We start from the raw sequence: 57,671 nt of genomic DNA on the forward strand, positions 1-57,671 counted from the left end.
ACTGCTGTAGTCGCTCGCAGGCTAGCTGGGACGTAAACACATGGGCTGCGTCGCTTCGCTCCTAATTTTAGCCCATGTGTTTCCGCCCCTAAGCAGGGCGTTAAATGCCAATGGAAGCTACAAAAACAACATCATTTATAGCTGGAGTATTACTAGTACTCAGCGAAGCTGTTATTGAGTTTTATTCTCTTCCAGGTGGAGTTTTCGCTTTTACCTTTTTCTCCTTAATTTTTTTGCTGGTTATTGGTAAGCAAATTATTGAAGAGTATCAGCGACAACTTCGTACAGAATATGATTTTGATAAAAAGCCATGGTATGAACCTGATACATTGCGTTTTGGAGTTAACATTTTAATACGTATACTCTTCTTTTTATTGGGTTTTATATCTGCGGCAGAATCGATGAAGTTAGTGGTTGGCATTTAACAGACGCATTGACCACAGGCTGCGCTCGCAAGAGACAAAACACGCAGGCTCCCGGCACTTCGTTCCGTGTTTTAGCCTTCGTGTTTTTGCCCGTTATGCGGGCGTTATGTTTTACGCACACATGGATAGTCGTATGAAAAAAATCAGTGCAATCTTGCTAGCCCTAAGCCTTTTTGGGTGCCAAACAACCTCTACAGAAGTCGATCCTTTCTTTGCTTCCGAAACTATTGAGATCAAAGCGGAAGAATTGCCTAACTACTGGGTTCTTAAGACCACAAAAGTTAAAATGCTAAATAAACGCCCTACTTGGTTGCCAAAAGGTAAAGGTGAATGGACTGTTTTAACTGTCATAGATTCGAATGGGTATGTAGTCGAGAATACTTTGATAAGCTCAATACCTGAAGGCTTTATGACACAAAGCAAACTAGATGAAATGCCACAAGTAAAATTTGAAGCAGCGGCATCAAATAGAAATCGAGTACCTGTAAAATTCTATGGTACAGCTAAAATAGCTCCTCGTAGCGAACTGTAAAATATGACAAAGAAATTAAGTCGCTCGCAGGCTCACTGGGACACAAACATGGCGGCTGTATCACTTTGTTCCGATGATGGCCGCTATGTTTGTGCCCTATATTTATGGTGTTATGTACTTAAAAGGATTTTTAAAGTGAAAAGGGTTCTTCTTCTATTAATGTCTTCAATTTGTTTCTCTTGCGCAACAGTTAGAACCATCGATCCCGTTAACAATCATGTTCAAATTGAGCACCGTGGCAAAGAAAGTTACTGTTCAGAAATCCCGAGAATCTATAGTGGGCTTATGTACAACTTTTGCTTGTTTTATGGTGAACCCAGTAAAGTTGAAAACCTTGGCTCAAGATTTGGCAGTGTACCTTTTTTCGTCATAGATACGGCGTTCTCTGCTGCGGCAGACACTATCGTTATTCCTTATACAGCGGTGCAACAAGCAAACAAAGGCAATATCAAAGTTAATTAGGAAAATGGTGAGCGTACATAACAATCACATTAAATCGCTCGCAAGCTTGCTGGGACGCCAACACATGGGCTGCGTCTCTTCGTTCCTACTTTAGCCCACGCGTTACTGCCCCTTATGTGGGTGTGATGAGCGCTTTTGATCATAATAAGAAATCATCATTGTCAATTTATATCCTTGAACAAGTAAACCATTCAGGCCATATCTCGACGTTGACTGTGATACCAGATTACTCCTTTAACAACGCGGGTTGTGAGTCAATCTCCAGCAACTGTTCAATCGCCCCCATCATGGTGTCGAAATAAGGATTGTAAGTAAGACGGGCAAATACCTTGCCTTCCTCGGTTAATCCCCAAGGGCCATACCAAACCTTCCCGCCCGCTTCACAGCGTTTTGTTTTACTGCTGCCCTGCCCATTATCACAAATTCTCTGGGTTCCACCGATCCCATACAAGGGATTGGCTGCACTAAACAATACACTCATATGCGAGGCAGCCCCGATCCGCTGCGCCGGTATTTGCATGCTAAGCACCTGGCTGTTAGCTGGCGCATCCTCTTCTTCACCCAGCCACAGCAACTGACTCGTTGGGTGACGAAAGTGCGCGGCATAAAGCTCAGATACCCTATTTACATCCACCACACTATCGCCCTCTGGCACCACTAACAATGCAGGTAGGGTAACCGGTTTCTGCTGCAATGACGCCTGAACCGCATCCACACTTTTCTGGTAAGCAGCAAAGCCCTGCATGGCCATTGAATTGTAGCGTGTTGGGTTGTCTTCGGGTTCAACATTGGGCCAACTAAATAACCCAGTTAAATACGGGGCCAGCCAGGTGACCGCAAAGCGGGATTCAAATGCCGGTGAGAACAGCAGTAAGCCAGCGATATCGTTGCGCTTACTGGTGGCCACCACAGCCAGATTTGTACCGGTGGAAAACCCGGCCAGATATAACTCATCCACTTTGCGGGAAAACTGTTCTACGTGAAAGTTAGTGGTTTGTTGCCACAGCGCATAACTGGCATTGAGCATATCGCCAGGTTTCGATCCGTGACCAGGCAGGAGTATCGCCCTTACCCACACGTTACGTTCACACAGATGTTCAGCAACGTCGTGAAAGAAATACGGCGAATCCCCCAAACCATGGATAAACAACACTCCTTTGGTATTACCAACACCACACTCAAAGGGCGTATTAATTTGCACTTCCCACCCCGGCTCAAAACCGGTGGACTGACGATGAGCACTAAGCCAGTCGGCCACAGCCTGCTGATATGTGGTAAAGGGAGTAATGGTAGACGGAACCAGTGAATCCGAAGGCACAAACTGGATTTTGCGGGTATGCTGACAGCTGCTTAGCAGCATTACTGTACACGTTACCAGTAGTGCCGCCAGGCAAAGCAGCCGAAATAGTTTCATCAGGCAGGGATACGTTTAATTGTCTGAATATTCCCGACCCTACCTGTGATTTGGCGGCTTTTCAATATATCGTTCAGGAAGCGGCAGGTAACTCCACCCGATTCGCAGTGAGTTCCCGGGCTAATACCTTGTGAGTTAGTAAACTTAACAGTTCGGTTTCTTCTTCGCTACGCTCACCGTCAACGCCTGACATTGCCATGGCAACCTCGAGCGCCTGACTGGCATTAAACGCCAGTTCGGCCTGCAATCCTCGCAATATATCTCCGGCGTCACCGGTATCCAGTGCCGTTCGGGTTTGATAAATCACTTCGTTTACGTAGGCTTCGCGACAAATGGGGCTATCCCATTCGAGGGAATCAACCAGCTCTTCCAGATAATCCTGCTCACTGAGTAAAATTTTTCTGTCGACCTGATAAAACAATACCGCTAGTTTTATTAGTGCTTGGTTAAAGCGTTGTTCTTCTGACAAATGCATAACAGCTCCTGTTCACTACAACCGGCATCCCGCCGGCAACTTCTTTAACAGATAGTACCCTATCATGTTACACATATGTTAATTATAAGTTTAAATTGTGATTTGCCAAGACCAATTTCATCTAAGAAACGGCTTTTTAAGGCAACAAAAAACGGCTCCTGTCTTGCCAACAACGAGCCGTTTTTGTATCACGCTGATTGGCTTACAGTTATCTTAGTCCTAAAGTGACATCATGGATCACAAAATTACCGGTATATCTTTCATCGACACGCCCCACCGGGTCGATAGCAAAGAACTGCTTATCCTCATCATCCAGTGCCTGATAGCCGCCAATCACCTGATAAATCCACACTTCCGGATCGAACTCCAGCTCGCGCTGGCTGAAATAATCCAGTGCTGATAAGGACTGGCCGTTATCAATCACCTCACAGAAATAGGCATCCACCTCTTCCTGTAGCGGATCGCTTTCTAAATCTACTGACTGCTGCTCACTAACATCAATAGTCGATGCTTTTTCCGGTTCACTTACCACAGGCTTACGGCGATACACTGAGCTTAGCGAGGCAACAATCTGCTGTAATTCCTGTTCGTGCGCGACCTGGTTCACATCAATGCTGGCCGGTTTCAGCATGGCCGCCGACTGATTGAACAATACGGGCACCTGAGTAAGATTCGGGTAATTACCCGGCGCAAAATCAGGGTGATGCTCCATGTGCAGTAAAAAGCCTTTAAGCAGCCGTGTACGGCCCTGGAACTCACGAAAACGGCCGAGTAAATCGAGCAGTCGCGCTTGCGCAACCGACAGCTCCTGAGTGGCTTTTGAGAAGCTTTGTTGCAAGGCAACTACTAATAAGTGGCGTAATTCACGGTTACCGCCGGCTATTTCACTGAGTTCATCAAAGCGAAAGCACTCTAACTGATTAAGCAGCTCAGAGACCTGGCCCTGAGCCAGTTCGTTTTCACGAATTTTAGCGTCCACCGATGAAACATAGCCAAACTCATTGTTAATCCGGCTAAACATTACCCGCACGCTGTTGGCCAGCGATTCGGTGAGCTGGTATACGTGCTCAGTCAGGTCGGTCATGTAAGCGTGAGCTTCGTTAAACCGGTTGTAGTGCAACGACTCTTTGTAGTGCTCGGCAATGGTTTTCAGACTCGCCAGGGCGGTGCCGATATTGGCGTTAATGTTGCGGTTGCGTTCGTCCTGAAGGCCACTTTCCAGCAAATTGCGCACTGCACTTTTAAGCCGCAGGGCGCTTTGTGGATCGGGCCGCCATAAGATACCCAACTGAATAAGTTGCTCGAGGACCTTGCGGCTAAAGTTTGATTCATCAACCGAGCCGTTTACGTAGGCGTGCATGATGAGTTCGCTGTGGCGACCCAGTGCATTTAAAAACCGGCTCCCTGCCTGGATCAGCACCTGACTCATAGCAGACTGCCCTGTTGAATGGCCGCTTCCGCCTGCTCAGATAACGACAGTGATTCGGTTTCATCGATAAAGCGGATCACTTCAAACAAATGCTCTACTTTGCCGGTGGCCAGATAAATTTGTTTTTCCGGGTTAGGTTTCATTAAGTAACCCAGGTCGGTGAGTTTTTTAAACACCTGCTTTAACTGACCGTCCAGATTCACACTGGTAGAACCGAACAACCGATAGCGGGAGATTTTCTCCAGTTGTTCACTGTAAGCCGGGGTGTCTTCAATAACGGTTTGCAGCTCATTTAAACGAATGGCATTGCCCATGGTCAGTGGCATATCCGACTCGCTGGCTTGCTGAACCAGTAGCAACCATTCCACCAGTGGTACCAGGCTGGAAGTAGTTTCCTGGAATTGCTGCAACAGTACTTTGCGTTCTTCGTCACCCAGAGTCAGATACCCGGCAAAAAACACCTCCCCTTCGCCGGTGGTGGCCAGGGTGCGGTTTAACAAATTCAAATGAGGTTCAAGCTTAGTGGCATTATCGCGGCTTTTTAAAAAGCGCCAGCTGTCTTCATCACTGACCTGACATATAAACTGGCCATTCAGTAATGCGCTTAATACTTTGCCCTGTTCGGTCATCATGCTGACACCTCCTGCTTGGCTTTACGGGCCTGAATCAATGATGACAGGTTAGTGCTCTTCGGCTGAACCACCTGTAATTGCTTAGATACTTTGTCGATGAGATAACGATTCTCAAACAGTTTTAAGACATCAGATTCAGGGTTCGGGAAGGCGCCGACCACACTGATATTATTGGCCTGACAGGCATCGAAAATCTTTTTCACGTTGCTTTGGTGCAAGGTACCCAGCTCATCAATAGGCCAGTGAATGACCGCGTCTGCCTCACCGCGCAATAAACGGGTAAAAGCCAGCAGGAACTTACACAGGATCAGATAAGCCATACCATGGCTCGACGATTCATTTAGCTGACGGTCGGTACGAATAACCAGATCGCTGTTCCCTTCACGCAAATGTAATTCAATATCCAGCAGTTTACTGATGCCACCAGAGAGTGCGGCACGACCAAGGATATCCAGCACGCGGCGCATGCTCTGGCCGTATTCATCATCCGGTAGTTCATGGGCGCCCTCTTCCATCCAACTGTCGTACAGCGTGCGGAAGTGTTCAAGCTCTGGCCAGAATTCCAGTTCACTGATCCGAGAGCGAATTTTTACCGCAGAATCCGATACGCCGTCGAGGAACAGTTCGCCATCTACCTCTTTACTGATGCGTCGACTCTGACTAACGATACGCTTATCAATATCCGCCAGTACAAAGTAATACTGACTCAAATCGGCACCAAAAATCCGCCCCTGCTCCCGCAGCCCCTGAATTTTCTGCGGTACGATCACGTTTAACAGTTGTGATAAGTGCCCTACCATCCGGCGGTGGTCAATGCCTTTCACGCCATGGGCGTTAATAACGGCACATTCTTCCCGAGCGCGCTCCCAGGTATCTGACAAGCCGGTTCCCGCCTGAGCAGCAATCAGTTGATCAAAACGTTCTACATAATTGCGAATATCGCTAAGCAGTTCTTCCCGCTCTTTGAGTAACGCCTGAGCCCTTGATAAGCGTTGCGTGATGCTAAGCTCATCGTGTTGCCACTCAGCCACCACCTCGACTTTGGGCAGGGTTTGTTTGGCCAGATTTTTCGCCAGTGCATCCACCTGTCCAAGTTGCTCGGTGGCTACAGAAAGCAGTTTTTCCAGCTCCGATTGCCTGGATTTTAAGCTTTCACGGGTTTCCCGATACGCTACCTGTAATTCATTGAGCTCACGTTCTGCTTCGCTCAGTGCCTTACGGGCTTTGGTTAACCCCTGTTGCCAGGTGACTTTATGGCCGGTGAACACGGTTTGATACCAGCGGTCGTAGTCGGCCACCTTATGGCGTTGGGTTTCGGTTTTATAAATCGCGTCTTTAAGACTCTTGACCTGCTTCTTAAGCTGACCAATCTCATCAACATCCAGTCCGCGCTGGTTGAGTTCATTTTCCAGCCATTTGGCCATTTCTTCGCGATCTTGCGCTGCTGAAGCTTTAGCCTGCTTAATCTCAGCATCTAACTGCGTCAGACGTGCATCGCTGTCGGCAATCAGTTGTTGCCAGTGGAAGCTGTGTTCGGTTACCGCCTCGCGCTGCTGATCTTTAATATCGTCACGGTCCAGTTCAAACTGGCTTTGCAGTTTTTTCTGTGCCTGCTGATTTGACTCTAACTGAGTTTTGGCGCGCTGTTTACGCTCTTTGAGTGCATGCTGGTATTCACTTAATACCGACTCTTTATCCTGTGTGGCACGTTTGCGTGCCGCCTCAGCGCTGCGTACTGCATTGTCCTGGCGGGTCATGGCCAGTTCGGCTATGCGCACCGCTTCGTTGCATTTCGCCAGCTCAGCTTCACATTCGTTTTGTTTATCCAGCGCCTCTGAGAGCGCAGCTTCGGCTTCATTGAGCGCTTGTTTGAGATCCTGCTCGGTTTTCGCATAGGCTGGCGCAGGCAAGTGCTCCAGGGCCAGCGTTACGCCATATAAACCATCGGCATTTGCCACGGGCTCAGGCTGTAAATCGGTGCGATCGAGTAACTCAGGGCGGATCAGACGACCAATAGAGCTTTCCCATTCATCCACATTGGCACGCAAATACTCCAGCAAAGACCCCTCGCCGGGATATAACAACGCATTGACTTCGGCCACCTGCTGCTCTGCTTTTCGATGTGCCGTGCGGGCTTTTTCCAGCGCATGATTAGCATTGTCACGCTGTTGAACGGCTTTTTGATAGCTGTTCTGAGTTTGACGATACTCGCTACGAACGCTGTCTTCACTGATGCTCGCTTCTTTAATGGCAGCATCAAGAAGCTCTAACTGTGACTGCTCAAACTCGTTATAACCGGCATTGGCCAGTGCCACTTTTGCCTCGGCTTCACTGACTTTCAGTTCGTTCAGTTTGGCATGATACCCATCGCTGAGCGTGTGGATCTGCGCTTCGTAATCAGCCTTAATATCCTGCAGCGCCTCACGTTCCCGCTGTTGCTGGTCGCTGCGCTTCTCTGCCGCTTCCTGACGAGCCGCTGACAACTCTTCTACCTGAGCACTTAACGTCTCGCCAATTTCAGCGACACGGCGATTATAGGCCGATTCGATGTCCTGGTGCTGTTCGGTGAGTAACGTATAACGGCTGGAGACCAGCTCTAAATCGCGCTGCCACTGGGGTAATTTCGCTACGTCTTCTTTGAGTTGTTCGATATTCTGGTCTTGCCAGTTATCAAATTCGCGCTCTACTGCTTCCAGTTCTGCCGAGTACTTTTCCACATCGGCGCGCGACGCCGATACCTGCTGATTCAACTCATCACGGCGTTCGTTCCAGGTGCTGTCGCTGAGTTTCTTCTGATGCAGTACATCGTCGAGTTGCTGACGGGCCTCTTCGCTGCGCGCGGTTAACCTGGATTTATCCAGTTCAAAGGCCTGGCTAATTTCCGACAGCCCGTTTTCTGCTTCCTGCAAGGCCATATTAGCCTGCTCCAACCGGGTAAATTCCGGCCGCACTTTATCGAACGCTCGGATCAGATGGCATTCACGGATCCAATCATCAACGCGATTCCGGGACAAACTTGAAGTCGGTGGCTGAACGCCGTCTTCTTCCAGAATGGCCGCAATCATCGCTTTGATGGTTTCCATTTTGCCTTCTTTAGAATGCACCGCTTTGGCCAGCTTCTCTATATGCCGTAAATGCTCATGTGACTGACTTAAGCTAAACACCTTGGCATAGCCTAATAGCTCCCGGGCACTGCTGCTCTGGTTTAACACGCCCTGATCGTTTTGTAACACCGCACGGAAGTCTTTAGTGGTTAACAGGCTCGACACCACAATATTATTGCGCTTCATGGCGCGGCTAATTTCGGTGGACGTTAACGACGCGTGTTTACCGCTTTTTTGCTGATACAGGTAGTCGTCCAAATCAAATGATTTAGCGATAAAGCGATAGTTAACCCCGGTACCGTTTGAACTTAACACAGCCTGACAAAGTTCACCGTCAGCGCGGGTGTATTCATAGATGATAAACGACGACTGACGGGGCAGATACCAGCGCTCAAAACTATCACGGGTAGCTGGGACCACCCGGCTGGGATATTCACCGTAAAATACCGGGATCAAACGTTGCAGTGTGGTTTTGCCTGACGCATTGGTCCCGCAAATATTGGTGTGCCCGTCAAGCTTAAGTTCAACAACCCCGGGTAAGTGAGTGTCGATAAGTATAATTCGTTTAAGACCGGCCATAGGATTCCTGTTTCTTTATTAGAACAATCTTCGCCGTGGTTGTTTGATTAATTAGATGAAGATCCGTTGCCAGCGCACATTGAGGCTGGCCATGCTACACGGCGAAATTAACGCGTCAGTTTATTATGAAATGGTGCTGTTGCACAGGTTTGCGAGGGTCAGTTTTAAGTTCGCGGGGAAAAATCGCAACAATCGCGCATTAATTAAACAAGTCGTGTCGGTTTAGGGGTTCTCGGGCAAGGTGTTTAACCAGAAAGTCTGGTTTTCCTGGTACTCCGGATCGGCAATGACGTCATCAAGTACCGAGTCAATGGCGTTAATGGCACGTTTACCCCAGGCATTGTTGGTGCATCCTATGGCGCCATAAACCGGCTGTTCGCCATATTCAGTGGTGGGCAAGTAAATTAGCGTTTTATTGTTCTCTTTAATAGCGAAGTAGCGCAGCACCCCAGGGTAATCGAGTGTGTAATGGATGCGTTCAAAGTCAATTTGCTGCAGTAGTCGCAACGGGCCCAATACGCCAGGCAATGCGAGGACATTGTCGTTCTCTTTATTAGCATCTATGGCAATTTGTAACTCGTCGGGGAAACGTCGCGCGCCGGCAAAGCCAAATATAAGCGAATCATTATTGAGCAATTCGATTAACGACAAGGCTTGCGGAGGCGTCGGATATAATTCTGACAACAGCTCTTTACGCAGAATGATACCCAGTGGCGGGTAAACGGTGGTCTTTTTGCTGTAGACAAAACGTTCGGTATCCTGGCGCTTAATCATGCAGGGAAAACACAAGTTTTCCGTCCCTTCGATCAGCCTGTTTATTCTTGACTGCGGGTACACTTCAATAGTGGTATCAAGCGGTGACAACCTGGCATTTATTTTATCCACCAGCACATCGCAAATGCCGTAACCCTGATGATGGCCATCAAGGATATGAAAAGGCGGAGACGGGTTTTTAATCCAGCGAATATCTGACTCAGACACATCGGCTGTCTGCTGTGCATTTAAAGGCGTAATTCCCTGCCCCAGTAACAGCGCCAGCGCAGCAAATCTCACTAAGTGATTTAGTCTTCCCATTTATCAATAGCGACCTGATGTAGTATGACGTTTCCTGTCAAGTATAGTCCCTGGGTGGCGCTTTTCATTAAGCGCAGTATTTTATTGCTGACAATGGATTAAAATTAATAAAACGCCGAATTGTTGTAAAGACAATTCGGCGTTTTGAGACTTACCGCGGTGGGAACATGCCGCCCATACCACCCGGGCCGCCACCACCAGGTGGCATCATGCCTTTCATCTGGCGCATCATTTTCTTCATGCCGCCGCCAGACATTTTCTTCATCATTTTTTGCATTTGGGTAAACTGTTTAAGCAACCGGTTTACGTCCTGAATCTGGGTGCCTGAACCGGCCGCGATCCGGCGCTTGCGGGAGCCTTTGATCATATCGGGCTTTTCACGTTCAGACGGCGTCATCGAATTAATAATCGCTTCCATCTGAGTGAATTGTTTATCGTTAGCCTGATCTTTAATTTTGGCGCTCATATTGCCCATACCAGGCAATTTATCGAGCATTCCCATCATGCCGCCCATATTGCGCATCTGTTCGAGCTGTTCTTTAAAGTCCTGCAGGTCAAAGCCTTTACCTTTCTGAACTTTCTTAGCCAGTTTCTGGGCTTTGTCTTTATCGACTTTACGTTCGACTTCTTCAATAAGACTAAGAACATCCCCCATTCCCAGAATACGCGAGGCAATACGTTCCGGATGGAAAGGCTCAAGGGCGTCGAGTTTCTCACCCATACCCAAAAATTTAATCGGCTTACCGGTAATTTTACGCACCGACAATGCCGCACCACCACGGGCATCACCGTCGGCTTTGGTTAAAATTACACCGGTCAGCGGCAGCGCTTCATTAAAGGCCTTGGCGGTATTTGCCGCATCCTGACCTGTCATGGCATCAACCACAAACAGCGTTTCTACCGGCTTAACAGCCGCATGCAGACCTTTGATTTCGTCCATCATGTCATTATCAACATGCAAACGACCGGCAGTATCGACTAACAGTACGTCAAAGAATTGTTTGCGCGCGTCGTCAATAGCATCGTTAACGATATCAATTGGCTTTTGCAGAATCGTAGACGGAAAAAATGTTACGCCGACTTCTTCAGCCAGGGTTTCAAGTTGTTTAATGGCCGCCGGACGGTAAACGTCGGCACTGACCACCATCACCTTTTTCTTTTCACGCTCGGTGAGATATTTCGCCAGTTTACCTACCGAGGTGGTTTTACCCGCCCCCTGTAGGCCGGCCATTAGCACGACAGCCGGTGGTTGCGTTGCCAGGTTCAGCTTTTCATTCGCTTCTCCCATCACCGCTTCCAGTTCCGACTGGACTATTTTAATAAAGACCTGGCCAGGCTTAAGGCTTTTAGTCACCTCGGTGCCTACGGCACGAGCTTTAACCTGACTGACAAATTCTTTAACAACCGGTAAGGCTACGTCTGCCTCAAGCAGTGCCATACGCACTTCTCGCAGCGTATCTTTAATGTTGTCTTCGGTCAGACGGCCACGTCCGCTTACACTGCGAAGTGTCTGGCCAAGGCGTTCGGAAAGATTCTCAAACATAAATCAATAACCTGAAACAAAAAGTAATCGCTGGAGTATACCGAAATTTACGCTGTTAACGTAGGGGGGATTAACGATTTATCACATTCAGGCAGACATCTGGTTGAATTCTTTGTTATTCTGGCGTATCTATACGGACTTATTTATCATCAACGGGTTATCAATAACAAATGGCTACCTTGTTTGCACTGTTGGCAGTTGCTGCCTATTTGTTTTCAGCGGTGTCGGTGACGGGGCGATTTTTTCATAACCAGGGGCCCAACCGCATGCTGTCGCTAAGTATTGCGGCACTGGCAGTGGTGTTTCACTCTTTTTATCTGGGTGATGCTATTCTGGCAGCGCAGGCCGGCCAAAATATGAGTATTACTAACGTACTCTCTCTGGTTGCCTGGCTCATCACACTGTCGATGCTGGTGAGCAGCAGTTTGTTACCCAATACCATTTTACTGCCGGTGGTGTTCAGCTTTTCAGCTTTTACTGTACTGGCTTCTATGTACGTGCCGGTAAATCACATTATGCATATTGATATGCGCCCCGGCCTGGTCATTCATATTACGTTATCGCTGTTCGCTTATGGCGCTTTGGTGATTGGTTTTCTATACGCCCTGCAGATGTCGTACATTACGCATCAGCTAAAGCATAAAGGTGCAGGGTTATTACACTCTTCGCTGCCTCCCCTGATGCTGGTTGAATCGATCCTGTTTAAGCTCATTCTGTTAGGCACGATTTTGTTGGTCATTGCGCAGATTAGCGGATTTATCTTCCTCGATAATATGTTTGGTCGCGGATACCTTCATAAAACGGTACTATCGATTGCCGGTTTGATTGTTTTTATTGTACTCCTGGCGGGTCAGAAACTCTGGGGCTGGCGGGGTAAACAAGTCATATCACTCACCATTGTAGGGGTGGCTTTGCTCTCACTGGCTTATTTTGGCAGCCGATTTGTGAGCGAAATACTCTTATAGTCGCATTCACCGAATAAACACTTGAAACCATGTAGCCGACTGTCTACATTGGTGATTCTAATTAGTAAAGGGATTCCTTAGTTGGACGACATATCTACCAGTGCGCTGCTGATTGCACTGGGCATTTTGATTGCACTTTCAGCCTATTTTTCCAGTTCAGAAACTGGGATGATGTCTATCAACCGGTACCGCTTAAAGCACCTTCAGGGCGAAGGGCACCGCGGGGCTAACCGGGTTCAGAAACTCCTCGAACGGCCCGATCGCCTGATTGGCCTGATCCTGATTGGCAATAATCTGGTGAATATTGCCGCATCGGCCATTGCCACTATCATTTGTACCCGTTGGTTTGGTGAGTACTGGGCAGTGTTTGCAACCACTATTGGCCTGACCATCATCTTACTGATTTTTGCGGAAGTGACGCCGAAGACGCTGGCTGCGTTGTACCCTGAAAAAATTGCCTTTCCAAGCTCGTTGATCCTGGCACCGTTGCTGAAAGTGTTATACCCCTTTGTAGCGTTTATTAATGGCATTACCAACGGCATCCTGGCAATTTTAAGAATTCGTCCTCAGGACGGCGGCGGCGACTCCCTTAGCCGGGAAGAACTGCGCACGGTAGTCTATGAAGCCGGCACGATGATCCCTAAAAAACACCAGGACATGCTGGTTAGCATTCTGGATTTAGAAAACGTCACCGCAGAAGATATCATGGTGCCGCGCAGCGATATTGTCGCCATCGACATTAACGATGACTGGAAGATCATTCAGAAACAGCTAACCACGGCTCAACATACCCGCGTACTGTTGTACCGTGACAGCATTGATGACGCCGTGGGTTTTGTGCATGTACGCGATGCCCTGCGACTACTGTCAAAAGATCAGTTTACCAAAGCCTCTTTGCTCAGAGCGGTAAGGGAAATCTACTTCGCCCCGGAGTCCATTCCGCTGCACACCCTGATGTATCAGTTTCAGGCTGAAAAAGAACGGATTGCCCTGGTGGTTGATGAATACGGCGACATTCAGGGGCTGGTTACGCTGGAAGATATTCTGGAAGAAATTATTGGTGATTTCACCACCACTAATCTGCCCGACCACAGTAAAGAAGTGTCTATTCAGCAGGATGGCAGTGTTTTGGTGGATGGCAGTGCGAATATTCGTGAATTGAATAAAGAAATGGACTGGGCCTTCCCCACTGAAGGGCCAAAAACCCTGAATGGATTAATTCTGGAGTATCTGGAAGAAATTCCTGAAAACAACGTGAGCTTGCGTTTGGCCGGTTACCCCATCGAAATTATTGATATTAATGAAAATATGATTAAGACCGTCAGGGTGATGCCTGAATACTACCGCGAATACAAACCCGCCTCTAACGAGTAATTTTACGCTTGGCCAGGGCTTTCGCCTTGGCTGCCGCCACCTTGGCTGACAAATCGCTTAATTTTCCCATCAGTTGCGTCAGTTCTTCGTCTTCGTGCAGGTCAGCTTCCTCAACATGACGCTGAAGCGATTTACGCAACTGTTCGGGGATCGACTGGCCTGACATACTCTCTCAAATAATAGATTCACTACAGTGATCTTTATCGGAAAGCGGTGGGATTTCTAAAGCAAAATATTCGTAAAATACGCATTCGGATTTGCCGAAGATAACGCAGCCCCAGCGCCACATGACCGGGCCAGGTTACTTAGAGCCCCTGATAATGCTGGAGCAAAACCCCTTTACTGCGGCTAAGAGAATAACGCACTACGGCTACCGAACCGGTGGCGAATAATGACATTTTCGGCACATCACAGATTTCATCTAGAAAAAACGATACAAAGGGCATGTGACTGACCAACAAAAGAGGCTGGCCAGCATTATTTTTAATGCTTTGCCGGGCAAGCACGTCCAGGTAGTCATGCACCAGCTTGACGTTACCGTCGGGGGTAATGTCGGCACAGATTTCAAACTGGGTTGCCTGCAAAGTGCTTGCAACTTGTTGATAAGACTGGCGAGTACGCGTGTATGGACTGACCAGTGCAGTCGCTATTTGACTGTCCGCACAATAACTTTCTGCCAGCCAGTGGCTGGAAGCCTCTACTTCTGCGTTGCCAACAGCGGTAAGTCGCCGACTCTTGTCGTCGGTAACAAGTCCTTCGGCCTCACCATGGCGCATGATAAAAATTAAAATGTCGTCTTTGCTACTTTGACCTGACATAACATTGCTAATATGATGAGAATTGACAAGTGTACGATAACAAAGGTCGCGCCCCTCGCCTAGTACTATTGCAGTGACTTAGACTAAGGTGGGAGAACTCATCCATTGAGAAGGGCCGGAAGTATAATAAAAAGCGAATAAGCGAAGATAATCACATTGAATATTTCCCAGGACTTAAACAGTACTGAATCACTTGTTCTCGAAAATGGACTCCGGGTACTCGTTATTCACAAACCTGAAGTGGACACGTGTTGCGTGTCTGTCAGTTGTAAAGCTGGCCACTTCTTTGACCCTGCAGATTGCCCCGGATTGGCACATCTGCTGGAACACATGTTGTTTATGGGCAATGAAGTCAATCCTGAAGCCAATGGGATTAACGACGTTGTTGAGCAAGCTGGCGGGTCTATTAATGCCTGGACCGGCACCGAATTTGCGAACTATCACTTCCAGGCCCATGCCCAGGCTCTACCTCGTTTGCTACCGGCTTTTGCAGCCATGCTTGGCTCGCCGCATTTTAAGCAAGAACGTATTGCCGCCGAAATTCAATCGATAGATGCCGAATATCAGTACAAGCGAAAAGACGACTTGCGCCGGCTCTATCAAATACATAAAGAAACGGCCAACCCTGGCCATCCTTTTGCCAAGTTTTCCGTAGGCAACGAGCTGATTTTTAACCAGTTCCCGGTAAATACCCTGCAACAAATGCTAAGGGCATTTCACCACCAGTACTACTGCGCCAAAAACCTTACACTGTGCATTTACTCACCATTCAGTAGCAGTCAGCTGATGCCCTGGATTGAGGACTCATTTGGCCGTCTTAGTGCAGGGAGTGCTGCTGAGCTTACATTGCCACCACTCTACACACCGGCACAGCTTGGCACCCAAATTAACATTGAACCGTTGCAAGCCGCCAGGCGATTAATTGTGACTTTTGCCTTACCTGCCCTGCATTTGGATATTAGCAGTAAGCCTCTCGATTTCATTAGCCATGTACTGGGTGATGAGGCATCAGGCAGCCTGTTTGCTTACCTCAAAGCGAAAGGCTGGGCCAGTAACCTGATTGCAGGTTCCGGTATTGAAGGGCAGAACTTCAAAGACTTTAATATAAACCTGCAACTCACCGAGAGCGGGCTCGCACAGCAGAATGAAATTATTAACGCTGTTTTTTATGTCGTTGAACTCCTTAAGGAAGGCGCTGAAGAAGACTGGCGTTTGCAGGAGAAGGCCAAACTCAATCAGTTGGCCAGGCAATACGATGATTCTCATAAACCTTTGCAGGCCATTAGTGAACTGGCGGAATTGCATCAGTACTTTAATTGGCATGAGATTGCCGAAGCCTGCAGTTCTGAGACCCTAACAAAGCAGAGTTTGTGTGAAGCACTTGCCTATTTCACGCCGGCGAATATGCGTGTAAAAGTTATTGCTCAGGGTGTTCCTACTACGCAAAACTGCGCTTATTATGATGCTGCCTATGCGGTAGAGCCCTATTCTGAACAACAACTGGCAGCCTGGCAAAGCCCCACTCCAGTAAACGCTATTTTCATGCCGCCCCCCAACCCGTTTATTGGCGACAGTTACAGTTTATGTAAGAACGAAAGCAAGTTTGCTTTGCCTCAGCAGATTGTTACCAACAAAGGGTTCGATTTCTGGTTTTGTCAGGATCATATTTTTAATGTGCCAAAAGGGGATATCTTTGTCTCTTTTGACATTCCCTCTCTGGCCCAGAATATTCATCAGGTTGCCGCCAAACGTTTATGGCTGGCAGCTTTAAACGACTTTCTGCAAGGCCGTTTTTATCGTGCAGAGATTGCCGGGCTACATTATCGGATTTATGGTCATCAGGGCGGATTCAGTATTCACACCCGAGGGTTTAGCGCCCAGCAAGGGCAATTACTGAATCACCTTATTGACGCCATAAAAGGGTTTACCCCTGATCCGCAAACGTTTAAGCAGGTTCAGCTACTGCAGTGCCAGAGCTTACATAACACACTGTTAAACAAGCCCATAAACCGACTGTTTTCACGTTTGAGTGTACTCATCCAAAAAAACACCCATGCACCGGTGGAAATGCTGGATGCCGTGCAGCATTGTCAGTTCGATGACATTCGTCGATTACGCGACAGAGCGTTCGATTATTATCATGTAGACGGGCTGATCCACGGAAACTGGTCTTCTCAGGGCGCACAACGCATTGTTGACAGCGTACTGGCACAAACCGCCTCGGCCAAAGCTCCGCCACTGCCCCGCCCTGTTGCCAAGCTGCCAGTGAGTAAAACACTTTATCATGAGGTAGCCTGCGAGCATGATGATGCTGCGGTTGTCTTATATCTTCAGGCGCCCAGCAATGATATTCAGGACGTTGCTATGTGTATGGTGCTGGAGCAAATGTTAGCAGGCTCTTTCTTTACAACATTACGCACAGAGAAACAGCTTGGCTATATTGTGGGCACCGGTTATGTGCCACATAACCAGCATCCGGGCATCGCTTTTTACATTCAAAGCCCTAACAATGCGCCGCAGGTGCTGCTTGATCACATTTCTGCATTTTTACAACAACAAACCAGCGAAAAAGCATTTTACGAAGGTTACTGGCCTCATATTCAGCGTAACTTATTAAAACAGTTACAGGATGTTGATATCAACCAGTCCATGCGTTCGCAAAATATCTGGCAAAGTCTGGGCGCTGGCGACCCGCAACTCAATACCAACCAACGCATCGCGCAGGCCATCGAATCAATGCGCTTCAGCGACATTGAACGCTATGCCACAGATATGAACTTGAATCAGACATTCGGACAATTGGTTTTATTTGCGCCCGGTAAATTTAAAACCATGAACGTAACAAATGACGTCTGCATTCCAAATATCGCCGATTTTAAATCTAAAGTTGAATTTTACCTCTGAGTAAATATCACTCTCTTTTCCTGAACCGCCATCTCTGCCTGAACAAGAAATACACAGGCAGTGGTGGCATTCAAAAAAAACCTTGTAGAGACGCTGTTTATTGGGCATATTGGGTAGCGGATAGTAGGGAAGCTAGACACGATAAGAAGTAAAAAAAGATAAGGCATTCAATGCCAAAGGTGTATGGTGCGCTCAACCCACAGAACGACGTTTGCCCTGATAATTTCAGTGCTATTTCTATTTACCCGTGCAGTATTTGCTGCCACGGTGCTTACTGATATCAAATTCGCTGAGTACACCATCGAAGATGGCCTGCCTGAAGACACTATCATGTCAATCGTTGAGGACCCTCATGGCTACATATGGGTAGGTTCTATAGAAGGCGTTTTTCGTTATGATGGCTACCATTTTAAGGAATACAAACACTCTCCAAACGATCCAAACTCTATTCCACAAGGGTTTGCCAGAACGATGTTTATTTCGGAGCAGGGAGAGCTTTGGCTAGGCACCTATGAAGGATTAGCCAGATACAGGCCAGATACTGACGACTTTCAAGTTTACAACAGTGACAACTCATTGTTGCGCAATAATGAAATCTGGTCGATAGATGAAGAGACTTCTGGTGACATTATCGTAGCAGACACATCCAATATTTACCGAATAGACCAGAAAACAAAGACATTATCATTACTGGATGAACGCGTAGATTTTCCGGATGAAATTGAGGAAATTCGCAACGAGCCGACTCGTATTTGGATAGGCACTTTTGCGTCCGGCGCGTATATTTACGATAAGAAGCGTCGCCAGCTCTATTCTTTAAAGTCAGTAAACCCATGGGGAATTAACCTTCCAGAGACTGCAGTCTTTGATATTCAGGTAATCGATGGTTTGTATTGGATTGCAACCAATAGCGGTATCATTGTTTTAAATAACAGTGGCGAAATAGTTAAGCGCATAAATAAGGCTAATTACCCAAATTTAAAAAACGAAAATGTTCGAACCATCATTCAGAAATCAGAAGGCGTCATCTGGTTTGGCACTGAAGATGGGCTTGCAATTTATAATGAGGTCAAGGATAAACTTATAATCATTGATGCTGAGATGAAAAGTATCACCTATCTCGATAACCAATTTATCCGCCGAATATACAAAGACTCTTCCTCGTCAATATGGTTAGCAACTCTTGAGGGGCTTTACCGACATTCTTCTGGATCAAACCTTCTAAGATTATACCCGGTTGCTACTGCAGAAGAGGAAAGCGGCTCACCTAGAATTTGGGCGATAAAAGAAGATAGCGAGAATAACCTCTGGATGGCGACCCAAAGTGCGGGTCTGAATCGGCTAAATTTCCATGATGAAAGCCAGGCATCATTCCTGGGCGGCCGTGCCACCCAATTATGGGATTTAGCAATAGACAGTTATGACCAAATCTGGTTGGCAACCTCAAATGGCATAGAGTTGTATAAGAATCAAGATGATAATTTAAAAAAACTAAAGACTTTTCTACGAGATGAGTTTGTCGGTAACATTTACCACGATGGGGATAGGATTTGGGCTTGGACAGAATTGGATGGACTGATTTCAATTGAACCAGAACAACCCGGGACTGCCTCATCAGCTTCCTACGTAATGAAAACTCATAACCCATCATTGAAAAATTCGATGGCCTTTCCGTTGTTCACCGACCTAGACGGTATGCTCTGGTTGTCTGGAGACGGAAAAATAAAACTTTATAACCCTAAGAATGATGTCATCAACAATGTTATCGACTTCAATGTAAAAGGTTTAAACCCTCCCCCAAAGTTAATGGATGTTTATTTATGGGGTAACTATTACTGGCTTACTACCCATTCATCAGGTATTTACCAACTTGATAAAAACACTCTAAAAGTTGTAAGGCATCATTCTTTAAATGTCGATTCCAAAATCTTAGCTTCTGTAGGACTAAAAGATGCTATTTGGATAGCGACAGAGTCGAATGAAATTAAGCAGGTTTTGCTCCCTAACCTGGAAGTGGTTCTCACTCTTTCCAGTACAAAACTTGAACTAAACGACTACTCAGAAGGCGCCGTAACTAAAACCAAAGAGAATGCTTTGGTATTTGGTGGTAACCGGGGATTCCATTATTTCCATCCAGAGTCATTAACTTTCGATCAATTTACAGATATACCATCGCAAAAACCGCAATTAGTCTCCTTAAAGCTATTCGGTAAAGAACAATCTTTAAGACAACCTGGCTCCATTCTTGATAAACCCATCAATCTGAAAGACTCTTTGACGTTATCAATGAGTGACTCACGATTTAGTTTGGGATTTGCAGTGCTAAATGCGATTTCGCCATCCACAGTTAAGTACCGCTACCGTATGAATGGTCTGGATAAAACCTGGACAGAAGCAGGAAAAGAAAGACAGGCCCCCTATAATAACTTATCCTTTGGTGATTACAGGTTTGAAGTCCAGGCATTGGAAGACGGTAAAGCCTGGTCCCCCTCAAGAGAACTAAACCTGACCATTTTGCCACCGCCCTGGCTTCATCCTGCGGCTTTAATATTTTATGGCTTCTTTGCGGCAATTATTACTCTGTATGTAGTTCGTCAATACCACGTTCGTCGTCGTCAGCGAATTGCTGTTTCGGAGTCTGAAGAACGCTTAAAGCTCACGCTGTGGAGCAGCGGCGATGAATTATGGGACTGGGATGTTTATCGCGGCCAGGTCTATCGTTCCAACACCTGGGGCACCCTGGATTTCCCTCAGGACGACATTCGCACTAGCAGCGCTTACGATGCCAATATACACCCCCATGATTTGAAACGCGTGCAGGATGCCCTTAAGGAGCATTTGGAAGGTAAATCTGATTTTTATGAAATTGCCTACCGAACCAAAACCTTCACCAATACCTGGCTGTGGATTTTAGACCGCGGCAAGGTTGTTCAGCGTGATCACAATAATGAGCCCATCCGGATGACGGGCACCTTGAAAGATATTCAGCACCTGAAAGATGCCGAAGAACAGCTCAACCTGTTTAAGCGCTCTATCGAAAACATTTCTGAAGGCGTATTTATTACCGATACGAAGTTCCGCTTTATTTCGGTGAATAATGCCTATTGTACTTATACCGGTGAAACCCGGGATCAGGCATTAGCGACGTACCTGTATTTCCATCAGTACCCGGAAGCCTTTACCGAAGAGATTAAAAAAACCCTTAGATCCAGAGGTAACTGGAGCGGCGAAGTTGAAAGCAGCCGGGTAAATGGCGAACGCTATGAAATCGAACTAAATATAGATGCGGTGCACGACGATGACGGCCGTATTTCTCATTTTGTAGGCGTATTTTCAGACATTACATCCCGTAAGAGCACAGAAAAAGAGTTGTTGAAATTGGCTAATTCCGATCCGCTCACAGAATTACCTAACCGCTCATTCTTCCAGGCCAGCCATAGCAACCTGGTTCGCCGAGCTACCCCCCATGCCCTACTCTGCCTGGACATGGATAACTTTAAGAAGATTAACGACTCGCTGGGTCACCAGACCGGCGATATACTGATTAAACAAATTGCCAAGCGTATCCAGCGCATGACCGATAGCAATTCAACCTGCTATCGTCTCGGCGGTGATGAATTTAGTATTCTGATGGAAGATTTTTCAGACATACACACCATCACTCATTTTGCGCAAAGTATTCTCAACACGCTGTCACGCCCCTTTATCATCAACAAGCAAGAGTTTGTGCTGGGCGCCAGTATTGGTATCGCGTTATTCCCTGAAGACGGCTCTTCTCCGCAGGAGTTGCTGAAAAACGCCGACACTGCCATGTATTTTGCCAAGAATAATGGCGGGAACAGCTACCAGTTCTTCAGCGGCGAGATGAACCAAAACGCCGTAAGACAGTTACAAATTGAAAACTTAATTCGCCAGGGCATTAAAGACAATTTATTTACCGTTTACTATCAACCCAAGGTTGATATTACCACTGGTAAACTGGTGAGTATGGAAGCCCTGGTTCGCTTCGAACACCCGAATAAAGGGATCGTTAGCCCAGGGCAGTTTATTCCACTGGCAGAGCAAACCGGTCAGATTATTGAGATAGGTGAACAAGTTTTACGTAAAGCCTGTGAAGATACCAAGCGCTGGGTCAGCGAAGGGTTGTTCAGCGGCCGGGTGGCGGTAAATATCTCGGCAAAACAATTCGAACTGCCTGACCTTGATGATCGGATTGAAAGCGTGCTGCGTCAGGTAGGCTTATCTCCCCTACATCTGGAGTGTGAGATTACTGAAGGCACTCTGATGGAAAACCCGGAAGAAGGCCTCAGAATGATGCAGAGGCTGCGTGACCGTGGTATTCACCTGGCACTGGATGACTTCGGAACCGGTTATTCCTCTCTGGCTTACCTCAAGAAATTTCCGTTGAATACCTTAAAAATTGATAAAGCCTTTATCGATGATATCGCCAACAGCAATGTAGATCGCCACATGGCGGCGGCCATTATTAATATTGCCCACAATCTTGGCTTAAAGGTAGTTGCAGAGGGTGTGGAATATGAAGAGCAGTTAAATATTCTGCGCCGCTATGACTGTGAAATGCTACAAGGCTTTCTATACAGCAAGCCGCTCAATGCAGAACGGTTTGAGAAGCTTCTGCGCGAAAACAGCTTATTGCATAAAATCATTAATAAGGTCTCGCCCAATTAATCACCCGCGGCTTTCATAGCCGCAGGTAAGCTATCGTATTAACGCCCATCAGCAAGTCAGGCTATCAGCAAAGCAACCTGAAATTAACTCCTTCCCTAAGTAATAAATGACCTCCCCAGTGACTTAACTACTATTTAGTTAACAACCAGTGCTGTAGAACACTAATTCTCTTCCTGGCCTGAAAACCTGCAAATTAATTAACAAGTTATAATTATAAATACTCCTTATTTTTTTATTAAAAAGGCCATACCAAGCCTCTTTTAAACAATAAGAGGTATTTTTTTGACTCTTTTACCTTAAGTATTCCGAAAAGCGGCAGATAAATGCATAGAACGGCAATAATTTCCGGCAACGGAAAATTGACGCCGTACAAAAGGAAGCTGCAAACCATTGTTTTTAAAGGACTTTAAATGTTGGCATAGGGTTCGCATTACTAAGAATGACAATGAGGATTGTCAATCAGTTTTGTTTGTTTTGTATATAAGAATATAATGAGGAAAGAAAGATGTTGAAAGCATACGCAGTAGCCCTAGTACTTTCTACAACCGCACCTGTAGCAGCCGACAAGCAAGAAGGCGCACAGAAAGCTCCTGTACAGAAAAAAGAAGTCGCAACTGAAACCCAGTCTTACAAGCCAAAAACCGGCACTGTTCGTATTTAGACTTCTAACGAATTCTAAAAAAGGAGCTCAAGCTCCTTTTTTTATGCCTGTTACGCCTGTAAATAAGCGTTGTTAAAGCCGCAGTCTTTTCTCATTCGAACGTGGCGACTAATCGAAAACATCGGCCATACCAGCGGCCCCATCAATAAACCTACCAACGCCCACTGCTTTGCAGACAGTCCGGCTTTTGTCGCTTCGACAAAAAAATAGCAGCTACTGGCCAGACAAACTAAAATCACTGTCAACATATTGACACCCTTTTAATCTATAAGGTTTTTTTGATTTGCTGAAAAATCGTTCAACTTTTCAAACGGCCGCATAATACCTTTTTCGGGTAACAAAACCATCATTTATTTAGCTTATAATGAAAAAATCCGGCCTAAGCCGGATTTTTAACACATTAATAACAATCCATTAATAAAAGGACGTGTTTTCCGCTGCCATTTTTTCCAGCACGGCGGCCGGTTTAAATTTGCCATCCACCTTGTCTGCATAATAATTAAGGCGTTCTACTACTTTGCTTATACCGAGCTGGTCCATATAGCGGAAAGGTCCGCCAAGGAATGGCGGGAAGCCAATTCCAAAGATAGCCCCTATGTCGCCGTCGCGAGCGCAGCGGATAACGCCCTCATCAAGGCAACGGGCAGCTTCATTAAGCATCATCAGCACGCAACGTTCAGAAATTTCAGATTCGCTGCGACTTTTAGACGGTGACACACCAAGCAATGGATAAATACTTTCGTCCACTGCTTTGCCTGGTTTCTTACCGCTGTAATCGTAAAACCCTTTTTTATTCTTTTTCCCTTTGCGGTCATCAGCCAACACCTTATCGAACGCTGAAGGCGCGGTAAAACGCTCTCCAAAAGCATCCATAAGAATAGGAATGATTTTAGTACCTACGTCTATGCCTACTTCGTCTAGCAGTTTAACCGGCCCTACCGGAAAGCCAAAGTTCAGCAGCGCCTTATCAATGTGATCGATGGGCTCACCAGCCAGAATAAGACTGGCCGCCTCGTTCATATAAGGTGCCAGAATTCGGTTCACATAAAACCCTGCGCCATCCTTCACCACCACAGGCGTTTTACCTTGCTTTTTGGCAAACTCCACGGTAGTTGAAATCGTCTGGTCAGAGGTTTTCTCATGAGCAATCACCTCTGCCAGCGGCATTTTGTCTACCGGCGAGAAATAATGCAGACCAATCACATTTTCCGGACGAGCCGCTTCGGCCGCAATATCGCCAATAGGAATGGATGACGTATTAGAAGCAAAAATGGTTTCGGCTTTACAAGCCTGCTCCACATCTGCCACCATTTTGCGCTTCAGTCCAACATCTTCAAACACGGCTTCAACGATAATATCCGCGTCCTGCAAGCCAGAGTAATCCAGTGTACCGGTTAACAATGCCAGCTGTTTTTGCATTTCAGACTTGCGCATAAAGCGGCGTTTGACCTTTTTATTCAACAGGTCGTAACTGTACTTCATGGCATTGGCAATACCAGCGGGCTGGATATCTTTAATGCGTACAGGTACACCGGCCTTAGTGGCTGTAACATAGGCAATACCGCCGCCCATTAAGCCGCCACCAAGCACACCCACCTTGTTAACTTTCTCTGGTGGTACATCCGCCACGCCAGACTCTTTTTTCATAGCGGTGGTGGCAAAGAAGATTTGTCGTAGTTGTTTCGACTCTGGTGTCATCACCAATTGGCCAAAGGCCCTGGCTTCAGCTTCCAGACCCGCTTTAATACCTTTGTTAATGCCCACTGCCACCACATCAAGAATTTGCTGTGGTGCCGGGTAATTTCCGCGGGTTTTAGCCTGGGTTTGCTCACTGGCTTTCTTAAATACAATATTGCGCCCCGGCCCGGTTCCCTCAAGGAATTTATTCACCAGACCTTTGGGCTCAACTTTGCGTGATGGTTTCGACCTGGTCGCAAATTGAGAAGCCACTTCCACCAGCACAGAGCGAGGTACCACTTCATCCACAATGCCATATTTTTTGGCTTGTTTGGCTCGTACGGAGGCGCCTGTGAGCATCATTTTTATCGCTTGCTGAATGCCAGCCAGTTTCGGTAAACGTTGTGTACCACCACTGCCAGGCAACAGGCCGAGCTGTACTTCTGGCAGGCCCAGTTGCGTGGCCGAACTGTCGGTACAAACCCGGTAATGACAGGCCATCGCCAGTTCCAGACCACCGCCCAGCGCAGGCCCGTGAATGGCAGCTACAAATGTGGCTCGCATAGTTTCTATGCGATTGAAAATATCCTGCCCGCCTTTTGCCAGAGCCATGGCTTCATCAGCGGTAGAACAAGCATCAAGCATGGTAATATCGGCTCCAGCCACAAAGGAATTGTCCTTGCCGCTGACCAACACCACTCCTTTAATGCTACTGTCCTTTTCAATATCATCCAACAGTACCGTCATTTCGTCACCGAAAGCGGCTTTAAGTGTATTCATCGACTCACCGGGCACATCCATGGCCAGGATCGCAATACCGTTATCTTGCTTCGTCAGCGTAAAGGCGCTTTGAGGTTGTTCTGTCATTATGCTGTCTCCACAATCATTGCTGCACCTAGTCCACCCGCTGCGCAGGCGGTTAACAGGCCTGTTCCGCCGCCGCGGCGATTAAGTTCGTTAAGCATCTGGGTGATCATACGGGTTCCGGTGGCTGCAAATGGATGGCCATAAGCAATTGAACTGCCCATCACATTAAACTTATCCATATCAATCTCACCAGTGGCTTTACTGCGCCCCAGTTTCTCCTGCGCGAATTTATCACTGGCGAACATTTTAATATTTGCCAGCGTTTGAGCAGCAAAGGCTTCGTGCATTTCGATAAGAGTTAGATCGTCCAGCGTCATCCCCGCTTTATCCAGCGCCATTGGCGTTGCGTAGGAGGGCCCCATCAGCATATCTTCCCAAACGTCAATGGCGGCAAACGCGTAGCTCTTAATGTAACCAAGCGGAGTGTAACCAAGTGCTTTAGCTTTACTTTCGGTCATCATTAATACGGCTGACGCGCCGTCAGTCAACGGAGTGGCATTGGCTGCGGTTACCGAGCCATATTTTTTGTCGAATACCGGGCGTAGCTTAGCGTAACCTTCAATTTTAGAATCAAAGCGAATGTTATTGTCTTGCTCTAATGCCCCTTTGTACGGTTCGGCATAAGCTGTCATGACTTCATTAGCCAGCTTACCAGCCTGCCAGCTTTCGGCCGCAAGGCTATGCGAACGGTGGGCCAGCTCATCCTGCGCCTGGCGTGAAATTCCGTGGCTCTTGGCCATTTGTTCAGCGGTCTGGCCCATCGATAGACCCGTCGAATATTCAGCAACCGCTGGCGGAACCGGCAATAAATCCTTCAGGCCCAGTTTTTTGAGAACGGCCCATTTTTGCCCCAAAGTTTTGGTTTTCTGCAAATCAACCAGTGCTCTGCCCAGTTTTTTTGATACCCCAATAGGCGATACAGAGGTTGAGTCAGCGCCACCGGCTACACCTATTTCAATATTACCCGCCATCATCGACTCGGCAATGTTTACCGTAGACTGAAAACTGGTCGCACAGGCCCGGGAAACACTGTAGGCATCGGTGTGCACGTTCATGCCCGTTCCCAGAACAATTTCACGGGCAATGTTTGGCGCTTCGGGCATTTGAACCACCTGACCATACACCAGCTGTTCAACCAGCTTAGGGTCCACAGCATTGCGAACCAGCAACTCGTTTACCACCATCTTGCCTAAATCAACCGCCGGCACACCGTGAAAGTAGGTTGCCATTTTAGCAAACGGCGTTCTAAGGCCGGCAACAATTGCGATTCTGTCGCCATTGCGCGTTGTGACTGATTGTTGTTTAGCCATTCAATTCAACCTTTATTTGCGACCATCAAGTGGTCTGACCTGTAGTTAGTGGGCAGATTTTTACAAACTATTAAACAAATAGCAAATGTGCAGCGGAATATTTTGCAACATTTATTAACTTGAGGACTGACATCTCTTGAAACAAAATAAAGCGACCCTATTACAGATTGTTGATATAACAACAATTGGACAGGCAAAAAATGGCGTTCTGACCATTTTACCGGGAACCTTTCTGACCCTGAAAAGTCATATCGGTTCAGCGCCGGTACCGGCCACCGGGCATCGCGCATTTTTTACCCATTATTTTGCATTTTCAATAACATAAACAAGGTAAGATTTTCTTATGGCAGCTGAGCAGTTCAGACAGTTACACGCATACCTCGATTCACAGATTATTGGTCAGTCTCAACTTACGCTCAATATGTTAATCGCCCTGCTTGCCGATGGCCATTTGCTGGTTGAAGGCCCTCCAGGGCTGGCTAAAACCCGTGCGATTAACGCGCTGGCAAAAGGTATTGATGGCGATTTCCACCGGGTTCAGTTTACCCCGGACTTGCTGCCAGCCGATTTAACCGGCACCGATATTTATCGCCCTGAAACCGGCGAGTTTGTTTTTCAGCAAGGGCCGTTGTTTCATAATCTGGTGCTAGCCGATGAAATCAACCGTGCGCCAGCCAAAGTGCAATCCGCCTTGCTTGAGGCAATGGCTGAACATCAGATCACGGTGGGTAACAAAACCTATAAACTGCCGGAGTTGTTTTTGGTCATGGCAACCCAGAACCCGCTCGAGCAGGAGGGAACCTATCCGCTCCCTGAAGCGCAGCTGGACCGTTTCTTAATGCATCTGGAAATTGACTATCCGGATGCCGACACCGAACTACAGATCTTACAACTAACCCGTAATGAAGAGCTCAGTGCCCCCTCTGCAACGCCACCAAGCCTGAGTCAGGCCGATATATTTGCCGCACGCAAAGCGGCGCTGGCACTGCATATGGCCCCTGCTCTTGAGACGTATCTGGTGCAATTGATTATGGCCACCCGCCGTCCGGAAAACTATGCTCCGGAGCTGGCCGAGTGGATAGAGTTTGGCGCCAGTCCGCGAGCGACGATTGCGCTGGACCGCTGCGCCCGGGCGCATGCCTGGTTAGCCGGTCGCGACTTTGTTGGACCCGATGATATTCAGGCGGTATTTCATAATGCCCTGCGTCATCGCATCATTTTGTCTTATCAGGCAGAAGCTGAGGGGGTTAACAGTAATCAGGTGCTGGACAAAATTTTAAATCTGGTGGCCGTGCCTTAAATCATGACTACGCAATCACTATTAGCCCGATTGCAGTCAGACGGCATTCATTTAGGTGTCAAAGAGCTACTGCAATACCGACAGTTTGCCAACTTACTGGACTTAACGCCGCGGCGCACACCGCAGGCGCGTCTGGCAGGCAGTTATCTCACCAAACATAAAGGGCGAGGTATGGAGTTCGACGAAGCCCGGCATTATCAGCCCGGCGACGATATCCGTGCTATTGACTGGCGGGTAACGGCCCGTACCGGTAAAACCCACACCAAGGTTTATCGCGAAGAACGCGAGCGCCCCGTGTTTATTTTGTGTGATATGACTGCGTCTATGCAATTTGGTACCCAGTTGTTATTAAAGTCTGTGCAGGCTGCGCATTTAACAGCGTTATTAAGCTGGGCGGCAGCACAGCGTGGCGACAAAGTTGGTGCCTTGGTGTATTCAGATTTTCTGCATGCCGAATGCAAACCGCTGAGTCGAAAACGCGCGGTGTTATCAATCTGTCACGAATTGATGCGCTGTCAGAACCATGCCCGCAATCAATCTCAGTCACAGCCAGACACTAATATGGAAAGCGCCCTGGCCCGTTTGCGCCGCCTCGCTAAACCCGGCAGTCTGGTGTACGTGATCAGCGATTTCCTGCAGCTCGAAGAGCGAGCCCTGCAACATTTAATGCAAATTAGCCGACACTGTGAAGTGAGCGCACTGGCCATCACCGATCCGCTGGAGAGAGAGCTCCCGGTGACTAACCGGCTACAGCCGGTTAACGTAACCAACGGCGCTCAGCAGCAAACCTGGTTGCTGGGCGATCGCAGCCTGGCCAGTCACTATTCATCCAGTCAGCAAGCTCGCTGGCAGGCAGTGGAGTCACATCTAAAACAATGTAAAACCGCGTTAAACTTCATTGATGCCGGTTTGCCTCTGACCGAACAATTTGAACGCTTGCGGAGGTTATCTCAGTGGACCCGTTAGCACAGCTTAAAGATATTCATACCCCCCAAGGGGTGGACTGGTGGCCTTTGGCCTGGGGATGGTGGATACTGGCGCTACTTACCGTTGCACTGCTGTGCTACGCGGTTTACGCCTTGGTTCGTCATATCAGGTTTAATCGCGCTCGCCGCGAAGCCATTGCCTTGCATAAAACCCTTGAGGCCAATGAACAGTACCCGGCCAAAGCCAATCAGTTGCTCAAACGGGTCACCCTGCATTATTTTGACGCCGCGCATTCCGCCGCCGCTTTTGGCACCGCCTGGCAGAGCCTGTTACTGAACTGCCTGGCAGACAAACATCAACAAAAAGCCAAACCGGGGCTCGAGCTTTTATGCAACAGCACCTATCAGCCGACACCGCTAAAGGATGAGCAGTTAAGTGATATTCATCAGGCCGTGAGTACCTGGTTGCAACACGCCAGGTTAAAGCAGCCGCCACAGCCCCTTACTACCGGGGAGGTAAACGCCCATGTTTGAGTTTGCCTGGTGGTGGGTGCTATGCCTATTCCCCCTGCCCTGGATTATCCGGTTATTAAGCCGCCGAACCCAAAGTGTCGAAGTAGCACTGCGGGTTCCCACCTTGTTAAACAATTTGCCAGATACCCAGTCTTCGAAAAGCTCAACACTGGGGCTGCATCTGCTGGCTACCGTCATTTGGCTTTGCCTGGTTATAGCAGCAGCTCGCCCCCAATGGCTGGGTGAACCAGTCAGTATTCCCAGTGAAGGGCGGGAAATGATGCTGGCGGTAGACCTTTCCGGCAGTATGAAAATTGAAGATATGCTGGTAAATGGTCGCCAGGTTAACCGCTTAACCATGATCAAATCAGTGCTGCATGACTTTATTCAACGTCGGGTGGGTGATCGTCTGGGCCTGATACTTTTTGCCGATACCGCTTATTTACAGGCGCCTTTGACCTACGACAGAGAAACAGTAGCCACCTTACTCGATGAGGCTGTTATTGGCCTGGTTGGTGAACAAACCGCCATTGGTGATGCCATCGGCTTAGGGGTAAAACGTTTTGAGCTGAAAACCGACTCTAACCGGGTACTGATATTGCTCACTGATGGACAAAACACAGCGGGCAATATTTCACCCGAGCAGGCCAAGGAACTTGCAGTAGATGCCGGCGTAACGGTTTACACCATAGGTGTAGGCGCAGATGTGATGACAGTAAACAGTTTCTTTGGCAGCCGTCAGGTGAATCCTTCTCAGGAACTCGATGAAACCATGCTTACGGATATCGCCAAAGCCACCGGCGGACAGTATTTCCGCGCCCGGGATGCCGCCGAACTGGAACAAATTTATGCCATGCTCGACCAGCTCCAACCCATTGCCGGTGACGAACGCAAAATGCGCCCTCTCACGGCACTGTACTATTATCCGCTGGCGTTAGCTTTACTATTAAGTATTCTTCCGGTCGTTGGCCTGTTGCTCAGTCAACTTTGGCGCCGGATATTTGCCATGAGGGTTTCAGCCGAATGATGTCTCTTCCCGCTGACTTTCACTTTTTAAGACCGGAATGGTTTTATGCTCTGCTCCCGTTGCTGATAGCCGTTTGGATGATTAAACGCTGGCGCTCCAGAGCTACAGGCTGGCAAGGCGTCATTGCCGGCCACCTGTATCAGCATTTAATTACTGGCAAGCAACAATCCGTCACCTCGTTATTTGTGCCATTTTTAGCCTTAACCTGGCTGTTGGCCGTTATAGCGCTGGCCGGGCCTACCTGGGAGCGTATTCCACAACCGGTTTATCAGGTTAAAACCGGTCATGTACTGGTGATGGATATGTCGCTATCAATGCGCGCAACCGATATCTCTCCAGACCGGCTTTCCCGGGCTAAGTATAAAGCCATCGACCTGGTGAACCTGATTGATGAAGGCGATATGGGGCTGGTTGCTTACGCCGGAGACGCGTTTGTTATTAGCCCGTTAACCGAAGATGCCAATACCTTAAATGCCCTGCTGCCGGGTTTAAGCCCCGAAATTATGCCGGTGTCTGGCAGCGATCCGGTTCAGGGACTGCGCCTCGCTGCCACACTATTAACCAATGCTGGCTTTCAAAATGGTGTGCTTTACTGGATCACCGACGGGGTAGAAATTTCGCAAATGAAAGAACTGAGTGACTTTCTCTCCGAGACGCCGTTTAAGGTGAATATTCTCGGTGTTGGTACCGAAGAAGGTGCGCCCATTAAGCAACTAAATGGCGAGCTGCTCAAACGCAATAATGGCTCTATTGTGGTTCCCAGACTCAACGCCGGCGCGCTCCAGCAACTTAGCCGACAAGGTGGTGGCACCTTTGCAGAGTTAACACCGAATGATACTGATATTCGCCAGCTTTCGGCAACCGGTCGCTTTGACAACCGTGAAACACAAGACAATGATAATAACAACCAGGGTGACGAATGGCGTGAAGCCGGCCCCTATTTGCTGGTGTTATTACTGCCCATTGCGGCTTTCGCTTTTAAGCGTGGTTTGCTATTTGCCTTGTTAGTTTCGGTGACCCTCACTTTACCCACTCCGCCAGCCACTGCACAGACCCAAGCAGAGCCTCAGGCAGAGGCCACAGACAGTTCAGCAGCAGAATTACCCTGGTGGAAAAAGCCTTTCTTAAATGCCGACCAACAAGGGCTCGAAGCTTACAATGCTGCTCAGTACGAAGCTGCAAGCAGTAACTTTGATGATCCTGCCTGGCGAGGGGCTGCTCAGTATCGCGATGGCGACTATGCCGGTGCCGCACAAACTTACGCTCAACTTGATACTGCCGACGGTTATTACAATCAGGGCAACGCGCTGGCCAGAGCCGGTGAATTAGATGCCGCTATTGCCGCCTACGATAAAGCGCTGGAAAAACGCCCGGCTTTTCCTGATGCCAAAGAAAACAAAGCGCTTATTGAAAAGCTTAAGGAACAACAGGACCAGCAACAGCAAAATCAACAAGACCAAAATCAGCAGGATCAGTCTCAGCAAGACCAACAGGAGTCTGAACAGCAGGACGGTGAGTCTGACGAGGATCAACAAAACGCCGATCAACAAGACGGTCAAAATCAACAGAATTCACAGCAAAACTCTCAGCAAGAAGATCAACAAAATTCAGATCAGCAATCTGAACAGGATCCGCAGGATGGTGAGCAACAAGATGACGAGCAGGAAACGCAATCCCAGCAGCAAGAGGATGAGCAAAACGAGCAACCGTCTCAGGCTCAACAGGCACAGCAGGAACAAAGCGAACGGGATAAAGAAACCCAGCAACGCCTGAACAATTTATTGCGTCGGGTACCCGACGACCCCGCTTTCTTACTAAAACGAAAAATGCAACTGGAAGCCCAGAAGCGGCAGTATCGCCGCCCACCAGATTCAAACCGGAGTGATTGGTAATGCTTAAACAACGCCATTGGTCTTTATGGTTATTGTTACTGACTTTTGCAGCGCATGCTGAAGTAACCAGTGTCACCGCGACTGTCGATAAAAACCCGGTAATGCTGGATGAAGCCATAACCCTAACCGTCACCGCAGAAGGGGATGCCGAACGGGAAGCCTTCGACAGCTCGGTATTATTGAGCGATTTTGTTGTGGGGCGCACGTCAGTGAGTTCTCAAACCTCAATTATTAACTTCGATACCCGGCGTACTACAACGTGGAGCACTACCCTGTTTCCGCGCAAGGTAGGGACTTTTACCATCCCCGCATTTACCATTGAAGGGCAAAAAAGTGCGCCGGTAAATGTGAAGGTGATCCCGGTACAGCAAGGCGAGAATGCACCGGCCAGGGATTACTATGTAAGCACCGAAGTAAATAATGATTCGGTGTATTTACAGCAGCAACTGCGTTATACCGTAAAGCTCTATCTGTCGTCACAAATTGAGCGTGGGAGTCTGCAGGCACCAGACCTCGAAAATGCGCAAATACAACAACTTGGCGATGATAAACAGTATACCGAACTGGTTAATGGCCGTCGCTATCAGGTGGTGGAGCGTAATTTTGCGGTGCTACCGCAACAATCCGGAACATTTACCATTCGTGGTCCGGTGTTTTCCGGCGAAGTTATTGCCCCCAATACCAACCAGCGTTTTGGTTTTTTTAACCGCACTCAAACCATCAACCGTGTCGGTCCGGATGTGGAGGTTGAAGTAAAACCTATCCCTACTGAGGTCGACTATCATTGGTTACCCAGTGATTTTGTGCAGCTCGATGAAGAATGGCAAAGCGATACCTTTACTGTTGGTGATCCGGTTACCCGCACGCTGACACTCACTGCAGTGGGTGTAGTAGAGGAACAATTGCCGGAGATTGAGCAGATTTACCCACCCGACTTTAAGCTTTATCCGGATCAGGCCAATAGTGCCTCGGCGGAAAAAGACAACCGCCTTATTGTGCAACGCACCGAATCGGTTGCCATGATCCCTACCAAAGCCGGCAGCTATATCATTCCAGAAGTCAGGGTGCCTTGGTTTAACGTCTCCACCGGCAAAACCGAATATGCAAAACTGCCGAGCCGCACTGTAAATGTTGTGCCGGCTGCGGGACAATCATCCTCTGCGGCAAGCGCGCCGCCGATTCAACCAGAACAGTCAGTACCGGCTCCTGAGGAAAACGAACAATCGCCACCTCAACCGGCAACCACCGTGGCAGAGCAAAATGCATGGGACAACCTGCACACGCTGATGCTTGCGCTCTGGCTCCTCACTCTGATTGGCTGGTTAGCGACCTACTTTCAGTTTAAAAAACGTGGCCCGGCCAGCCGTTCAGGTTCGCAATCTTCCATAACGCAGCCCGCAGCGAAGAATGGAGACTTACAGCAAGTAGTTCGCCAGGGCGACATCAGTAAAATTCAGCCGGCCCTGAACCAGTGGTTAAGCCAATTTTCTGCCGCCAAACGCTGGCAGATATCACAGCAGATTAAACCTGAGATAGATGCCATGATGGCAGCCAGCTACGCCTCCCAGCCGGGCCAGTGGGATCCTGGCGCATTGCTGAATAAACTAAACAGCCTGCAAACCCGGCAGAGCGACGCCGGACAGGGTTTATCACCACTCTACCCGGCGAATTAAACGCCTTTAACACAAATGGCGATGAGTTTGGATAAATGGATAAATAAAGGAGCGTTTTAGCTCCTTTATTTTTTTTAAAAAATTTTATTCTTTTATGAAATTAATTTATTTAATCTCAGGTCTGGTTAATCATGAAAGAAAAAACGCTCCGCTACGAAGCTTTGGTACGTGCTCTTCACGGTGATATTTACCGCTATGCGTACTGGCTAACAAACGACAAGAGTACTGCCGAAGATATTGTGCAGGAGACTTTCCTGCGCGCCTGGCGGGCATTGGATAGTTTACAGGATGAAAAAGCCGCAAAGTCCTGGCTAATCACGATTCTGAGACGGGAGAACGCCCGACGCTTTGAACGTAAACAGTTTGACCTGGTCGATTTTGACGAAGTTTCTGTTTCCGGCAATGAGGATCAGGACAGTGATGCGGAGGTTCGTCAGGTCCGCAAGGCCATGGGTAAACTGGCCCCGGATTACCGGGAACCTTTAATGCTACAAATCATTTTTGGTTTTAGTGGCGATGAAATCGCCCAGCAACTGGAACTCAATAAAAATACCGTGATGACAAGGCTGTTCAGGGCCAGAGCGCAATTAAAAGATGTACTGACATCATCGTCGCAACAGAGAGGTTTACATAGTGGATGAATTAGAATTTCGCCGCCGAGTCTATACAAACCCAGCGGATAACGAGAAAGACTTGCTCGAAGCTGCTGCGCAAAATCCTGACAACGATGCATTTTGGCAGGACATTAAGCAACTTGATGAAAAATTAAAAACGGCAGCTCAGGTTCCCGTACCAGATGATTTGGCGAATCGGTTAATCCTTAAGCAGACTTTACGTGAGTTTAACCAGCAAAAACGCCGTAACCGTTGGTATATTGGCCTCGCGGCCAGTGTCGCATTCACCTTCGGAATCGCTCTGACCGCATGGCAACAACAGCATGTGCAGTTAGATCAGGCAGCGCTGGCCCATATGTATTATGCAGAAACCGAGCAACCCCATGGTAGCGCGGAAATTACGCCGCATTTGGTGAATGCTAAATTAGCCCAGTTTGGCGCTGAACTCGATCCATCTATTGGCCATATTGCCTCCGTCAATTACTGTGTGCTGGATGCAATAAGAAGTTTGCATTTGATCATCGAAACACCCGAAGGCCGAATGTCTGTGTTTCTGGTACCGGATCACGATAAGCCAATGACCAGTGACTTTGCTGACAGTGTGTATCAGGGCAGCAGTTACGCGCTTAATAAAACTAATATTCTGGTGGTGGGTGATAAAGGAACCAATATCCCGGCATTTAAAACAGAACTTAAGCAATATTTAAAATTTTCAGCTTAAACGACAACCTGTAATGTAAAACGCCGGGCAGGAGTTGCCCGGTTTGACCATCCACGCTATTCACCCATTCCTGTGAATCACAAAACTGTGCTGACGTTCAGTTCAGCTGAAATGCGATTAAAGCCAAAATAGGTTTAAGACACATAAACGCACTGAATACCAGGTGCACGTGCTCTATGAATATATGGCCAGGTAGCGCCCCGGATTAACTGGAGTCTGATATGCAACTCAGCAAAGAAATACTATTCGTTTTTATCAGCTTACAGTTAGGGGTAGCGATGATTATTACGGTGGAGCAAGTAGTCGGTGCCGAGGGGCAAATGATGATGATTGCGAAAAATTTTAGTGCGGGGGCAACTACAGCCGCCGTTTATCTCACTCTTAAATGGCTCGGCAGAACACGTCTACGCCCCTGATTTTTTTATGCCAGATCGCTATCGATCACAACTCATGTTGCTACCACAACCTTGTTGAACTTACAAACCTGAAAGAGCTTATCTTTATAAACGACTAACTTGCATTAATTCCTTCCATTCCTATTAGGGCTTTCAAGCCCTCGCCTTACCTATTGGCTGTCATCCTGTTATAGTGAACCAACACGAGATGCTTTAGGGGCAAAACGGCTTAGGCAGCGCTTCCCCATAAAAAGCACACTTAAATCAAACAATAATGAGAAGGGAGCGCTAATGGCAGTTGGCACAATGATATCTTTGGGACTGTATTTTCTGGTTATGCTGGGTATTGGCTGGTATAGCTTTAAAGAGTCCGACACCAGTGTAGAAGGCTACATGTTGGGCGGACGTAAGCTCGGTCCCGCGGTTACCGCTTTGTCGGCGGGCGCCTCCGATATGAGTGGCTGGATGCTAATGGGCCTGCCCGGGGCGATGTATGTCGCCGGTATTTCAGCTATGTGGATAGCCGTAGGCCTAACCATAGGTGCTTTCGCTAACTATATTCTGGTTGCACCACGCTTGCGGGTTTACACCGAAATAGCCAATAACGCCATTACCCTGCCCGATTACTTTGAAAACCGTTTTGCCGATAACTCCCGCATGTTAAGGGTGATTGCATCGGTGGTCATCGTTATCTTTTTTACGCTCTATACCTCTTCAGGTGTAGTCGCTGGCGGCAAGCTGTTTGAGTCATCGTTTAATCTCAGCTATGAATTAGGGCTGTATGTTACCGCCGGTGTGGTAGTGGCTTATACCCTCATTGGCGGCTTTATGGCCGTCAGCATGACCGACTTTGTGCAGGGTTGTATTATGTTCCTGTCGCTGATTTTAGTGCCGGTTGTGGTGATCATGAACCTTGGTGGGTTATCTGATGCCAATGCCATTATTACCGATATTAACCCCAACCTGTTTGCCTTATTTACTGATGCGTCAACCAACACGGCGCTTTCAACTATCGGGATTATTTCGTTGCTGGCCTGGGGATTAGGATACTTTGGTCAACCTCATATTATTGTTCGGTTTATGGCGATTCGGTCAGTCAAAGATGTACCGGTTGCCCGCCGTATTGGAATGAGCTGGATGATCATGTCAATTATCGGCGCTTTGTTTACCGGCCTGTATGGTATGGCCTATGTGAGTCAGCAGGACGGCGTTAACATTGATCCTGAAACGATTTTTATCTACCTGTCACAACTGTTGTTCCACCCGCTTATCGGCGGTTTCTTACTGGCGGCTATTCTGGCAGCCATCATGAGTACCATTTCGTCGCAGTTGCTGGTGACCTCAAGCTCCCTGACCAGTGACTTTTATCAGGTGTTTTTGCGCAAGGACGCCTCAGATAAAGAACTGGTTATCGCCGGTCGCATATCAGTCATTGTTGTCGCCGCCGTTGCCATAGCCCTTGCTTACGATCGCGACAGCACCATTTTAACCCTGGTCAGTAATGCCTGGGCAGGCTTTGGTGCAGCATTTGGGCCTCTGGTTATTTTCAGTCTGTTCGACCGCCACATGACTCGCGCATCTGCATTTGCCGGAATGATTACCGGTGCGGTTACCGTGTTACTGTGGATTTACCTGCCTGTGACCATTGGTGGCCAGTCACTTAGCGCGTGGATGTATGAAATCGTTCCCGGTTTTATATTATCGAGTATCGCTATCGTGGTGGTATCTAAGATGACTCAACCACGGGAAAGCGTAAAAGAAACATTCGAAAAGTTTGAAGACGCCTTACACCACCAACAAAATGTGATTTAACCAACACATCGGAGCAGCAATGCCGGGGATTTCAGCCCCCGGTGTTGTTGCACACTTTGCTACCCTACTCTGCTTTCTACCACCGACTCCAAAAACATTGCCTGCCGTTAATCCATGCAAATCAAGGGCTCGACACTGCTTCTTTACTAAGCGGTCAATCCGGTCTGCATTATTTGCATTTCACCGTTTATGACGACTGAACTACAGTGGAATAAAAACGTAATTTCAAATAGCAAAATAACATAGCACTTTTGTTTCTAAATATGTTAGGGTTCTATGCATATAATCATTTCGTATATAAACCTAAACAACTTCGGACTCGATAAATGACTGATAGTATCCCGTCAACCACCCACTTGAAACAGCTCGAAGCCGAGAGTATCCATATCTTTCGTGAAGTCGCCGCAGAATTTGAAAATCCGGTGATGCTTTATTCCGTAGGCAAGGACTCTTCGGTGTTACTTCATTTGGCACGTAAGGCATTTGCTCCTGGCAAAATCCCTTTCCCGTTACTTCACGTTGATACCACATGGAAGTTTCAGGAAATGATAGAGTTTCGTGACCAACAGGCGAAAAAGTACGGCTTTGACCTGTTAGTACACATCAATCAGGAAGGCGTTGACATGGGCATGGGCCCTTTCTCTCACGGCAGTGCAAAACACACCGACGTGATGAAAACCGCCGCTCTGAAACAAGCTCTGAACAAATATAAGTTCGACGCTGCCTTTGGTGGTGCACGCCGCGATGAAGAAAAGTCTCGCGCTAAAGAGCGTGTTTACTCATTCCGCGACAGCAACCATCGCTGGGATCCAAAAAACCAGCGTCCGGAGTTATGGAATATCTATAACTCTCAGGTTAATAAAGGCGAAAGTATTCGTGTATTCCCAATGTCGAACTGGACAGAGCTGGATATCTGGCAATACATCTATAAAGAAAACATCGATATTCCACAACTTTACCTGGCGAAACCGCGTCCTGTTGTAGAGCGTGATGGCGTGTTAATCATGGTTGATGATGACCGTATGCCACTGGAAGAAGGTGAAGTACCAGAAATGAAATCGGTACGCTTCCGTACTCTGGGTTGTTATCCGTTGACCGGTGCCGTGGAATCTACCGCTGCAACCCTGCCTGAAGTTATTCAGGAAATGCTGCTGACCAAAACGTCAGAGCGTCAGGGCCGGGTTATCGACCATGACAGCGCGGGCTCCATGGAGAAGAAGAAAATGGAAGGGTACTTCTAATGGCCACCAATATCGTCTGGCATCAACACGAGATCAATAAAGATACTCGCGGCGAAAGCCTTGGCCAAAAGCCGCGCGTATTGTGGTTAACCGGCTTAAGTGGCTCAGGTAAGTCAACCCTGGCCAACTTACTGGAGAAGAAGCTTCACGAACAGGGTAAGCATACTTACCTGCTTGACGGCGACAACGTGCGTCACGGTTTGTGTGGCGATCTGGGTTTTAGTGATAAAGACCGGGTAGAAAATATTCGTCGCATCAGTGAAGTAGCTAAGCTCTTTGTCGATTCTGGCGTGGTAGTGTTAACCGCGTTTATTTCACCCTTTCAGGCTGACCGGGACTTTTGTCGCAACCTGTTAGCTGATGGCGAATTTATCGAAGTTTTTGTCGATACCCCGCTGGAAGTGTGCGAGCAACGCGATCCTAAAGGTCTGTATAAAAAGGCCCGCAGTGGCGAAATTAAGCACTTCACCGGTATCGACTCAACTTACGAAGCGCCCCAGTCCCCGGAAGTACATTTGCAGTATCAGGATGAACCCGCTGAGCAAACAGCTGAGCGTCTGTACACCCTGCTAGAAGAAAAAGGATTACTATAATGGCGATTACGGATCCACTGGCACTGCAGGTGCTGGCCATCGCAAAAGAAGCTGGCGATAAGATCATGGAAATATACGACCGTGACTTCGCCATTTATGAAAAGCAAGATACCAGCCCTTTAACAGAAGCCGATTTAGCCGCGCATAACTGTATTGTGGCGGGCCTTGAATCAATTTCAGAACTGCCTATTCTGTCGGAAGAATCCGCTGACATCAGTTGGGAAACGCGTAAAAGCTGGAGCCAGTACTGGTTGGTTGACCCGCTGGATGGCACCAAAGAATTCATTAAGAAAAACGGCGAATTTACGGTAAACATCGCCCTTATCGACGGCGGCAAGCCGGTGATGGGAGTGGTTTACGCGCCAGCACTTAATAAATCCTACGTAGGTGTGGTTGGCCAGGGAGCCTGGACAGAAACCGCTGAAGGCGTAAACACTATCAGCGCAAAACCACACCAACCCGGCGAACTTTGGAAAATCGTTGGCAGTCGCTCGCATCAGAGCCCTGAAATTCAAAATTTACTGGCTCAGCTTGATGGTGAAACCGAACTGGTTGCCATGGGTAGCTCATTAAAATTATGTCTGGTAGCAGAGGGTGAAGCGCACCTTTACCCACGCTTAGGCCCAACGTCTGAGTGGGATACCGGCGCGGCACACGCAGTAGCACTTGCTGCCGGAGCCGATGTTACCGTACTGGACGCTGCCGACCCGCTGAAGTCTGATGCCGAGGCTCTTACTTATAATCAAAAAGAGTCTGTGTTGAACCCTTATTTCCTCGTGAGTGCATAAGCATGAATAACGAAAACGCATTATTAAAAGAAGACATTCTGTCTTACCTTGACCAACACGAACAAAAAGATCTGCTCCGCTTCTTAACCTGCGGTAGCGTAGATGATGGTAAAAGTACCCTGATTGGTCGTCTGCTACACGACTCAAAAATGATTTTTGAAGATCAGTTAGCAGCGATTACCCAGGACAGTAAAAAAGTAGGCACCACCGGCGATAAAGTGGATTTAGCCCTGCTGGTAGACGGCTTACAATCTGAGCGTGAGCAAGGCATTACCATTGATGTAGCCTATCGCTACTTCTCTACCGACAAGCGTAAATTCATTATTGCCGATACGCCGGGACACGAACAGTACACCCGTAACATGGTAACTGGTGCGTCTACCTGTGACCTGGCAATTCTGATGGTTGATGCCCGTGCCGGAGTGAAAACGCAAACTCGTCGTCATTCATTCCTGGCTTCATTATTAGGTATCAAGCACGTTATTGTTGCCGTTAACAAAATGGACCTGATGGATTACTCCGAACAGGTTTATAAAGATATTCAGGCTGACTTCCTGGAGTTTTCCAAGCAGTTAAACATTACTGATATCCAGTTTGTGCCTATTTCGGCGCTGGAAGGCGACAACGTGGTAAACGTAAGCGAACACACGCCGTGGTACACCGGTGGTACGCTGATGACCATGCTGGAAAACATCGAAATCCAGAAAGACGCTAACACCGAAGATTTCCGCTTCCCGGTTCAGTACGTTAATCGCCCTAACCTGGACTTCCGTGGCTTTGCTGGCACCGTTGTTTCTGGTCAGGTTAAGCCTGGTGACGAAGTTACCGCACTGCCGTCTGGCAAGAAGTCAAAAGTAAAATCGATTGTTACCTTTGATGGTGATCTGGACGTGGCTTACCCACCACTGGCCGTTACGCTTACGCTGGAAGACGAAATTGATATTTCCCGTGGCGACATGATTGTGAAATCAGACAACCTGCCACTGCTAAGCTCACAGTATAAGTCACACCTGGTGTGGATGGCTGATGAGCCAATGATGCCTAATAAGCAGTATTTGTTCAAATTTGCCAGTCAGATGACTTCAGGCTCGGTGGCTGAAATTGATCACCTGATTGATGTAAACACGCTGGAACATACCCAGGGCGTGCACATGAATCTGAATGAAATTGCCGTGGTAGATCTTAAGTTTACCCAGCCTGTGCCTTGCGATAATTATCAGAAAAACCGTGCCACCGGTGCTTTCATTGTGATTGATCGTCTCACCAACGGTACAGTAGGTGCTGGTATGGTCATCGACGAGCTGGCGTCTGATAAGCAGCACAAAACTCAGGAATTCTCAGCATTTGAGCTGGAGTTCAACGAGTTGGTTCGTAAGCACTTCCCACACTGGAATGCTACCGATATTAGCAAGCTGTAGGAGCAGGTTCTCGCAAGATGGAACTTAACCAGCTACTGGTACTATTGTTTTTCTTTGGTACCATCGGGGCGCTGATTTTTACGAATCAGCGCCCTTCTACTGTATTTGCATTAACGGTGCTGGGTTTACTCACAACCCAGCAGATTACCTTTGATCAAATCCTTGATAACTTAACCAATAAGGGCTTAATCACCCTTATATTATTGCTATTAGTCAGCAGCGCCATTGATAAGACAGCCTTTATTAAACGTTTGGGCCGCAAACTCGTTACGGCGAGTTTTACCAAGTCTTACTGGCGTTTATTTGGCCTGACCTTTTTTTCCTCAGCATTGTTGAATAACACCGCAATCGTGGCCAGTCTGATTGGACCGGTTAAACAAAACCAGTACCATCCAGCCTCACGCTTGCTGATCCCGTTATCCTATGCAGCCATTCTGGGGGGCACCGTTACGCTTATCGGTACCTCTACCAACCTGATTGTTGACAGTTTCCTTCAAGAACACGGTCATCCAGGATTCGGCTTTCTGGACTTTACACTTTTCGGTTTAATTGCGGGCCTCACCTGTGGCGTACTAATGTTCTTAATGTCGCCATTATTACCCGATATAGCCAGTAAACAGCGGGACTTCAGAGAGTACATTGTTGAAGCTGAAGTCAGTGATGATTCAGAATTAGTCGGTAAGACAGTTGAACAAAACCATTTGCGCAACCTTCCTGAGCTATTCTTAGTTGAAGTGGTACGTCAGGGTAAACTGATCACACCGGTAAGCCCGGACTTAATCATCCAGGCTGATGACAAGCTTATATTCTCAGGCAATGTGAAAAATCTCGATACGCTGAGTCATATTAAAGGGCTTAAGACGTTTGCCGAAACCGATGGTTTGCTGCGGGAAAACCTGACCGAAGTCATTGTATCCAATCGCGCGCAAATCATTGGTCAGACGATCAAGGCGCTGGGTTTCAGGGCTTTGTTTGACGCGGCGGTGGTAGCCATTCGCCGGGACGGAGAACAATTATCCGGAAAACTGGGAGAAATCAAACTCCAGGCCGGTGACTTTTTATTACTTGCAGCCGGGCCGGACTTTCACAGTCGACACAATATCTCGAAAAACTTCTTTATTCTCTCTGAACAGCGAATTGCCCGGCCACTTTCCACACCTCAGGAGTGGATCACCGTGGGGGGATTTTTACTAACAGTGCTACTGGCAGCCACTGACCTGTTGCCACTGGGCATTGGGTTACTGTTTTTTGCCGCTGTATTACTGGGCGCGAAAGTCACCTCAAACGGTGAAATTAAGCGTAATCTGCCGCTCAATCTGATTGTTGTCATTGTGGGGGCTTTATCGCTGGCTACGGGGCTTGAACAGTCTGGTGTGATTGATTTAAGCACTGAGTTACTGCTGCCCTATCTGGCAGATACCAACTGGCTTATGGCGCTTATTGTGGTGTATGTACTCACCTTACTGCTCACCGAGTTTGTTACCAACAACGCAGCCGCTGCATTAATGTTTCCATTTGCTTATGGCCTGGTCGAAATCATTGGCGCACCGCTGTTGCCATTTGCGCTGGCCGTAGCCTTTGCCGCCAGTGCCAGCTTTATTTCACCTTATGGTTATCAGACGAACCTGCTGGTATTTAACGCGGCTAATTATAAATTTAGTCATTTTATCCGCTTTGGTTTACCCATTTCGATAGTGTACTCATCCATAGTGATTGCACTGCTCAACTGGGTTTATTTCTAAGCAATACTATTTACAACAAGGAAGTAAGATGGATTGTACAAAGTGTAAAACCGGGGCATTACAGCCCAGCTTTCTGGATGGATTGTTTCGTGCTCATACGTGTTCCGATTGCGGCGGCAACTGGATCCTGGTGGAAGACTTTGTGGCCTGGAAGGAACAAAACAGTGAATTTCAATTTGCTGCTGAACATACCGTAAGCGAAGACACGGAAGACACCAAAAAGGCGTTACTGTGCCCGGCGACGGGTACTATTATGCGTAAATTCAAAATCACCGCAGGCACCGCTCATCGGGTTGATTATAGTGCCCCGGTTGGCGGTATTTGGTTGGATAAGGGTGAATGGGATTTACTTAAATCCGAAGGGGTTGCAGGTGCACTGAATAACGTAGTAACACTACAATGGCAAAAGCAAATCCAGCAAGAAAGCACCGCCAGCAATCTGGCGGCTATTTACGCGCAAAAGTTTGGCGATGAAAACTACGAGCGAGTGAAAGCTATGCGTGAATGGCTTATCAACCAATCCAATAAAGCCGATCTCCGGTCTTACTTACTTGCCGAAGACCCTTACTCGGCCAGTAAATAAACAGCCTGTGCAGTACGCTTCTTATTAGCAGCGCTCTTTAGCCCAATGTAACCAGTGCACGCCTTAAGGATGATGTTTGTCTTCAGATGATTTTTAGATGGGCTTATCTTGTGAAGAGACCCCGGATAGCGCCTCTTGGGCGCTACCGGAGCAACAGGCTATCGGAATAACACTTTTTCTTTGTTGAACCAGAACACGCAGAAGTACAACAGTGCACCAGCAATGACTGCAGTGGAAGAGAAGATGGCAAACAGCTGGAAGTAATCCATAGTGCCTTTAATCAGCTCTTTGATGGCCAGCGCGACATTAGTTAACGGCACCCAGGCCCAACCGCCTTTCAGTTCTACACCGGGCAGCATTGCCAGCATAACCGGCACAATTACAGCGAAGACCAGGGGCGTCATATAACCTTGCGCTTCTTTAAAGCTGCGGGCATAAATCGACAGGCTCAGCAGCACGGCTGAGAAAATGGCCACTACCGGTACCAGCATCAAGAACATCAGCACAAAGTCGATAGCGTTAATGGCACTCATAAATTCGCTAACCATTTTAATCGCCATCCCCTGACTAATGACCAGCCCCCAAACAGCCATACTGGAGACCGTAATTAAGGCTGATGTGGCGCCTGCCAGAGCAATGGTAAGGAATTTACCTAACACCAGCTTGTGACGTTCGATAGGAGAAATAAGCAATGTTTCCAGGGTGCCCCGTTCTTTTTCACCAGCCCCTAAATCAGTAGCCGGGATCATGGCGCCCTGTAAACACAGCATAAAGATAAAGTATGGGATCATCCCACCAATCTTTTCGCCCCAGTTTTCCCGTTTGTCGGCCACGTCAACTTTCTTAATCACAATAGGTTCAATCAGCGCCTGCTGCTGGGTTTCATCAAGCTCAAGAGAGGCAAATGCTTTCTGCTGACTGCGTTCAGCATACACATCGACAATTTGATCCAGGCGACGACGCACCATATTGAGCCCGGCGTCATTTAAATAAAGGCTCAATTCTATCTGACCACTTTGCAGTGCGTCTTCACTAAAGTTATCCGGAATAACCAGCACGAAATCAGCCTGTTCAGATTTTACAAAAGCGGCAATATCCTCTCCTTCATCAATCATAACCTGATTGAATAAATCTGATGCCGCTAAGTCTTCAACCAGAGCCGGCGCATATTGAGCCCCGACTACGGCATAATCGAGGACTTTATTTTCGGCTTTATCCACGGCTTTACCGGCAAAAAACATGACCAGGCCGATGAGTAATGGAAACACCAGAATGGGTAGTGCCACCATAAAAAATAACGTTTTTCTATCGCGCAGCAGTTCTTTTATTTCTTTCAGCATGACTTTCCACATAACTACGCTCCCTGATTAATGACATGCATAAATGATTTGTGAAGTGACCCTTCCGCCTGCGCTTTAAACGCATCAAAGGAGTCAGAGAAGTGAGTTTTGCCATGATGAATAACGGTTACCCGATCACATAACTCAGCCACTTCATCGAGATGGTGGGTAGAAAATATCACCGGCACGCCTTGCTCTTTCAATCGGCTGATGAAATCCAGTACCGTTTGCGCAGCCATAATATCCAGCCCCGTGGTGGGCTCATCAAGAATAACCACTTTCGGATCGTGCACCACCGCCCGGGCAATCGCCGTTTTTTGCTTCATGCCGGTCGAGAAATTTTCACTGCGACGGTCTAAAAAGGTATGCATATCCAGGATATCAGCCAATTCAGTAATCTTAGCGTCGATTTTTTCTTCACTCATTCCGTGTAACTGACCAAAGTAGGCAATATTTTCGCGGCCGGTTAAACGGCCGTATAAACCGGTGGAGCCAGATAAAAAACCAATCATCTGACGAGCTATCACAGGCTTGGTTACCACATTGGTGCCGTTAATAATGATTTCGCCGCTGTCGGGCGTCAGCGCAGTTGACAGCATTCGCAACGTAGTGGTCTTACCGGCACCATTCGGGCCTAACAAACCCAGCACTTCGCCGGATTCACAATAAAAGGACACGTCTTGTACAGAATGGAAAAAACGCCCTTTTAAACGGGGGTCCTTTCTTTCCTGGTCGCTGAGCTTTTTAGGATTCTCAACGGCGAATTTTTTTGCCAGGTTTGAGATTTTTATCATTATCCTTCCCTAAGTTATTGTTATTGGTCCGTTTGGCTTGTGAAACTTCGTTACATTTTTTCACGCAAACCGATGGTAATTATGAGTATACTGGCATGAGTAAAAATAATAATCTGCAGAAATGTTACAAAATATAAGGAGTCAGGGATGTCGGAAGTAACTAATCCGTTCCAGGCATGCAATAACATCTTTTTTAAGCCCAATGGCGTGTTCAAAGCCATCGACGAAAAAAACAACTGGTCCTGGATACCGTTTTTCGTTGTTATTCTGATGAGTGTTTTACCCGCTTACCTGTATATCAACTTTGTTGACTTTGAGTGGTATAAAAACATGTTGGTAAACACTCAGTATGGCGAGTTGAGCCCGGCAGAACAAGATAACATCCGCGGTAACATGGCCCAGCCCCAGGTAATGGTCTTCATGTTGATTGGCGGAATATTGGGTCCTATTGTAGTAAACGCCATACTGGCGCTTTACCTGAATCTGACGACTAAGTCTGATGAGGAAAATCTTAACGGTTACACCGACTGGTATGGCTTCACCTGGTGGACAGGCATGCCTGTTGTTGTTGGCGCTTTACTGGGGATTGCCCTAATCGCGATTGAAGATAACCATCAGGTATTACCCACTATCGTCAGCCCTTTGTCGGTAGCCTATATCTTTAATGTGAGTATGGAATCAGACTGGTTTGGTTTCGCGCAGGCATTGCGACTGGAAACGCTGTGGTCAGTTTATCTGATTACCGTTGGTATAACCCAATGGACCAGTTTCGATACTAAAAAGTCGGCTATTATCGCCGCCGCGCCTTTTGTGATTATCATGGGTGTCTGGGCGCTGATAAAGCTTTTCTAAATGCGACAAAGCGGCAATTGAATGGTGGCTGGCGCGTTAGGCGCCAGTGGCCGAAAATAGTCTGTATTGGCGTAAAATGCCTCAGTCTGTGCCGGATACCATCCGGGTACCCCCAGCAATGGAATCGGTTTTAAGGTGTTTTTTGCCGCCAACCCGTCAAGTTCAGTAAGCCGCTCAGCCAATGCCGCATCTATCATCTTATAGCGGGTTTTCTCATCCATTTTCTCAAACCCGGTTGGAACCACCACCGCGAGCCACTTAGCCGTTAAGCCAATAAACGGGTCCAGCAACATTTCATACAACGCATGACCAATAATCACTGGAAACAACGTGTTGCCCCATTCGTGCTGATTATCCACCAAACATTCCTGCCACTGATGGTTTGCCAATCTTTCCAACAGTTGATTACCTTTTTCGAGTTTGTCTTGTGGTACCGCAATCACCAACCCGCATTCATCAAAATGGGTAATGCGATTGCGTTTAGGCGTTCTCGGGTGCACGCCAAATTGCGCAATCTCCTGACAATGCAGGGTATTGATCTGTTTTTTACTGCGCGGAAATAAAACCCACATCATTGCATTAAAAGTGTCGTGCCAGTTATAACGGGTAGGTACCTGATTTTCCTCGGCAATGAATACTTCGTAATACCGGTTCGCTAAATCGGCATCATTATCGTCAATAAAGTCCGGGCCGCCCCAGCTTTCATCTATGTATCGGGCGAAGTTATTCAGTTGCAGTGAACTTAGCGGACTGTCATTTGCTGCCCCAAAAATGGCAAATAACTGCGTTAATGGTAGCGGGCTCGGGTTGGCTGAATCAGGTTGTGATGGCATGTGAAAAACGGCGTTATCTTAGCAGTTCAATTTTGTACTGAATTCTCTATACTGGAAAGCTAATGTAAAGCAATCAGAGAAAAATAAATGAAAAAAATCCTCCTGTTGCCGTTAGTTGTTTCATCAGTAGCGCTGTTATCTGCCTGCTCACAGGAACCTGCGGCCACAACCCCGACAGAACAAAACAACTTTGATGCGGTCTACAACAGCATTACCGCCGACAAAATTGCACCGCCACTAAAAACCCTGGCTTCCGATGAATTTGAGGGGCGTTTACCTACCACAGCAGGCGAAAAGAAAACCCTCGATTTTCTGGTTTCCGAATTTAAACGGCTGGGCCTCAAGCCTGGTAACGGCGACAGCTATCTGCAAGCCGTTGAGCTCATGGAAATTACCGCCGATCCAGAGATGACCATGACCATCGGCGATCATACCTTTGACTATAAAACCGACATGGTAGCGGGTTCCAAGCGCGAACAGGATCAGGTTACGCTGACAGATTCCGAACTGGTGTTCGTAGGTTATGGCATCAATGCGCCGGAATACGACTGGAATGATTACGAAGGCCTCGATGTAGAGGGCAAAACTGTTGTAATACTGGTGAACGATCCAGGGTTTGAAAATCCACAAGGCGGTAAATTTCAGGGCACCACCATGACCTACTACGGTCGCTGGAGCTATAAATACGAAGAAGCCAGTCGTCAGGGCGCCGCAGGCGCTATCATCGTTCACGAGACCGCTCCGGCCTCTTACGGCTGGTCTGTGGTCGCTAACAGTTGGAGTGGCCCGCAATATGGCCTGGTCAGCCCCGATAAAGGCGCCAGTCGCGTGGCGGTTGAAGGCTGGTTAACCCTGGAAGCGGCCAGCCGCGTATTTACCGATGCTGGCCTCGACTTCGAGGAAGAAAAAGCCAAAGCCATGCAGGGTCCCTACTCTGTATCGCTGGACCACAGCATGTCTGTTACCATCAATAACGCTTATCAGGCATCTACCAGCTACAATGTACTGGCAACCTTACCTGGCAGTGAAAAACCGGATGAACACGTCATCTATACCTCACACTGGGATCACCTCGGTAAAGATGACAGCCTGGAGGGCGACCAGATCTACAACGGCGCCCACGACAATGCAACGGGTACCGCTGCGGCACTGGTGATGGCTGAAGCCTTCAGCAAACTGACCCCTGCGCCAAAACGCTCTGTGTCATTTTTAATTGTGACCGCTGAGGAGCAAGGATTACTGGGCTCTAAATTCTACGCGGACAACCCTATTATTCCACTGGATAAAACCGTGGCCAATATCAACATGGATGCCATGAACGTGCTGGGTAAAACCAAAGACATTGCGGTGATTGGAATGGGTAAATCCGACCTCGAAGAAGAGCTCACCATGGCCGCTGATCGTCAGGGTCGCACAGTCGCGCAGGAAGATCGGCCAGAAGCGGGATATTACTATCGTTCAGACCATTTCAGCTTCGCTAAAGTGGGCGTGCCTGCACTGTATGCTAAAGGTGGCAGCGAACCTTTTGACGAAGAAACCGCGAAATACCGTAAACGCACCAGCGTTATCGTGACGGGTTGTTATCATCAGGTTTGTGACAAGTTTCGTGACGACTGGGACCTTAGCGGAATTTCTCAGGATACACAGCTGTTAATGGAAGTTGGTTATTTAGTCGCCAACAAAGACAGCTGGCCGCAATGGCGTGAAACCAGTGAGTTTCAGCGCAAATAATATACCCCTTACAGAAAACCGCCGCTTTCGGCGGTTTTTTTTATTTAAATGTTTAAATAGACCAGATTGTACTTGCATTTTTTGCTCATGCTGGCACATTCAGTAGTCGCGAGTGTAAAGGTTTTATCCTGCAAAAAAATAATCCACCGCTGTACGTCAATTCGAGCACCGACAGAAAACATTATCCTTTAACTATGTGACAAGAGAGAACGCTTCTTATGTGTGGTATTTTCGGTATCTTAGATATCAAAACCGATGTGTCTGAACTCAGAACCCAAGCTTTGGAACTAACCAAAACGCTGCGTCACCGCGGCCCTGACTGGTCGGGTATCTGGAATAATGACAATACCATTTTGTGTCACGAGCGTTTAGCAATCGTCGATGTTGATACGGGTGCCCAGCCACTGATTAGTGACAACGGGCAACAAGCTCTGGCAGTAAATGGTGAGATCTATAACCACAAGCAGCTGGCTAAAGAGCTGGACACTCCCTACAACTTTAAAACCCGCTCTGACTGCGAGGTTATTCTGCCGCTGTATCAACAGCGCGGTGTTGAGTTTATTGATGATTTACAAGGTATGTTCGCGTTCGTTCTGTATGACGAAAAAGAAGATGCCTATCTGATTGCCCGTGACCATATTGGTATTATCCCGCTGTATACCGGTTACGACGAACACGGTAATTTCTACGTGGCTTCCGAAATGAAAGCCCTGGCTCCGGTTTGTAAAACCATTAGTGAATTTCCTCCGGGCCACTATATGTGGAGCAAAACCGGCAAAATGGTGAAGTATTACCAGCGCGACTGGATGGAATACGACGCCGTTAAAGATAACGAGTCGGATATCGAAGAACTGCGTGTTGCCTTCGAAAAAGCCGTTAAATCTCATATGATGTCAGACGTACCTTATGCGGTACTGTTATCAGGAGGTCTTGACTCTTCTTTGGTCTCAGCTGTGGCAGCAAAATACGTTGCAAAACGGGTTGAGGATGAAGACAAATCCGATGCCTGGTGGCCACGTCTGCACTCCTTTGCGGTTGGCCTGGAAGGCGCCCCTGATTTAATTGCAGCGCAAAAAGTCGCTGAAATGATTGGTACAGTGCATCACGAGATTCACTTTACGATTCAGGAAGGCCTGGATGCTATCCGCGATGTGATTTATCACCTGGAAACCTACGACACCACCACCATTCGTGCGGCTACGCCAATGTATCTGATGACCCGTAAAATCAAAGCTATGGGCATCAAAATGGTACTGTCTGGTGAAGGTTCAGATGAGATTTTTGGTGGTTACCTGTATTTCCACAAAGCGCCAAATGCTAAAGAATTTCATGAAGAGACCGTTCGTAAGCTGGACCGTCTGCACATGTTTGACTGTGCCCGCGCCAACAAAGCCACTTCGGCCTGGGGGGTTGAAGCCCGTGTACCCTTCCTGGATAAAGAATTCATGGATGTGGCCATGCGCCTTAACCCGAAAGACAAAATGTGTGGCAACGGCAAGATGGAAAAATACATCCTGCGTGAAGCCTTTGACAACGGTGATACCCTGCCTCCGGAAGTATTATGGCGCCAAAAAGAACAGTTTGGTGATGGCGTAGGTTATTCGTGGATCGATTCTATTAAGGATTTCGTTGCTAACGAAGTCAGCGACCAACAGCTCGCTTCAGCAGAATTCCGCTTCCCTATCAATACACCGGATACCAAAGAAGGTTATTACTACCGCACCATCTTTGAAGGCTATTTCCCGCAGGAAACCGCGGCTCGCTGCGTGCCTGGCGGTAAATCTATCGCCTGTAGTACGGTAGAAGCCCTTGAGTGGGATGAAAGCTTTAAAAACAATGCCGACCCATCTGGTCGCTCTATGCAGGGCGTTCACGGTAAGGCCTGAGCATTATTAAGCTGATAGCAACAAAAACAGCACCAATAGGTGCTGTTTTTTTATCTGCGCTTTTTAGTAGCTCATTGTGCTTTGTTTACGGAGCTCTCAGGCGTGTGTAACTGAGGGTCAAACCATAAGGCTTTATCATCCAGCGGCGTCTCTTTGGGCAGTAAGGGGTTTTCCAGATGAAACACCTTACGTTCATCAACATTCACTTTAAGCAATGCTTCGCGATGATGACTAACAAAAATATTATCGAAAGAGCCATCTTCCAGCGCCCGTCTTAAGCCCGTTTCAATTAGCCTGGCCATGATTGGGTTGGAACGGTTAACAAAGAAATACATTGCCGCCGGATAATGCACCACTAAAGACGATTCCAGCACTATGTCCTCGTCCAGTGAACGGGCATTTAATTCACCAAGTACCTCACTCACCGCACGCGGGAAAAAATCTCCCTGTTTGAGTGCCAGGCGGTTAAACGCTTCCGGAAAGTCCGATACGGTCAGTACATTAAATCCGTTAGACTGCAGGATTTTAGTATCCGGCCACTCAGCGCCCTGTAAAGCGGTTAGTGACGTTAACTCCCGCACTTCCCGGATGTTGGTAAATTTTGCAGAAAAGTCCTGGTTAATTAAAAACACGCGCCAGCCAATCAGCCCTTTATGAATGGGGATCCGAATAGGCAACAGCTCTTTTTCACGCTGCATATCGGTCATCACCCAGACGATATTAATTTCACGGTTTTCTTTTAATTGCCGAATAGCCTTGCCTTGCAACAAAATCCGCTCTGAGGGGGTTAAAGTATAACGCACACCGGTCTTACTCAACGCGAGCTTCAACAACGTGAGTGGGTACTCATGACGACTGTCGCTTTCGTTGATTGGGCGTGGGTAATGTATCGACCAGTTAGCGGCAGTTGCCGTTGAAGTCCACAACAGCAGTGACAATAACAGCCCGAGCCCCCGGTAAATCCTGACATACATGGTTTTACGGTTTCGCGTTTTCATTGGCCCTGCCTCAGGCGATGCCGACATATTTGTGGGTTTGTAGTGACAGGCGCCAGTTCCGCTCGATACAGGTTTTAATAGCCAGTTCAGTCGCTCTGGGCTGTTGACTGATAGGCTGCAGACAAATGATGCCCGGCACCGCGTCCAGGCGCGACAGCAGCGCGTCCAGTTCATCAATATGTTTTTGCATGGCAATGGGGTGCTTGATTTCGTTGGCGCGCTCAAGGGCACTGGTCAGAATGTCGTAACCGCCTTTCATATTGATTTTTGGCGACACGGTTACCCACGTTTCTTTTGCGCAGCGCACTTCGAAAGCACCGCTGGTCTCTATTTGTGTGGTGTATCCGTGCTCGTGAAGTAACTCGGTTAAGTCGGTTAAGTCGTACATGCAGGGCTCGCCACCAGTGAGAACAACATGCTTTGCCTGATAGCGTTGCTGCTCGAACAAGGCTAACAGGCCCAGCTCGGAAATCCCGAAATAGCGCTCTGACTCGGCAGCTTTGTTTATCACGGCATCAACGCTGTCAATCATGTTTTCATCCAGTTCCCAGGTGTGTTTGGTGTCGCACCAAGGGCAACCAACCGGGCACCCTTGCAAGCGCACAAATACTGCCGGCACACCGGTGTAGACCCCTTCGCCCTGAATGGTTTCAAACATTTCATTGATATTGAGTCGTTGATCTGTCAATTGTTTAATCCTGTCGTGATTATTGTTGGGATTCTAGCAGGGATAGCATAAAATTCCGTTATCATTTATTAAATTATACCTGTTATGTCTGAAAAAGTGATTGTTATCTTCTCCGGCGGCATGGACTCATTTACCGTGTTAAATAAAGCGTTGGAGGACGGTAAAACCCCTATGGCGCTGTCATTTGATTATGGTCAGCGACACAAAAAGGAACTCGATTATGCCGCCCGGGTCTGTGCCGAACTGGCCATCCCGCACAAAATTGTGGATATCTCGGCAATTAATCAGTTAATAGGCGGTTCAGCGCTGACCAGCGATATTGATGTACCTGAAGGGCATTATGAAGAACCGAGTATGAAAACCACCGTTGTGCCCAACCGTAACATGATCCTGCTTGCCATGGCGGTGGGCTATGCAGTGAGTGAGAACGCCACAAAGGTTTACTACGGCGCACATTCCGGCGACCACGCGATCTACCCGGATTGCCGCCCGGAATTTGTGGAGAAAATGAATGATGTGTGTGCCATTGCCAATTATGAGGCGATTGAAATCGTCACTCCTTATCTGCGGGTAAGTAAAACGGCCATACTCACCGATGGCCTCAGAATGGGCCTGGATTACGGCAAAACCTGGACCTGTTATAACGGCCGCGAAAAAGCCTGTGGTCAGTGCGGTGCCTGTCAGGAACGCCTTGAGGCATTCCGGGATAATGGCAAAACAGACCCGCTGGACTACGAATAAGTAAACGTTAAATTTATGCTTTAAACCCATTAAAGGAGTTTTACCATGCAAGTAGTCCTGTTAAGTCTTGTCGGTTTAGCTCTGGGTTTGGCTTTACCCGCCTTCGCCAGCCAACGCATTGCCGTGCAAATTAAGGGATATGATGACGGCGTAAAGTCTAGTGCCGGCCAGGATTACAAAGAAGCAGTGCTGTTTGCTAAGCGTGAAGCCATTGAACGTGCTGGCGTTTCCGTAAAATCGCTAACCACTATGGAAGATTATCTGGTCAAATCTGATTACATTGAAAGCCAGGCTGAAGCAGTACTGGAGCCTGGTTACGATGTTCTCGATATTGGCTATCAACCTGATGGCAGCTACCTGGTTGTATTAACCGGTAAAGTAAGTCTGATGACAGGAGGAAATGCGGCTGAAAAACAGCCTCCGGCTCTTGAGTCAATGCTGTTGACGGCGTTGAGCCGCTTATCTGCATCGCCACAGCAATTTGAACTCAGCCTGGGAGACATCGGCAACTACCCGATTGAAAAAGCCTATTTTGCCAACGATGAGCAGTTTGTTATCCATTATGATTTTCGCAATGGCGTGATGACCTTGAACGATATCAATAAAGGTATTATGCATCTGACAGGTACCTATCGTACCGATACAGACTCTGGTAACGTTGAACTGGACTTTAATTCTGACGGCAGTGCAGAAGGACACTGGAAATTTTTTCTGGCCAGTGGCGCAATGACCATTCGCAAAAAATAAAACGCCTGATGATTTCTCATTCAGGCGCTGTATGTTAACCGCTTGCGGTTATTTCTGGCTTTCGGTAATAAAGTAGCTGAGCTCTTTAATACAGTGGCGCAGCACCGGGTTTAAACGGGTATTTTTGCCATTCATCACAAACAGCTCATGGCTGAATTCAAACAGATTACCGCTGGCAATAGGCACCAGGCCTAATGCTACACCCTGCTCTTTCGCCATATAATCGGGCAACAAGGCAACATACTCGCCGGTCATCATAGCCGACATCGCTGCATCAAACGAATCAGAGAATGTCTGTATAGCCAGACGACGATCACCGTCAATATAATTGGCCGAGGACAACCCCGAAATACCAATTGCCGGATAATCTTCAATTCTGACGTTGTCCGGTAAGGCATCCACATCCCGGTACTTGGCCAGAGGATGAGACGGCGCACAATACAGGCGGCCTTTACAGGAGGTGCCGATAGGATGGAAAGTCACCGACTCCGGCTTCACCATATCGTAGGTTGAAATCACCAGGTGACATTCCCCAGACAGCGCCACGTGTTCTACTTCGTTGTAGAGTCGGGTTTGGATATTAACGTGAATATCATCAAACTTTTTCATGGTGCTTTTCACTGCCCGGCTGACTGCAAGGTGAATTGACAACGGCAGACCAGCCATCAGTACCAGCGTGATATGACCCGAATAGTCATCGTGCAGTGATTTTAAATTGAATACAAAATTATCAAAGGCATTGAAGATACGTTTGGTTTCCTGGAAAACCACCTCGCCTTCTTTGGTCATCTGAAAGCCACCCCGACCTCTATGGCAGAGCACCAGGTCCAGACGCTCTTCGAGTTTTTTGATGGCGGCACTGATATTGGGACGCTGCATTCTTAATACCGGCTCAGCTGCCGTGAAGCCATTACAACTGGCTACTGCATAAAATACCCGCAGTAATTTGATATCAGATTCTTGTAATCGATTTAACATGATTGCACCCAAAATAGGTATGGTTATCAATACTCAAACCATAATAGGCACAGTACACAATATTTACAATCATAATTTTTGCGATCAGCGGGGAAACCCTGAACATAACGGCCTGCCGGGTTTCACTGCCAACACGGCAAGGCGCTAGGACAGCGCCACTACCTGCTTTCTTAGTTGCTCAATTTCATCCCGTAACGACGCTGCTTTCTCAAACTCCAGCTCTTTTGCATATTCGAACATTTGCTTTTCAAGTTCGCCAACCTGCGCCATCAATTCGGTAGCAGAAGCGGCCTTCGCTGCTTTCTTGGATTCCGCTACTTTACGCAGCCTCACCTGTCCTGATCCCGGCGCCACGGAATCTCCCAGATCCATGACATCCGTAATGGGTTTGTTCAGACGCTGCGGCGTTATATTGTTCGCCTCGTTATGTTCAATCTGCTTAGCCCGGCGTCGATCCGTTTCGTCGATGGCTTTACGCATGGAACCGGTAATGGTGTCGCCGTATAAAATCGCTTTCCCATTCACGTGTCGGGCAGCCCGGCCAATGGTCTGGATAAGGGATTTTTCCGCCCGCAGAAAGCCTTCCTTGTCTGCGTCGAGAATAGCGACTAACGAAACCTCTGGCATATCAAGACCTTCCCGCAGAAGGTTAATCCCAACCAGAACGTCGAATTTGCCGAGCCGCAAATCACGAATGATCTCAATACGCTCAACCGTATCTATATCTGAGTGCAAGTACCTTACTTTCACGCCATGCTCATTCAGGTATTCACTTAAATCTTCTGCCATGCGCTTGGTCAGCGTGGTGATCAGTACCCGTTCATCTACTGCGACCCGTAACTGAATTTCGGATAATACATCGTCAACCTGAGTGGCCACCGGGCGTACTTCAATGATCGGATCCAGTAAGCCGGTAGGGCGAACAACCTGTTCGACCACGTCCCCGTCTGATTTTTCCAGCTCATAATTTCCAGGGGTAGCTGAAACGTAAATAGTTTGCGGCGAAATATGCTCAAACTCATCAAACTTCAGCGGCCGGTTGTCCAGTGCCGAGGGTAAACGGAATCCGTACTCAACCAATGTTTCCTTACGCGAACGGTCACCTTTGTACATCGCGCCAATTTGCGACACAGTAACGTGGGATTCGTCAATAAACATCAGGCCATCAGCCGGGAAATAATCCAACAAGGTTGGCGGCGGCTCGCCGGGTGCTCTGCCGGAGAGATAACGTGAATAGTTTTCAATTCCCGAGCAGTACCCCAGCTCCAGCATCATTTCTATATCAAACTGGGTACGCTGTGAGATGCGCTGTTCTTCGAGCAGTTTATTGACTTCCAACAGCTGCTTTTTGCGGTCAGCGAGTTCATCTTTTATACGATCGACCGCACTGAGAATTTTTTCCCGGGGGGTCACATAATGGGTTTTCGGAAACACCGTGGCACGCACCACATTTTTATCCACCGATCCGGTTAGCGGATCAAACAGACTAATGCGGTCGATTTCTTCATCAAACAATTCAACCCTGACCGCTTGCTTTTCTGAATCGGCTGGAAAGATATCAATTACGTCGCCGCGTACCCTGAACGTGCCCCGTTCAAAAGCCAGATCATTGCGTTTATATTGGAGCTCAGCCAACCGCCGTAAAATATCGCGTTGATTAATCGTATCGCCCTGACGCAAATGCAACAGCATTTTCATGTAGGACTCAGGATCGCCCAAACCGTAAATGGCCGAAACACTGGCCACGATCACCACATCCCGGCGTTCCATAAGCGCCTTGGTAGCCGACAGTCGCATTTGTTCTATATGATCGTTTATCGAGGCGTCTTTCTCGATAAACGTATCCGTGCTCGGTACATAGGCCTCTGGCTGATAATAATCGTAGTAAGAGACAAAATATTCGACTGCGTT

At 47.8% G+C, this 57,671-nt stretch carries 48 protein-coding genes (1 of these 48 running past the window's edge); 29 read left to right on the forward strand and 19 right to left on the reverse strand.

Features of this window, described 5'->3' with window-relative positions:
- The first annotated feature begins 104 nt into the window (after positions 1–104).
- The 3 genes from AC27IB_RS18715 to AC27IB_RS18725 all read left to right on the forward strand — a co-directional run bounded on the left by AC27IB_RS18715 (position 105) and on the right by AC27IB_RS18725 (position 1,419).
- Positions 105–425 carry a hypothetical protein gene (locus AC27IB_RS18715; protein ID WP_487122839.1) on the forward strand — a complete coding sequence of 107 codons (321 nt, stop codon included), beginning with the start codon at positions 105–107 and terminating at the stop codon, positions 423–425.
- A 133-nt stretch (positions 426–558) separates the two neighbouring features.
- A complete protein-coding gene (locus AC27IB_RS18720) occupies positions 559–957 on the forward strand; it encodes a hypothetical protein (RefSeq protein ID WP_487122841.1) in 399 nt (132 codons plus the stop codon).
- Positions 958–1,005: 48 nt separating this feature from the next.
- A complete protein-coding gene (locus tag AC27IB_RS18725) occupies positions 1,006–1,419 on the forward strand; it encodes a YceK/YidQ family lipoprotein (protein ID WP_487122843.1) in 414 nt (137 codons plus the stop codon).
- A gap of 226 nt (positions 1,420–1,645) precedes the next feature.
- Here AC27IB_RS18725 and AC27IB_RS18730 read toward each other — a convergent pair whose 3' ends face one another.
- The 7 genes from AC27IB_RS18730 to ffh form a co-directional block, all read right to left on the reverse strand.
- A complete protein-coding gene (locus AC27IB_RS18730) occupies positions 1,646–2,833 on the reverse strand; it encodes an alpha/beta hydrolase (protein ID WP_487122845.1) in 1,188 nt (395 codons plus the stop codon).
- A gap of 73 nt (positions 2,834–2,906) precedes the next feature.
- On the reverse strand, positions 2,907–3,308 hold the full coding sequence (locus AC27IB_RS18735; RefSeq protein ID WP_487122847.1) for a TerB family tellurite resistance protein: 402 nt from the start codon (positions 3,306–3,308) through the stop codon (positions 2,907–2,909).
- 208 nt (positions 3,309–3,516) lie between these two features.
- Positions 3,517–4,737, reverse strand: a complete 1,221-nt coding sequence (locus tag AC27IB_RS18740; RefSeq protein ID WP_487122849.1) for a phosphoenolpyruvate carboxylase — start codon at positions 4,735–4,737, stop codon at positions 3,517–3,519.
- Positions 4,734–5,369 carry a condensin complex protein MksE gene (locus AC27IB_RS18745; RefSeq protein ID WP_296049017.1) on the reverse strand — a complete coding sequence of 212 codons (636 nt, stop codon included), beginning with the start codon at positions 5,367–5,369 and terminating at the stop codon, positions 4,734–4,736. Before AC27IB_RS18745 ends, AC27IB_RS18740 begins: the two co-directional genes overlap by 4 nt.
- Positions 5,366–9,052, reverse strand: coding sequence for an ATP-binding protein (locus tag AC27IB_RS18750; RefSeq protein WP_487122851.1), 3,687 nt, complete (start codon positions 9,050–9,052; stop codon positions 5,366–5,368). Before AC27IB_RS18750 ends, AC27IB_RS18745 begins: the two co-directional genes overlap by 4 nt.
- A gap of 222 nt (positions 9,053–9,274) precedes the next feature.
- Positions 9,275–10,126: a hypothetical protein gene (locus tag AC27IB_RS18755; RefSeq protein ID WP_487122853.1), complete on the reverse strand. Its 852-nt coding sequence runs from the start codon at positions 10,124–10,126 to the stop codon at positions 9,275–9,277.
- Positions 10,127–10,277: 151 nt separating this feature from the next.
- Positions 10,278–11,669 (reverse strand): signal recognition particle protein, encoded by a 1,392-nt coding sequence (gene ffh, locus AC27IB_RS18760; protein WP_296049013.1) that lies wholly within the window; start codon positions 11,667–11,669, stop codon positions 10,278–10,280.
- A 170-nt stretch (positions 11,670–11,839) separates the two neighbouring features.
- On the opposite strand from ffh, the gene AC27IB_RS18765 reads away from it, so the two are divergent.
- Together AC27IB_RS18765 and AC27IB_RS18770 are read left to right on the forward strand one after the other, a co-directional pair.
- Positions 11,840–12,634, forward strand: a complete 795-nt coding sequence (locus AC27IB_RS18765) for a cytochrome C assembly family protein (RefSeq protein WP_296049012.1) — start codon at positions 11,840–11,842, stop codon at positions 12,632–12,634.
- A gap of 81 nt (positions 12,635–12,715) precedes the next feature.
- Entirely contained in the window at positions 12,716–14,008 is a 1,293-nt protein-coding gene (locus tag AC27IB_RS18770) for an HlyC/CorC family transporter (protein ID WP_487122856.1), read from the forward strand.
- On the opposite strand, the gene AC27IB_RS18775 is transcribed toward AC27IB_RS18770, so the two are convergent.
- Entirely contained in the window at positions 13,998–14,174 is a 177-nt protein-coding gene (locus tag AC27IB_RS18775) for a hypothetical protein (RefSeq protein ID WP_164464666.1), read from the reverse strand. The two genes, AC27IB_RS18770 and AC27IB_RS18775, sit on opposite strands and share 11 nt — an antisense overlap.
- A gap of 139 nt (positions 14,175–14,313) precedes the next feature.
- A complete protein-coding gene (gene sixA, locus AC27IB_RS18780) occupies positions 14,314–14,826 on the reverse strand; it encodes a phosphohistidine phosphatase SixA (RefSeq protein WP_296049007.1) in 513 nt (170 codons plus the stop codon).
- Positions 14,827–14,982: 156 nt separating this feature from the next.
- Here sixA and AC27IB_RS18785 point away from each other — a divergent pair, with 156 nt between their 5' ends.
- The 3 genes from AC27IB_RS18785 (at position 14,983) to AC27IB_RS18795 (ending at position 23,080) form a co-directional block, all read left to right on the forward strand.
- Entirely contained in the window at positions 14,983–17,730 is a 2,748-nt protein-coding gene (locus tag AC27IB_RS18785; protein ID WP_487122858.1) for an insulinase family protein, read from the forward strand.
- A 183-nt stretch (positions 17,731–17,913) separates the two neighbouring features.
- Positions 17,914–22,419: an EAL domain-containing protein gene (locus AC27IB_RS18790; protein WP_296053103.1), complete on the forward strand. Its 4,506-nt coding sequence runs from the start codon at positions 17,914–17,916 to the stop codon at positions 22,417–22,419.
- Between the two features lie 505 nt (positions 22,420–22,924).
- Positions 22,925–23,080, forward strand: coding sequence for a hypothetical protein (locus tag AC27IB_RS18795; RefSeq protein ID WP_296053100.1), 156 nt, complete (start codon positions 22,925–22,927; stop codon positions 23,078–23,080).
- A 50-nt stretch (positions 23,081–23,130) separates the two neighbouring features.
- Here AC27IB_RS18795 and AC27IB_RS18800 read toward each other — a convergent pair whose 3' ends face one another.
- From AC27IB_RS18800 to fadI, 3 genes are all read right to left on the reverse strand, one after another.
- Entirely contained in the window at positions 23,131–23,328 is a 198-nt protein-coding gene (locus AC27IB_RS18800) for a hypothetical protein (RefSeq protein WP_123325152.1), read from the reverse strand.
- Between the two features lie 166 nt (positions 23,329–23,494).
- Positions 23,495–25,624, reverse strand: coding sequence for a fatty acid oxidation complex subunit alpha FadJ (fadJ, locus tag AC27IB_RS18805; protein WP_487122861.1), 2,130 nt, complete (start codon positions 25,622–25,624; stop codon positions 23,495–23,497).
- The gene (gene fadI / locus AC27IB_RS18810) at positions 25,624–26,934 is read right to left on the reverse strand and encodes an acetyl-CoA C-acyltransferase FadI (protein WP_296048914.1); all 1,311 of its coding nucleotides are present in this window, start codon (positions 26,932–26,934) and stop codon (positions 25,624–25,626) included. The genes fadJ and fadI overlap by 1 nt, the downstream gene beginning before the upstream one ends.
- A gap of 343 nt (positions 26,935–27,277) precedes the next feature.
- Here fadI and AC27IB_RS18815 point away from each other — a divergent pair, with 343 nt between their 5' ends.
- The 16 genes from AC27IB_RS18815 (at position 27,278) to AC27IB_RS18890 (ending at position 44,172) form a co-directional block, all read left to right on the forward strand.
- Positions 27,278–28,234 (forward strand): AAA family ATPase, encoded by a 957-nt coding sequence (locus AC27IB_RS18815; RefSeq protein ID WP_296048912.1) that lies wholly within the window; start codon positions 27,278–27,280, stop codon positions 28,232–28,234.
- Positions 28,235–29,200: a DUF58 domain-containing protein gene (locus AC27IB_RS18820; RefSeq protein WP_296048920.1), complete on the forward strand. Its 966-nt coding sequence runs from the start codon at positions 28,235–28,237 to the stop codon at positions 29,198–29,200.
- Positions 29,188–29,694, forward strand: a complete 507-nt coding sequence (locus tag AC27IB_RS18825) for a DUF4381 domain-containing protein (RefSeq protein WP_487122863.1) — start codon at positions 29,188–29,190, stop codon at positions 29,692–29,694. The genes AC27IB_RS18820 and AC27IB_RS18825 overlap by 13 nt, the downstream gene beginning before the upstream one ends.
- Positions 29,687–30,700 (forward strand): vWA domain-containing protein, encoded by a 1,014-nt coding sequence (locus tag AC27IB_RS18830; protein WP_487122865.1) that lies wholly within the window; start codon positions 29,687–29,689, stop codon positions 30,698–30,700. Before AC27IB_RS18825 ends, AC27IB_RS18830 begins: the two co-directional genes overlap by 8 nt.
- Positions 30,697–32,592 carry a VWA domain-containing protein gene (locus AC27IB_RS18835; RefSeq protein WP_487122867.1) on the forward strand — a complete coding sequence of 632 codons (1,896 nt, stop codon included), beginning with the start codon at positions 30,697–30,699 and terminating at the stop codon, positions 32,590–32,592. The genes AC27IB_RS18830 and AC27IB_RS18835 overlap by 4 nt, the downstream gene beginning before the upstream one ends.
- Positions 32,592–34,265 carry a BatD family protein gene (locus AC27IB_RS18840; RefSeq protein ID WP_487122869.1) on the forward strand — a complete coding sequence of 558 codons (1,674 nt, stop codon included), beginning with the start codon at positions 32,592–32,594 and terminating at the stop codon, positions 34,263–34,265. The genes AC27IB_RS18835 and AC27IB_RS18840 overlap by 1 nt, the downstream gene beginning before the upstream one ends.
- 131 nt (positions 34,266–34,396) lie before the next feature.
- Positions 34,397–34,906 carry a sigma-70 family RNA polymerase sigma factor gene (locus AC27IB_RS18845; protein WP_296048904.1) on the forward strand — a complete coding sequence of 170 codons (510 nt, stop codon included), beginning with the start codon at positions 34,397–34,399 and terminating at the stop codon, positions 34,904–34,906.
- On the forward strand, positions 34,899–35,600 hold the full coding sequence (locus AC27IB_RS18850) for a DUF3379 family protein (RefSeq protein ID WP_487122871.1): 702 nt from the start codon (positions 34,899–34,901) through the stop codon (positions 35,598–35,600). The genes AC27IB_RS18845 and AC27IB_RS18850 overlap by 8 nt, the downstream gene beginning before the upstream one ends.
- Before the next feature lie 221 nt (positions 35,601–35,821).
- On the forward strand, positions 35,822–36,016 hold the full coding sequence (locus AC27IB_RS18855; RefSeq protein WP_487122873.1) for a hypothetical protein: 195 nt from the start codon (positions 35,822–35,824) through the stop codon (positions 36,014–36,016).
- A gap of 270 nt (positions 36,017–36,286) precedes the next feature.
- Positions 36,287–37,807 carry a sodium/proline symporter PutP gene (gene putP, locus AC27IB_RS18860; RefSeq protein WP_487122875.1) on the forward strand — a complete coding sequence of 507 codons (1,521 nt, stop codon included), beginning with the start codon at positions 36,287–36,289 and terminating at the stop codon, positions 37,805–37,807.
- Positions 37,808–38,133: 326 nt separating this feature from the next.
- A complete protein-coding gene (cysD, locus tag AC27IB_RS18865) occupies positions 38,134–39,048 on the forward strand; it encodes a sulfate adenylyltransferase subunit CysD (RefSeq protein ID WP_296048896.1) in 915 nt (304 codons plus the stop codon).
- Positions 39,048–39,641 carry an adenylyl-sulfate kinase gene (cysC, locus tag AC27IB_RS18870; protein WP_487122877.1) on the forward strand — a complete coding sequence of 198 codons (594 nt, stop codon included), beginning with the start codon at positions 39,048–39,050 and terminating at the stop codon, positions 39,639–39,641. Before cysD ends, cysC begins: the two co-directional genes overlap by 1 nt.
- Positions 39,641–40,429, forward strand: a complete 789-nt coding sequence (cysQ, locus tag AC27IB_RS18875) for a 3'(2'),5'-bisphosphate nucleotidase CysQ (RefSeq protein WP_296048893.1) — start codon at positions 39,641–39,643, stop codon at positions 40,427–40,429. Before cysC ends, cysQ begins: the two co-directional genes overlap by 1 nt.
- Positions 40,430–40,431: 2 nt before the next feature.
- A complete protein-coding gene (gene cysN / locus AC27IB_RS18880) occupies positions 40,432–41,847 on the forward strand; it encodes a sulfate adenylyltransferase subunit CysN (protein ID WP_296048891.1) in 1,416 nt (471 codons plus the stop codon).
- Positions 41,848–41,864: 17 nt separating this feature from the next.
- On the forward strand, positions 41,865–43,589 hold the full coding sequence (locus tag AC27IB_RS18885) for an SLC13 family permease (protein WP_296048889.1): 1,725 nt from the start codon (positions 41,865–41,867) through the stop codon (positions 43,587–43,589).
- A gap of 28 nt (positions 43,590–43,617) precedes the next feature.
- The gene (locus AC27IB_RS18890) at positions 43,618–44,172 is read left to right on the forward strand and encodes a zf-TFIIB domain-containing protein (protein ID WP_487122880.1); all 555 of its coding nucleotides are present in this window, start codon (positions 43,618–43,620) and stop codon (positions 44,170–44,172) included.
- A gap of 158 nt (positions 44,173–44,330) precedes the next feature.
- Here AC27IB_RS18890 and AC27IB_RS18895 read toward each other — a convergent pair whose 3' ends face one another.
- Together AC27IB_RS18895 and AC27IB_RS18900 are read right to left on the reverse strand one after the other, a co-directional pair.
- Positions 44,331–45,524: an ABC transporter permease gene (locus tag AC27IB_RS18895; protein ID WP_296048884.1), complete on the reverse strand. Its 1,194-nt coding sequence runs from the start codon at positions 45,522–45,524 to the stop codon at positions 44,331–44,333.
- Positions 45,525–45,526: 2 nt separating this feature from the next.
- Positions 45,527–46,306 carry an ABC transporter ATP-binding protein gene (locus AC27IB_RS18900; RefSeq protein WP_487122882.1) on the reverse strand — a complete coding sequence of 260 codons (780 nt, stop codon included), beginning with the start codon at positions 46,304–46,306 and terminating at the stop codon, positions 45,527–45,529.
- A gap of 147 nt (positions 46,307–46,453) precedes the next feature.
- Here AC27IB_RS18900 and AC27IB_RS18905 point away from each other — a divergent pair, with 147 nt between their 5' ends.
- The gene (locus tag AC27IB_RS18905) at positions 46,454–47,158 is read left to right on the forward strand and encodes a Yip1 family protein (protein WP_296048881.1); all 705 of its coding nucleotides are present in this window, start codon (positions 46,454–46,456) and stop codon (positions 47,156–47,158) included.
- Here AC27IB_RS18905 and AC27IB_RS18910 read toward each other — a convergent pair.
- Positions 47,155–47,991 (reverse strand): DUF3025 domain-containing protein, encoded by an 837-nt coding sequence (locus tag AC27IB_RS18910; RefSeq protein WP_487122884.1) that lies wholly within the window; start codon positions 47,989–47,991, stop codon positions 47,155–47,157. The two genes, AC27IB_RS18905 and AC27IB_RS18910, sit on opposite strands and share 4 nt — an antisense overlap.
- 87 nt (positions 47,992–48,078) lie before the next feature.
- On the opposite strand from AC27IB_RS18910, the gene AC27IB_RS18915 reads away from it, so the two are divergent.
- Together AC27IB_RS18915 and asnB are read left to right on the forward strand one after the other, a co-directional pair.
- The gene (locus AC27IB_RS18915) at positions 48,079–49,722 is read left to right on the forward strand and encodes a M28 family metallopeptidase (RefSeq protein ID WP_487122886.1); all 1,644 of its coding nucleotides are present in this window, start codon (positions 48,079–48,081) and stop codon (positions 49,720–49,722) included.
- 218 nt (positions 49,723–49,940) lie between these two features.
- Complete coding sequence (gene asnB / locus AC27IB_RS18920) at positions 49,941–51,608, forward strand: asparagine synthase B (RefSeq protein ID WP_296048875.1); 1,668 nt, start codon at positions 49,941–49,943, stop codon at positions 51,606–51,608.
- A gap of 71 nt (positions 51,609–51,679) precedes the next feature.
- On the opposite strand, the gene AC27IB_RS18925 is transcribed toward asnB, so the two are convergent.
- Positions 51,680–52,606 carry a type 2 periplasmic-binding domain-containing protein gene (locus tag AC27IB_RS18925; protein WP_487122888.1) on the reverse strand — a complete coding sequence of 309 codons (927 nt, stop codon included), beginning with the start codon at positions 52,604–52,606 and terminating at the stop codon, positions 51,680–51,682.
- Positions 52,607–52,616: 10 nt separating this feature from the next.
- Entirely contained in the window at positions 52,617–53,264 is a 648-nt protein-coding gene (gene queE / locus AC27IB_RS18930) for a 7-carboxy-7-deazaguanine synthase QueE (protein ID WP_296053069.1), read from the reverse strand.
- Between the two features lie 114 nt (positions 53,265–53,378).
- Here queE and queC point away from each other — a divergent pair, with 114 nt between their 5' ends.
- Entirely contained in the window at positions 53,379–54,035 is a 657-nt protein-coding gene (gene queC / locus AC27IB_RS18935) for a 7-cyano-7-deazaguanine synthase QueC (RefSeq protein WP_487122890.1), read from the forward strand.
- A 45-nt stretch (positions 54,036–54,080) separates the two neighbouring features.
- Positions 54,081–54,782 (forward strand): hypothetical protein, encoded by a 702-nt coding sequence (locus AC27IB_RS18940; RefSeq protein ID WP_487122891.1) that lies wholly within the window; start codon positions 54,081–54,083, stop codon positions 54,780–54,782.
- 48 nt (positions 54,783–54,830) lie between these two features.
- Here AC27IB_RS18940 and AC27IB_RS18945 read toward each other — a convergent pair whose 3' ends face one another.
- Together AC27IB_RS18945 and uvrB are read right to left on the reverse strand one after the other, a co-directional pair.
- Complete coding sequence (locus AC27IB_RS18945; protein ID WP_296053066.1) at positions 54,831–55,760, reverse strand: LysR family transcriptional regulator; 930 nt, start codon at positions 55,758–55,760, stop codon at positions 54,831–54,833.
- A gap of 144 nt (positions 55,761–55,904) precedes the next feature.
- Positions 55,905–57,671: the 3' portion of an excinuclease ABC subunit UvrB gene (gene uvrB / locus AC27IB_RS18950; protein ID WP_487122893.1), read on the reverse strand. Its footprint extends 252 nt past the window's final position; only the last 1,767 of its 2,019 coding nucleotides appear in the window; its start codon lies off the right edge, out of view; its stop codon occupies positions 55,905–55,907.

It is taken from the genome of Alteromonas sp. 4NH20-0104 (assembly GCF_057547795.1).

Coding starts and splice junctions, on each gene's coding strand:
- queE (WP_296053069.1), bottom strand. CDS start 53,264: ATGTTTGAAACCATTCAGGGCGAAGGGGTCTACACCGGTGTGCCGGCA.
- AC27IB_RS18765 (WP_296049012.1), top strand. CDS start 11,840: ATGGCTACCTTGTTTGCACTGTTGGCAGTTGCTGCCTATTTGTTTTCA.
- AC27IB_RS18885 (WP_296048889.1), top strand. CDS start 41,865: ATGGAACTTAACCAGCTACTGGTACTATTGTTTTTCTTTGGTACCATC.
- AC27IB_RS18925 (WP_487122888.1), bottom strand. CDS start 52,606: ATGAAAACGCGAAACCGTAAAACCATGTATGTCAGGATTTACCGGGGG.
- AC27IB_RS18740 (WP_487122849.1), bottom strand. CDS start 4,737: ATGAGTCAGGTGCTGATCCAGGCAGGGAGCCGGTTTTTAAATGCACTG.
- AC27IB_RS18835 (WP_487122867.1), top strand. CDS start 30,697: ATGATGTCTCTTCCCGCTGACTTTCACTTTTTAAGACCGGAATGGTTT.
- cysQ (WP_296048893.1), top strand. CDS start 39,641: ATGGCGATTACGGATCCACTGGCACTGCAGGTGCTGGCCATCGCAAAA.
- AC27IB_RS18890 (WP_487122880.1), top strand. CDS start 43,618: ATGGATTGTACAAAGTGTAAAACCGGGGCATTACAGCCCAGCTTTCTG.
- AC27IB_RS18940 (WP_487122891.1), top strand. CDS start 54,081: ATGCAAGTAGTCCTGTTAAGTCTTGTCGGTTTAGCTCTGGGTTTGGCT.
- AC27IB_RS18905 (WP_296048881.1), top strand. CDS start 46,454: ATGTCGGAAGTAACTAATCCGTTCCAGGCATGCAATAACATCTTTTTT.
- AC27IB_RS18855 (WP_487122873.1), top strand. CDS start 35,822: ATGCAACTCAGCAAAGAAATACTATTCGTTTTTATCAGCTTACAGTTA.
- AC27IB_RS18840 (WP_487122869.1), top strand. CDS start 32,592: ATGCTTAAACAACGCCATTGGTCTTTATGGTTATTGTTACTGACTTTT.
- fadJ (WP_487122861.1), bottom strand. CDS start 25,624: ATGACAGAACAACCTCAAAGCGCCTTTACGCTGACGAAGCAAGATAAC.
- AC27IB_RS18845 (WP_296048904.1), top strand. CDS start 34,397: ATGAAAGAAAAAACGCTCCGCTACGAAGCTTTGGTACGTGCTCTTCAC.
- AC27IB_RS18735 (WP_487122847.1), bottom strand. CDS start 3,308: ATGCATTTGTCAGAAGAACAACGCTTTAACCAAGCACTAATAAAACTA.
- AC27IB_RS18720 (WP_487122841.1), top strand. CDS start 559: ATGAAAAAAATCAGTGCAATCTTGCTAGCCCTAAGCCTTTTTGGGTGC.
- cysD (WP_296048896.1), top strand. CDS start 38,134: ATGACTGATAGTATCCCGTCAACCACCCACTTGAAACAGCTCGAAGCC.
- queC (WP_487122890.1), top strand. CDS start 53,379: ATGTCTGAAAAAGTGATTGTTATCTTCTCCGGCGGCATGGACTCATTT.
- cysN (WP_296048891.1), top strand. CDS start 40,432: ATGAATAACGAAAACGCATTATTAAAAGAAGACATTCTGTCTTACCTT.
- sixA (WP_296049007.1), bottom strand. CDS start 14,826: ATGTCAGGTCAAAGTAGCAAAGACGACATTTTAATTTTTATCATGCGC.
- ffh (WP_296049013.1), bottom strand. CDS start 11,669: ATGTTTGAGAATCTTTCCGAACGCCTTGGCCAGACACTTCGCAGTGTA.
- AC27IB_RS18830 (WP_487122865.1), top strand. CDS start 29,687: ATGTTTGAGTTTGCCTGGTGGTGGGTGCTATGCCTATTCCCCCTGCCC.
- AC27IB_RS18745 (WP_296049017.1), bottom strand. CDS start 5,369: ATGATGACCGAACAGGGCAAAGTATTAAGCGCATTACTGAATGGCCAG.
- cysC (WP_487122877.1), top strand. CDS start 39,048: ATGGCCACCAATATCGTCTGGCATCAACACGAGATCAATAAAGATACT.
- AC27IB_RS18800 (WP_123325152.1), bottom strand. CDS start 23,328: ATGTTGACAGTGATTTTAGTTTGTCTGGCCAGTAGCTGCTATTTTTTT.
- asnB (WP_296048875.1), top strand. CDS start 49,941: ATGTGTGGTATTTTCGGTATCTTAGATATCAAAACCGATGTGTCTGAA.
- AC27IB_RS18945 (WP_296053066.1), bottom strand. CDS start 55,760: ATGTTAAATCGATTACAAGAATCTGATATCAAATTACTGCGGGTATTT.
- AC27IB_RS18915 (WP_487122886.1), top strand. CDS start 48,079: ATGAAAAAAATCCTCCTGTTGCCGTTAGTTGTTTCATCAGTAGCGCTG.
- AC27IB_RS18715 (WP_487122839.1), top strand. CDS start 105: ATGCCAATGGAAGCTACAAAAACAACATCATTTATAGCTGGAGTATTA.
- AC27IB_RS18790 (WP_296053103.1), top strand. CDS start 17,914: ATGGTGCGCTCAACCCACAGAACGACGTTTGCCCTGATAATTTCAGTG.
- AC27IB_RS18815 (WP_296048912.1), top strand. CDS start 27,278: ATGGCAGCTGAGCAGTTCAGACAGTTACACGCATACCTCGATTCACAG.
- fadI (WP_296048914.1), bottom strand. CDS start 26,934: ATGGCTAAACAACAATCAGTCACAACGCGCAATGGCGACAGAATCGCA.
- AC27IB_RS18775 (WP_164464666.1), bottom strand. CDS start 14,174: ATGTCAGGCCAGTCGATCCCCGAACAGTTGCGTAAATCGCTTCAGCGT.
- AC27IB_RS18895 (WP_296048884.1), bottom strand. CDS start 45,524: ATGTGGAAAGTCATGCTGAAAGAAATAAAAGAACTGCTGCGCGATAGA.
- AC27IB_RS18725 (WP_487122843.1), top strand. CDS start 1,006: ATGGCGGCTGTATCACTTTGTTCCGATGATGGCCGCTATGTTTGTGCC.
- AC27IB_RS18755 (WP_487122853.1), bottom strand. CDS start 10,126: ATGGGAAGACTAAATCACTTAGTGAGATTTGCTGCGCTGGCGCTGTTA.
- AC27IB_RS18795 (WP_296053100.1), top strand. CDS start 22,925: ATGTTGAAAGCATACGCAGTAGCCCTAGTACTTTCTACAACCGCACCT.
- AC27IB_RS18900 (WP_487122882.1), bottom strand. CDS start 46,306: ATGATAAAAATCTCAAACCTGGCAAAAAAATTCGCCGTTGAGAATCCT.
- AC27IB_RS18910 (WP_487122884.1), bottom strand. CDS start 47,991: ATGCCATCACAACCTGATTCAGCCAACCCGAGCCCGCTACCATTAACG.
- putP (WP_487122875.1), top strand. CDS start 36,287: ATGGCAGTTGGCACAATGATATCTTTGGGACTGTATTTTCTGGTTATG.
- AC27IB_RS18750 (WP_487122851.1), bottom strand. CDS start 9,052: ATGGCCGGTCTTAAACGAATTATACTTATCGACACTCACTTACCCGGG.
- AC27IB_RS18730 (WP_487122845.1), bottom strand. CDS start 2,833: ATGAAACTATTTCGGCTGCTTTGCCTGGCGGCACTACTGGTAACGTGT.